This window comes from Sulfurovum sp. (assembly GCF_041562805.1).
Classification (GTDB): domain Bacteria; phylum Campylobacterota; class Campylobacteria; order Campylobacterales; family Sulfurovaceae; genus Sulfurovum.
The window spans coordinates 1-54049 of the sequence record NZ_JBFFOH010000005.1; the positions used below are offsets into that span (position 1 = coordinate 1).

The following is a 54049-nucleotide window of genomic DNA, read 5'->3' on the forward strand; positions in this document are numbered from 1 at the left end:
CACCTGCTGCTGCTACTGCTGCAGCTGCAGCATGTTCTGTGGCTTTTTGTGTAGGTACACCTGCTTCAGTTTTCATCAGTAATGACATTGCTTCGATCTCATCATCATTAAGATTTTTTACCTGTGCTACCATCACACCTTTCATAGTATCACCATAGGTTCCATTTTTATAACCCATCATTGCATCTTTGATCTCTTTATAAGACATATCTTTAACTATCTTCGATTTCCCCAAGGCTGCCTTCTCAAAGTATTGTCCATGACATCCGGTACATGCTGCAACACTTACTGCATATGCACCTGTAGTTGCCAATAAAGCACCAAGTGCTACTACTTTTACTATCTTCTTCATATTTTTCCTCCTACTTGTTTTTCGTAAAACTACGAATACTAAACTCTAGTGCATCATCGTTGCACACATCCACACATCTTCCACAGTTTGTACACTCCCCATCTGTCACAGAGATACTCTCTTTACTGATCATATGCAGTACCTGCTTTTCAGGACATACCACTTTACAATCCATACATGCCGTACAAGTATCAGCATTATGCTTAACACGTATCAAGCTGTACTTACCTATAAGTGAATAACTCGCACCCAAAGGACATAAGTGTCCACACCAACCGTTCTTGACACCAAATAGATCAAACAAAAATATCGCAATGATCACCGCAGCGCCCATACCAAATCCAAAGACAATTCCTCTTTGCATTATAGTAATCGGGCTAAATACTTCAAAAGCAGCGATACCGACCACAGCTGAGATAATAAGTCCCACTACCATGATCCAATATCGTGCGCTTCGCTTCATAAAACGATAATTGACCTCTTCTTTATCGAGATTCAACTTGCGTCTGATCCAGTTAGCCAGATCTGTCACCATATTGATAGGACAAACCCAAGAACAAAATGCTCTACCGCCGATCACAAAATAAAATAGCGTGATAATAGCCGCACCAAGTAAAACGTCAGCACCTAGAACAAACCCTGTTGCCAACACTTGAAGTGTTGTATATGGATCAGCTAAAGGGATCGTACCAAAGATCATAGAAGTCCCAAAGGTACCGGCTAAGATATTCCAACCATACGCATTAGCAGAAAAGTACAAAAACAAAAGACCTATCTGAGTCGTTCTTCTAAGAAGTAAGTATTTTATATTTTTCATTAGTACTCTACCTCCGTATTCAGATAATCTGTTGAATCTTTTTTGCTTCGCTTAGTTGTTGTTTCTAAACCTTGTGCATCTTTTACACGTTCCTGGTCTTTTGCATCCCAACCTTTAACATAATGGTCACCCGCCTTACCTTTGGCTATATCATTTGGAAGTACAAAAATAGCAGGTTCTTCAGTGATACAGGCTTGTTCGCAAAGTCCACAACCTGTACAGGCATGGTCTTGTACAATTGGAAGCAAGAATGCATGTTTACCTGTTCTTTCATTTTTAACGTACTCAAGTGTGATCGCCACATCCAAAAGAGGACAGGCACGATAACACGCATCACACTGTATACCCCAAAAAGCAATGCAGGACTCTTTATGTACTACTGCCAAGCCCATAGAAGCTTTGTTAATGTCAAGTTCTTCTTTTTCATTTAAAAGACTTGGCATATCTAAAGCACCCGACGGACAAACAGGCACACAAGGAATATCCTCACACATAAAACAAGGCACTTCCGTTGGTACAAAGTAAGGTGTTCCTATCAGTAAGGAGTCACCACCCTTTGCCATTTGTAAGGTACTTGGTCTCTGCTTTCCTGTATCTCTATCTATATTAGTTTCTCTGTTCACACACGCTTCTGCACACAAACCACACTTGATACATGCTGCCAAAAAATCTTTCTCAGGCAATGCACCAGGAGGTCTGAGTACCAAAGGTGAAGCTTTTACAGAATCTGTATACCCACTCCACAACATTCCACCAAGGGCAGCTAAACCAACACTTTGCATTGTCGTCGCCATAAAGTTTCTTCTGTCGTTAGAGTGTTCCATGCTTATGCCTTATAGAGTTTTACTGCACATTTTTTAAAGTCTGTTTCTTTAGACATTGGACACGTTGCATCTAGACATACTTTATTAATGAAAACTTTTTCATCAAACCAAGGTACAAATACAAGCCCTTGAGGGACTCTGTTACGACCTCTTGTCTCCACTCTTGCTTTAACTTTTCCACGACGTGAGTCGACCCAGATAAGTCCACCCTGTTTAAATCCTTTTTTCTTCGCATCTTCGGGGTGCATATAACAAAGTGCTTCCGGTACCGCTCTAAAGAGTTCAGGAACTCTCATTGTCATCGTACCAGAGTGCCAGTGTTCAAGTACCCTACCTGTACATAACCATGTATCATAGTTTGCATCTGGCATTTCTGGTGGATCCATGTATGGTCTAGCATAGATCTTCGCTTTGTTTTTAAGCGATTTTTTGTTTTTATCTTTAATACCTTTAAGATCACCCTGGGCCAATGCCTTAGCCAATGTTCCATAGAATGCAAAGTCTGTTGCACCCGTTTCTTTCGCTGCTTTTGCTGCATACGGATCATACTTGACATTAAATCTCCATTGTGTCTCTTTACCGTCAACAACAGGCCACTTAAGTCCTCTTACTTTGTGATACACTTCAAACGGCGCAAGGTCATGTCCATGTCCTCTACCAAATTCAGCATACTCTTCGAAAAGATACTCATGAATCATAAATCCATACCCTTGCCACGGTTTACCGTCTGAGCCTTTTACATTACGACTGTCACCTCTTGATTCTGTATCATCATAACCTGCCTGAGGGAACTTATCGTTCAATTTATAAGATTGCGCTTTTTTATTTGCAAATAAGATCTCATACATCGTTGTATCTTCGTTGTATCCCATCTTCTTAGCATCTTTGATGATATTTGGAAGTACTTTTTTATTTCTAAGTGTTGATTCACCCCAAACATCTTTGACTGTAAATCTTTTAGAAAGTTCGATCCATTGCCAAGTATCAGACATCGAATCACCTACAGGAAGAACTTGTTGTCTCCAGTGTTGTGTACGACGCTCTGCATTTCCATAAGCACCCCATTTTTCATAGATCATTGCTGTAGGGAGTACAAGGTCAGAGACTTTTGCCGAGATACCAGGATACCCATCAGAACAAACAATAAAATTATCCATTTCTCGTGCTGCTTTGATCCAGTGTGAAGCAGAAGCAGAGTTTTGGTATGGGTTGTTGACATTGATCCAACAGAACTTAATCACACCATCTTCTATATCTCTATGGATCTTCATAAAATGCTGATTACCTACAGGGTTAATGGTACCGTCTGGTACTTTCCATCCTGCCTCAGTAATTTTTCTGTGTTTAGGATTTTTAACCATCATATCTGCTGGAAGTCTGTGACAGAATGTACCTACTTCTCTTGCTGTACCACATGCTGAAGGTTGTCCAGTAAGCGAGAATGCTCCAGAACCTGGCTTCGCCTGTTTATTAAGTAAGAAGTGAACATTATACGCCAAGGTATTTACCCATGTACCACGTGTATGTTGATTCATCCCCATCGTCCAAAAAGAAACAACCTTTCTTCCTTTTTGAATGTATAGATCAGCAAGATATTGAAGCTTTTTCTTAAACGCTTCTATATCTTCATTTGGATCACCTTTAGTTATTTTAGCCGTATACTCAAGTGTATATGGTTCAAGTGACTTTTTATACTCTTCAAATGAAATCTCCCAGTGTTTAAGTGTACCTGGTGTATTTGTCATCACATCACCCTCTTTATAGCCATAAGGTTCGAGTGAAGGTCCTTCTTTTGCTGAGATAGTTTTCGTCATCTCTTTTGAGATCGTTTCCATCTCAAGGACAGTGTATTTCCCCTCTTTAATAGATTTTTCATTATCACGTCTCATTCCATAACCAAGATTGACAGGACCTACGGCAAAGACCATATGTTGTTTTACAAAATCCCAATCAATGATTTTTTCTGCATCATCTCTCATTACAATTTCACGTGCAATGTAGTTCCACAGTGCCAAGTCAGTATTTGGTGAAAAAATGATCTCAACATCCGCAAGGTCAGATGTTCTATGTCTGTACGTAGAGAGATTTACGATTTTTACTCTATCTGGATTAGAAAGCTTTCTATCTGTAACACGTGACCATAAGATAGGGTGCATCTCTGCCATATTTGAACCCCAGGAAACCACTGTATCTGTAAGCTCAATATCATCATAACAACCACTTGGTTCATCAATACCAAATGTCTGATAAAAACCAACCACCGCAGACGCCATACAGTGACGTGCATTTGGATCAATAGCATTTGAACGGAATCCTGCTTTCATCATTTTCTGAGCAGCATACCCTTCCATTACCGTATATTGACCTGAAGCAAAGTTCGCCACACCTTCTGGTCCACTAGCTTTAAGTGCCTTTTTAATGTGTACTTCCATTTCGTCAAAAGCACGTTCCCAGCTTACTGGTTTAAACTTACCTTTTTTATCGAACTCACCTTTATCATTCATACGAAGCAGAGGAGTTTTAAGTCTATCTGCACCATACATGATCTTCGCATTAAAGTATCCTTTAATACAGTTAAGACCTCTATTTACCGGAGCAGCAGGGTCACCCTTAACAGCAACAATACGCCCATCTCTAGTCGCAAGCATGATCCCGCAACCCGTACCACAGAAACGACAAGCCGCCTTGTCCCATCTCCATTTGGATTCTGCTTTAGCTGCTGCCGCCTGTGCTTCCTGAGGGACTGTAATCCCCACTGCACCTGCGGCTGCTACTGCTGCTGAATTCTTCAAAAAATCTCGTCTATTTAATGACATCTTTCCTCCTTTTGGTAATTAGATAAATATAAATATACACAATAAGGATATCGCTATTGGAAAGACTAATTCTTGATATATGTCAAGAATTGAAGAATTTTAGTATGATTTGTAAAAATTATATTAAAGAATTATTTAAGACTATTTTTCTCTTATATTAAATAAAGTTAATTTATTGATTTTATGTTCAATTAAATTGATACATTTTTTTTCATGCTGTTGGTTTCGATGATTTCCTGAAGCGCATCTTGCTTCAGAATTTTCACGATGTGATCATCAATCGTAATGATCTCTTCTTTTTTCAGTTTAGTGAGGACACGAGACAAAGTTTCAGGTGTGATGTTAAGCATAGAAGCTATTTCATGGTTTTTTAAATACGAAAAAACTTTAGCATTATTTGAAATTAGATCTGCAATTTTTGCTTCAGAGGAAAATACCGTCTCTTTATGTAATAAATTTTCGAGTAACTTCATCCGTTTTGACATAGCCTTGATCATGGCTAAAGAAAAATCCAAATTTTCTAAGCACTTATGCAATTTGTCAAGTGGCAACAAACCCACTGCACCTTCTGAAAGAAATGCACAGGTCGCAGGAAATGCCACTCTCTCCAAAGCTGGGAACAAAGCAATAGCATCTGGAGCATGCATACCATGCAAATATACTTCTCTTCCAGTCGGAGTGGTCTTATAAAGCCTTACATTTCCTTCCATCAAGATATGCAAGTATGGGCTCTCCTCCTCTTCATAAAATACAATGTTGTCTTTACTGTAATGTTTAACATGTATATGCGCTTGTAACTCTGCCAAGTGTACTTTACTAAGCCCTGAGAAGAGTGGTATATCTTTAAGTTCGTACATTCAGTAAATTCCTTGATATAAATCAAGAAAATTATACCATAGGAATCTAATATAATACAAACTTATGTAAAAACTCGTTATTAAAGGTCTTATCTTTTGGATAAAAAACTATAAACACCCAAGGATATGATAATGAGTGCAATACCTAGGATCAGATAAAGTGCATGTATCATCTGGGAATAATCATGTAACGCGATCTTAAATACAACCATCAACGCTTCAATGGAAAGTGCAATGATAATAGCTATAGAGAATTTCGTTAAAACATTTGCATCTTCGTTTTCTTTACTGTAATTTTTGAAAAAGACTTCCCTTTCCAAAATTGTTTTTGCAAGGTCAAAAATAGCCAGACCTAAAGTGAGTGCTACGATAGGTTTAAAAAGTGCATCAAGAGAAAAGTTCCCTTCTATAAAAATACTTGAAGCATATCCGAACAGTGCATAAACAATAGCAAAAAAAGCAAATGCCATCAATGAAAAACCCACTGCTTTATAAAAAAATGTTGTAAAGTTATTAAAAGTTTGGTTGAGCTCTATCAGGCCAAACCTACCCAGTAAACCCGAAAGTCTAAAATCGATAAAGATATATTTGTCTTCTTCTTTTTTCATCACAGTAATACAGGTGTGTCCCGTTGCAGAACTGATGTAAGGGGGACTTACAGAAAACTCATCATCTTTTTGCATAACTTTTGTACGCATATAGGCTCTACCCTTATCCTTTGCCGACAGATCTCTTTTATGTCTAAAAATATTTGCACCACATTGCTTAAAATCCTGATCTGTTACATAGAGCAGTTCCATAGAAGGAAAGCTCTGAAACACTTTTTTATAGTTGCTTGATGTTTCGGCTAAGATCGAACCATTATTTTTCAAAGTTGTAATGATAAACTTTTCAATATCTTCCTGATTTTCCTCATAAACTTTAACAAATTCTTTCATTGTTGTTTCCCTTACTTTACTTAACGTTAATCGATAAAGTATAACATCAAAATAGCACTCTGACACACAAGTAACTGTATAGTTATTCACCAATAATATATATATGATAAACGTATATATTAGATAACCGACTATTAACAACAATTTAGCTAAAATAATTCATTAATTTTGACTGCCTTATATGGTAGGTCTTGGAGCGAATCGTAATGAACAAAGCAAAATATATCTGGATGGATGGTGAATTTACACCTTGGGATGATGCCAAAGTACATGTACTCACACATACACTACACTACGGTAACGGTGCCATAGAAGGGACTAAAGCCTACAAAACAGTAGATGGAAGATGTGCGATCTTTAAACTGAAAGAGCACACACAAAGACTTCTTAATTCATCAAAGATGACACTGATGGATGTACCATACACAGCTGAAGAGCTCAATAAAGCACAGGTAGAACTCTTGCAGAAAAATGAACTCTTTAATGGTGCCTACATTAGACCACTAGTTTATTTGGGGTATGGGGTTATGGGTCTTTATCATAAGGACTGCCCTGTACATGTCTCTATCTCTGCATGGGAATGGGGAGCGTATCTTGGTGAAGAGGGTCTTAGAAAAGGTGTTCGTGCAAAGATCACTTCTGTTACCAGACCATCTAATACCTCCGGTATGGGTAAAGCCAAAGCCGTAGCAAACTACCTGAACTCTCAAATGGCAAAATATGAAGCTGTTGAGGCTGGTTATGACGAAGCATTGCTTAGAGATGATCATGGGTATATTGCAGAAGCATCAGGTGCAGCTTTCTTCATGATTAGAGATGGTGTACTCATCTCTCCTCCTAGTGACAATACACTGGAGTCTATCACACAACAAACAGTGATAGACCTGGCTAAAGACATGGGTATAGAAGTTGTAAGACGCCGTATCACTCGTGAAGAAGTTTATATCGCAGAAGAAGCCTTCTTTACAGGAACAGCCGCAGAAGTGACACCTATCCGTGAAGTGGATGCACGTATCCTCGGTGCAGGCTCAAGAGGACCAATTACAGAAAAATTACAGACAGCCTATTTTGATGTAGTAGCAGGTAAAAACCCTGCCTATATTCAACACTTAACCTATATAAACTAAGGATAATACATGCCAGCAGACATGAACGACTATTTTAAAAAGAAAAAATCAAGTAACAACTCAAATAACAATAACAGTGGCGGAGGCGGAGGGAACAATTTTGAAAACCCTCTGAACAATATGGGTAAAGGTGCACCATGGATATTTGTCATCGTAGCCATTGGTTTTGCCATTTTTGTACTCAAACCATTTACGATCATCAACTCTGGTGAAGTGGGGATTAAAATAAACACTGGTAAATTTGAACAAGAACCTCTTAATGCCGGACTACATTTTTTTGTGCCGGTACTTCAAAAGATCATTCCTGTCAATACACGTATCAGAATGATCACATACTCTGATGTAAGAACAGGAGAACTGGGTGACGCATACAGAAACCTTGAAGGTGGACTTAAAAGAAACCCGGCTATCACCGTCCTGGACAAAAGAGGACTGACTGTTAATATCGACATTGCAGTACAGTACAGAATGAAGGCAGAAACTGCACCGGCAACCATAGAAAAATGGGGTACAAGCTGGGAAGAGAAGATCATCAACTCTAAAGTACGTGAAGTGGTACGTGATGTTGTAGGTCAATATACAGCAGAGAAACTTCCTGAAATGAGAAATGAAATTGCTGCTGCCATTCAAACCAAAGTAAGACAAAGTGTAGATGCACTTCCACAGCAGCCTGTTATACTTGAATCTGTTGAACTGAGAACTATCAACTTACCTGTAAAGATCAAAGATCAGATAGAAAGAGTTCAGATAGCTAAACAAGATGTTACCATCGCAGAACAAGAGAAAGAAAAAGCAAAACAACAAGCACAAAGAGCAGCAGAAGTTGCACGTGGTGAAGCAGAGAGAAACCGTATCGAAGCACAAGGTGAAGCTGACAAGATCCGTATAGAAGCAGAAGAGCAAGCTAAAGCGAATACACTCATCTCAAATTCACTTACAACACAACTCCTCGAATTAGAGCAGATCAAAACACAAGGGAAATTTAACGATGCCCTTAGAGTCAACAAAGATGCACCGATCTTCCTAACACCTGGTGGTGCAGTACCAAACATCTGGGTAGATGCAAAAGGTAAACAACAGCAGCGTTTGATGGGTGAACAGTAGTCCATCTCTCTATCCTCGGGCTCGTCCCGTGGATCCAGACTCTTTCTATTTAATTCTTTTCACTCAATCTTTACAAATATATCTTATATAGCATCGTGCCATTGAACTAAAGTAAGTCGATACCCCTCTTCTACAGGCAAAACTTCATGCGAAAAATAAGGGTTACTCGGAAAAATGATCATATCTCCAGCTTCCGGTTTTATTTTGACAGGTTCACCTTTACTGTTATAGAGATAATTAAACATCAGCTCTCCTCCACTAAAACTCTGAGCTCCATTTTGTACATTGGTCTTATGACTTGTGGCAAAAAGTACCGTAGATAATTTTCGCTGTGGTGCAACCAGTTTAAAAGCTATGGTCTGTTTTGCTTTATTGATGATCTCACTTGAATCATCAGCATGCTTAATATAAAAGAATCCTTCTTTATACTCTAAAACCTGCACATCCGTTGACAAAGTCAATGCAACAGAAAAATACTCCTCTATCACAGATTTATATTTGATAAATTGATCATCATAATACTTTGCATAAAGTGAATCCAATTTATAGATATTGGTTTTACGATACTCTTCTACAACTTCAGCTTGAACTATACCTGCAATCACTTCTTTTTTTACCTGTGCTTTTCTTTTTGTTTCTTCATCCTTCTGAACCAATTGTACAAGTCTCTCACATGATGCCTGTGAAAAAAAGTTTTTAATAATAAGATAGGGGAAATCTTTATATTGATTTGGTAAAAGTTTATTGGCTATGTCCATACTTTCAAATAAAGAATCACAATAAATGTGTGTACTGATCTGTATCATTGGATAAAACCATAGAATTGAAATTGGAAAAAAAACTGGTGCATAAAAAGCTCCTTGGCTTTTTTAATATATTTGATATTATAGTTCAAAAATCGACTATTTATCCTAAAATATTTTTTGTTGTCTCATAGTGACATTGTGTCCAGTCAAATCCAAAAAAGCTCCTCTAATGTATACAATCGATATAATAACATCAAATATTTTCCTTATGGAGATTTCCCTATGCAAATAGACTGGAACAAGAACCCCCTCATACCTGCCATCGCCCAAGACCATGAAACATCTCAAGTACTCATGCTTGCCTATATGAATGAGGAAGCCTACAACCTCACCCTCTCTACAGGATATGCTCACTACTTTAGCAGAAGCAAACAGCGCATCTGGAAAAAAGGTGAAAGTTCAAACCATACACAAGAAGTAAAAGATGTACTCCTTGACTGTGATGCAGATACTGTCATACTTAAAATCAAACAAAATGGTGTAGCCTGCCATACAGGACGTAAAAGCTGTTTCTTCACTTCAGTCATCCAAGATAAAATAATCCTGGACAAAGAAGTGGATACAGATGCCATCTATGGTGTTGTAGATACCCTTTACCATACTATCTTAGAGCGGAAAAATACTCCTGCTGAAGGTAAGTCATGGACTAAAAAACTTTTGGATGATAAAGAACTCATGCTCTCTAAGATCCGTGAAGAAGCAGATGAAGTCTGTGTCGCTATCAACGAAGAGAGTGATGAACAGGTCATCTACGAATCTGCTGACCTACTCTACCATACACTGGTAGGTTTAGGACACAGAGAGATCTCTCCGGACAGAGTAAAACAAGAGTTAGCAAGAAGATTTGGGATGTCTGGAATTACAGAAAAAGAAAGCCGTTCCAAATAAAGCCTATAATCACACGTAGTGTGTCTTGTTGTAGCGAACACCCTCGTAAGCGAAGCGATTCGAGAGCTACAACAATTTTTTGTTTCGTTTTTTCTAAAAAAATGAAAAGGGAAACAACACCTCAATCAAAATATGAGGCAAGTAGATAAACTACACTTCCCTCTCACTAAAATATATTTAGCAACTTCCCGCACACCCTGGGCTATCTGCATTACCACCTGCAAAATACTTCCCATCAAAAGAAACCAATGAATAGTTTCTATCAGTTCCCAGTGACTCTTTTAAACCTTCAATAGAAAGAAAGCCAAGAGAATCAGCATTCATGTTATCAGCAATCTCTTCTGGTGTAAACTTTGTAGAGATCAACTCTGCTTTTGTTGGTGTGTCAATACCATAACGACATGGATATTTTATCTCTGGTGCAGCAATACGCATATGTACTTCTTTTGCACCTGCTTCTTTGAGCATACGTACGATCTGCTTAGAGGTAGTACCACGTACAAGTGAGTCATCAATGATGGCTACTCTTTTACCCTCTATAAGATGCTTCACCGGTGAGAGCTTCATTTTTACTTTAAGATCACGTATCGCCTGTGTAGGCTCAATAAAGGTACGTCCCACATAATGATTACGTACAATACCCATCTCAAAAGGTACACCCAATCCTTCAGCATACCCTCTGGCTGCTGCTACACCGGAATCTGGTACAGGAAGTACAAGGTCTACCTCTGCCGGTGTCTCTTTAGCCAGTCTTTTCCCCATCTCTAAGCGCATTTCATACACATTTTTACCATCGATAATAGAGTCCGGTCTGGCAAAATAGATGTATTCAAAAGCACATGGATGATAGTCTGGCTCAAATACTTTTTCTGACTGAGGCTCTTTGCCTTCTTCAAAAATAAGCATTTCACCCGGTTCAACATCACGTATAAATTCTGCACCTACCAGATCAAATGCACATGTCTCTGAAGCTACGATATACCCACCGTCTTTTAGTTTAGCAAGACTGAGAGGACGAATACCAAAACGGTCTCGGATCACAAACATTTTAGAACGACTTTGGATCGCCAAACAATATGCACCTTCTATCTTTGTGAGCATATCTTTAATGCGGTCTACCAAAGAATCTTGCTGAGATTTTGCTATGAGATGAATAATGTTTTCTGTATCCATATCTGTTTGAAAAATAGCACCCTTGTCTATCAATTCATTTCTTACTTCATTTTTATTGATAAGATTACCATTATGTACGACCGATATCTCTCCAAGTTTATATTTTGCAAATACAGGCTGCGCATCTCCTGCAGACTCACTTCCTGCTGTTGAATAACGGTTATGCCCTACAGCACACCCACCATCTAGACTGTCAAGTGTTGTCTGTGAAAAAACATCTGCTACCATACCACGCTTTTTATACGTAGCGATACGTTTACCATTAGCTACAGAAATACCTGTAGCTTCTTGTCCACGATGTTGCATAGAAAAGAGCGAATAATACGCTACCGTGGAAGCTTTTTTTGCACCGAATACACCGACAATTGCACACATATTAAATTCCTAAACAATCATTTATAGAGTAAAGACCACTCTTTTTATCTACGATCCATGTCGCTGCACGGATAGCACCTTTTGAAAATGTCTCTCTACTGGTAGCTGTATGGTTCAGTTCCAGGAACTCACCATCATTGTAAAACCCAACTGTATGTCGACCGACAATATCACCACCACGAAGTGCCATTACAGCGATCTCATCTTTGCTTCTTGCACCGATCTGACCATCTCTTCCACTTACGCGTACTGCATCCAAGTCCAGACCACGCCCCTTAGCTGCAAATTCACCCAATGTTAATGCTGTACCGCTTGGAGCATCCACTTTATGTCTATGATGCTGTTCTACGATCTCGATATCAAAATCTACCAGTGTTGCCGCAACTTGCTCTACTAATTGTTTTAGAAGTGCAATCCCTGCTGACATATTTGAAGCGTAGAGAACCGGCATCTCTTTTGACGCTTCCGTGAGAAGATTTTGCTGATGTTCAGTAAAACCTGTTGTTGCAATTACCAATGCTGTAGGATTTTTTAATGCTTCTTCACAAAGTTCTTGTGTTGCCACAGGTGCCGAAAAGTCTATCACAACGTCACACACTTCAAGAAGTGCTTTCATACTATTAGTCACCAGTACATCAGAAGGTACATCAACTTTGAGTTCATCAAATACATGTAATGCACTAAGTTCCAATGTCTCATTTTCTAAAACATTTTTAATAAGGTGCTCACCCATTCTACCTGTACTGCCTACGATACCAACTTTTGCCATTACTGTTGCTCCTGAATATATGAAATTACTTGAAGTGCGGCTATGGAACCGTCTCCTGCAGCTGAGACTACTTGCTTGGGTGCATTGATACGTAGATCACCTGCAACAAAAAGACCTGGTACGGATGTATTCATATTCAGATCAACTACGACTTGACCCAAATCACTCATTTTACAAATGAATTCTCCATTGTCATCTTTCAGCACATCATTTTTCACATCCTGCCCCACGAAGACAAAAAGTCCTGTGTTATCCATGTGTGTAATCTCATCTGTTTTAATGTTTTTGATGTCAATGCCGCTAAGACCCATTGCACCACCTACTGCCTCTTCTATCACAGAATCTGTAATGAGATGAATATTCTCTTTTCTCATGGCTCTATCTAGTGTTGGAGGTGCTGCTCTAAATTCATCGCGTCTATGTACCACATAAACGTCTGAACAAATATTAGAAAGGAAAAAAGCTTCTTCTAAGGCCGTATCTCCACCACCAAGTACAGTAACTGGTTTCTCTTTATAAAAAAATCCGTCACATGTAGCACAGGTGCTCACACCTCTACCATAGAATTCATCTTCACCTTTAAATCCAGCACGTCTTGGTACTGCACCAGTACAAACAATGGCTGTCATCGCTTCTACTGTCTCACCACCTTCAAGTGTAATAGTGAAGTGTCCTTCTGTTTTTTGTATGGACTCTACTTTCTTCATCTCATGTTTCAAACCGAAATTAAAACACTGTTTTTGCCATGTGTCCATAAAATCGAGACCTGTTTTACTACTGTCAAAAAAACCAGGATAATTTTCTATCTCAGAACTCTTTGTTATCTGTCCACCCGGTACACCCATCTCAAACAGTGTTACATTTTTTAATCCACCACGTGTTGCGTAGAGCCCTGCAGTTAAGCCCGCCGGTCCGCCACCAATAATTGCACAATCTAACATTTTGAATCCTTAAAAAAAGTAAAATACTTAATCAAATAATATCTATTATACAATGAAAATACTTGGTTAAAAATTTTAGAAGATTTTATCTAAATATAGATATGAAAGAAGTGTTAAAAAGAGGGGTTGCACCCCTCTTACATGCATAATAACTTACAGTTGTTCGTTAATTTTTGCAGCAAATGCATCTTTAGAAGCTGCACCTACCATTTGGTCTACCATTTCACCGTCTTTAAAGAAAAGGATCGCTGGGATAGATCTGATACCATATTTTACTGCGATATCTTGTTGCTCATCTGTGTTTACTTTACAGATAGTCGCTTTACCGTCAAAATCTTCTGCAAGTTCTTCGATAACTGGAGCGATCATTCTACAAGGTCCACACCATGGAGCCCAAAAGTCTACCATTGTTACACCTTCAGCGATAGTCGCATCAAAGTTTTCGTTTGTTAAATCAATATATTTTGCCATATTTATTCCTTTATATTTTATATAAACAGTATAACCTATATTTCTTATAAAAACTATTGTTTTAGCTTATATTCTTAAAAAATATTTGTAATTTCGTCTTAACTGTATCCAATTAGGATAAAATTACTCTCATTTATGTTTATTTTAAACTAATTTCAGGATGCGCAGAAGAACGTGTCCCCTCTATAGATCTGTTTTTCTTTCCTTTAACTGTATAGACAAAAGAGATCTTTGCCTGATCTGTGCTGTTTTTATTGGCACGGTGCAAAAGTCTTCCGTGAAACAAGACCACATCCCCTTTTTGCAATACCGTACTGGTTTTCTTTTCTATCAATCTTTGGTTTTCTTTTGGTGTAGCTGAGAAGTATTGTTTTCCTTCAAACTGTTCTGGAGAAAATTGTATTTTATGACTTCCAGGGATAAACTCTAACACACCATTTTCATCATACTCCTCATCAAGTGCAAGCCATACACTGACAAGATTGTCATTTTCAAAATTCCAGTATCTGATATCTTGATGCCACGAAGTCTCTGTAGAAGTATGAGGCATTTTCGTCATAATAGAATTATGATGGGCCAAAGTGAGTACCGGTGTGTCTTCGAGTACCTGTTCTAAAACGGGACGTATCTCTTCATTTTCCATCCAGGTCTTAAACACGATATCACGTTGATACACTTGTCTAAGTCTACGTACAGTGACCTTAAGAACTTCTTTATCATCGCCTACATATTCTGACTCGGTTTCAATAGGAGGGATTTTATATTTTAAATGTACTTTAGCCAACTCTAAAATAGTATTACATAGTTCATGATCAGCAAACTGACGCAGAACAAGAAAACCGTCTGTGTTAAACTGCTCTAGTTGCGAAGTGGAGAGTTTCATCGCTGTACCCTTTAGATAATATGAAGAATTATACCTAATAAAATACTAAAGCGTTACATTTTCAAGAAACTCTACTTCATTATGACGTATGATAAGCGCATCGATGCTAAATGTCACATCCAAGTTTTTTGTTTTCATGTAGTAGTGTGCGGAGTTAATGATTTTTCGAAGTTTGGAAGGTGTCACATTATAGACAGGATCAAAGTCCATTTTACCACTTTTCACTTCTATGAAGTGTAAGACATCATCACGACTGGCGATGATGTCTATCTCTCCTAGTTTACGTGCAAAGTAATTTCGCTCGATGATCAGAAATCCTTCTTGTTCTAAAAAATGTGTGGCAAGCGTTTCACTCTCGTCACCATAGGTTTTTGGAAGTTCCCTCATGGCTTGAAAAAGCCCACCACTTTTTCATCTGTCTTTTTAACTTCAAAGACCAGCATGATATGCTTACCCAGTACTGTATATATATTAGTATGTATGGATGTAATCATTTCATGCATTGTTACTCCTATTATTAGGAGTATAGAATAAAATCTAATGAGAAAGCAGAAGCATGTCAAATTGACATACTTTTTAATCAAATTCTTAAAATAGAAAACCTTATAAAGTTATATATTTTATAAGGTTTTGAAGAGATATAACAGATATCTGATCTCATTTATACTTTTAGCGGTTCTTGGTTTACTTTTTCTCGTAATTTATTTATAAATCTTAGAATATTAGAATTTTTTATAATCTTTCTCATTATTTTATATTTATATGGGAAATCCATAAGAATAATACCACCAATAATTGTGAGTATACCTTGGCCAGGAATAAATAGCATTATTACACCACTTAGAATTAAAACAACTCCAATTATGTTTTTTATTACAAGTACTACTAATCTTAAAATTGGAGGACAATTACCCCAAGGGCACTTTTTTCGTTGATTGGCCAAAAAATAATCCGATGGTATTTTAATTAGTATCCATGGGACCACTATCAAAGAACCAATTAATCCAACCAATCCAATAAGTGTTGAATATAAGAAGATTTCTTCATGGGTATTAAAAAACTCTAACAAGAATATTTCCTTATTTAAAATATTTAACTAGAATCAATGACAATAAACTAAGTGCTCATTTTTTTCATTGCATCTGATTTTCGTAAAGCGTAACGAGTCACCATAGGTCCAAATATTTCGAAGATGATGGTCGTTCCTAATACAATCGGTAATATAAGGTGAGTATACTCAGAATAATGCTGCGATGCTATTAATGCCATACCGATTGCTACACCAGCTTGGGGAATCAGTGCAAGTCCCATCCACTTTTCAATATTAATGTCCGAACCACTTAATTTTGCACCCAAACGCACACCTATATAAAATCCAGCTAGACGGGACATGATGTATATAAACCCTACAAATCCTACATCAAAAAGTGCATCAATTTCTAGTGCTGCACCTGCTAGAATAAAGAAAATAATCATAAAAACCCATTGAATATTTTCAATAGCATGAAAAGGACTTGTATGATGTTTTGCAAATGTAGTAACTGCACTACCCATCGCCATAGCAGCTAAGATAGGAGAGAGTCCTAACCATTGAGAGAGGCCGCTAATAAAAAAAACACTACCCAAAGCTTCAATCATACTTGGTTCACCTGGTTTAATCCTACCTGTTATTTTGGCGACTGGATAGCCAATCATATATCCAAGCAGGAGACTGCCAAATATTTCAATCATTCCAGTGGAAACAATCATATACCATCCTATTTGCTCACTTGCACTAAGAACTGAAAGTACTAAACTGAATAAAAACAGTGCCAAAATGTCGTCAAAAGCGACTACAGCGAGTAATGTTGTCACAAATTTATTTCTAATCTTCATCTCATGAACAACTTCATAAATTGCTGCAGGAGCAGTTGCTGAAGCAATACTTGCCAAAATCACTGCTGCAGGTAACGGCAATCTTATAAGAAGTAGCATTGCTGATATAAGCACAAATGACATTAATACTTTTCCCAAAGCAATTGAGAAGACAGAGATACCAGATTTATTCAATTTAGACCATGTAAACTGCTGACCAATTAAGAATCCAATCATTCCCAAAGCTATGGTTGTGATAGTATGAAACCATTCGTCAATAAAAACCTTAGGTAACAGGTTGAGACCACTTGGTCCAATAAAAATACCAAGAATAATAAGTAGCGATACCCGTGGTAGAGATATTTTATTTGCTAGGATTTCAGCCACTAAACCAAGGAAAAAGATAATACCAATGAATAGGATGAGTTCTGGATGTGCATTCATAATATTTAATTATAGCATTTCTATATAAACCCATGTCAATATCGGGATATTGGTAAAAATTAGAAACTGTCTTAGAAAACGAATATTTGTTTTAAAGAAATTCTTCGTAACAGAAAATGATGGAATTATCATACAAACGTCTAGCCCAAAGAATTTCAATGAATGATACAAACCTTATAAAATATAAAACGTTATAAGGTTTTGATAAGAAGAAAGTTTTTAATAAGAAGTCTCAAAGATACAAAGTTATTTTTTCTGTTTAGGTATAGTGATTTTCAATACTCCATCTTTATATTCGCTTTCAAATTTTTCAGCATTTGCATCTTGAGGCAATGTAATCGTTCTCATATAGGAACTTGTAAAGCGTTCACGCTTTACATAACCTTTACCTTCTTCTTCTTTATTTTTAGAAGTTTTTGCTTCTATTTTCAGTACTCTGCCTTCTACCGTGATGTCAATTTTGTTTTTTTCTGCACCTGGTATATCTGTCTCGAGTACGTAACTATCTCCTTCATCTACAAGATCCATAGCAGGCATGGAAGGAAAAGAAAATGTAAATTTACTGAACATATCCTCTTCCATCATCTTTTGATGAAAACGTTCAAACATTTTACCCATTTCCTGTTGCATCTTTTGTATCTCTTCAAAAGGGTTAAAACTTGTGTCTGGTGTTTTTTCTGTAGCCATTACACCGGAGGTTGCCAAAACTAAACTTGTAACCAGTACCGATACAATTTGCTTCATGATATCTCCTTTAAGAAAACTATTTTACTTCTATCGCTTTTGGCTTTAGACTTTTTTCTCTCTCAAGATCAATGACCAATCTGCCATCTTTATATTTAGCGTTGATCTTATCCTGATCGATTCCTTTTGGAAGAGAAAAACTTCTCTCTATTCTTCCAAATGAGCTCTCCATATGATAATAGTCTTTCTTCTTAACCTCTTTTTTCATCTTTCTCTCACCACTGACAGTCAAGATATTGTTATCAATTCTTACATCGATATCTTCTTTTTTGATACCAGGCATGTCGATCTCTACATGAAAATCTCCGCTTTTATTTTGAGCAAGATTAGCAAAAGGAAGATGGCTGGCGACATTTCTCAGTGCCTCCTTCCCTCTTTCATATCCTTTTTCCAGAGTCTCTTCAATTTCATTTCCGATCTCTTTTGTTTTTTCAACGATATCCATTTTCAAGCTCCTATTATTTAATCTCAATTTTTTTAGATTTGTTTTCAGCTTTTGCAAGCTTAGGAATAACCACTTCAAGTACGCCATCCTGTGACTCTGCATGAATGTTCTCCACATCTACATTTTCAGGCAAAGTAAAACTTCTTTCAAATTTACCATAAGAACTTTCTACTTTATAATAATCTTCTTCTTTCACTTCTTTTTTTGTTTTTCTTTCACCAGAAATCGTTACAATATTGTCTTTGACATCTACATCGATATCTTCTTTTTTGACACCTGGCAGATCAACTTCTACATGATAAGCATGCTCTCCCTCTCTTGTATTGACTGAAGGATTAAAATCTGTTTTGAGCAAACTTCCTCTATTCTCAATAAAATTATCTAAAAATGAATCAAAATGCTTAAATCCATTTCTAAACTCCTGAAGTTCTTTTGACGGGCTATATTTTGTTAAGTACATATTAAATCCTTTAATTTTAAGATAAATAAGTATAGTCCAATCCAGCACTATATATCTGCCACTTTAGTAGCACTTGAAGAAAATATATGATAAATGTAGCTACGCTAAAGGAAGTTGGTCTAGCAATTTTTGCGTATCTTTAAGTTTTATATTTTTATGATTCACATCGATGATACCATCATGTTTAAGAGTTTGAATATTACGGTTAAGTACTTTGCGCACAGTACCTATAAGACTTGCGATTTCTTCGTGCGGAAGATCATGTATAAGATTAAGTTTATTTTTGTTTTTACTGTTTATATTTTTAGAGATCAGTTTTAAGAGTCTAGTAGAAGTATCATAGAAGGAAAGGTCCAAAGCTAACTCTTCTATATCACGGAACTGTTTAGCTATATAAGGGAAAAGAAGCTTATTAAAGTCAGGATCTTCATGCATCCACTTTTTAACAACATCTATAGGGAAAACTATGATCGTTACTTCGTCTAATGCATACAATAGATTATCATGTATTTTATTATCTAAAAGGGTTACTACATCATACATGTCACCATGTGTAAGTATCTTCAATGTCTGTTCTTTACCATTAGAAAGATTAACTTGAGAAACTTTGATTCTGCCATCAAGTATAAAGAAAAAGATCTTGCACATCTCTTCTGAAGTAAAAATCAACTCTCCTTTTGAAAATAGATGAACCTTTCCATATTTTTCTATATCTTTATGTAATATGCTTTGTTCTATGTCAATAGGAAGTACTTGAGTCATCTTTATTCCTTTTCTGCACTTAAATTATTGATAGACTTTATTATATTATTATATTATTAATGTGTTTTTATTAGCAATATATAATACTAAAGTAAATAAAAGAGTGTTAGCTACCCATTTCTAAACCTTATAATCTAACATATTTTATAACGTTTATCGCTGTAGCGACGTTTGCAAGGCATAAATCTGTACCCTCCCATAGGAAACCTTATAAAACCTTCTATATAGAAGGTTTTATAAGGAAATGGTTAAAGAAAATTGAATGGAGTCAAAGAAGAATAAGAGAGTCTCTAAGGTCGCAAATTGCGACCTCAAAATTTACCCTAAAGCGATTTACTCACCTACAGGAATAACATCAACTTGAATTGATTTAAAGGCAGCGGTCATAATAAGCTCATCACTCTTATCACCAAAAATATAGTTTAAATTTGAATCCGCATGATGAAATGTAGTATAAAGTGTTTTTGGACGAACTTTATCTGTAAACTTTACTCTGAGTGGATTGGTCTCTCCGTATTCAGTTTTTAAGATAACTTTCTCAGTAGAAAACTCTGCTGCGTCATCTTCATGCACAAGTAAGATATCTTGCGTATGTTTTTTCATCAATTTTTCAGTGTACTTTGTCTGAGCGGAGTTATTATAGTGAGCCATAATTCTTCCCGTAGTTAGGTGATACCCTTTAAGCGCTTTGTTGATGATCTCTTCGACCATACCCGAAAGCGTATAGCCATGGTATCTAAATGCGCCAATTCCATCTTGTGTTCTAAAGTCTTCTCTGTGAAGTACTGGAGTGCCCTTTCCATCTTCAGTGATCGGCCACGAAATCCCCTGTTTTTCATTTGCTCTAAGCACCTCATACGAAGCACCTGTAAATCTATTTGTCGCAGTTTTTCTCACATCTTCCCAGATATCTTCTGATGATTCAAAACCAAAATCTCCACCCATTTTATCATCAAGAAGTTTAATCACTTCCCAATCATCAGGCAAGTCAGATTTTACTAAAGGTGTTGAGAGATGTACTTTTCTCATCGCATTGATATAGATACCTGTTTTCTCATATGCTGATTTTACCCCTACAACTATATCTGCACGGCGCGCTATATCTGTCATAAAAAGTTCTTGAACAAAGATAAGTTCTAAGTTTTCAAACGCTTTTGTAAGCTTATTGATATTTGGATGGATATGTGTAAGGTCTTCACCAATATTTAGCACACCTTTTATAGTTCCTTCAAGCATTCCATCAACTAATTGAGGTGTCATAAGACCAACCTCTTTTGGTGCTTGATAATCAGGGGCATAGTATGGAAGCATCCCCATATCACAAGCTCCTTGCACATTTGTTTGACCTCTTAGAGGCATTACCCCTGCTCCGTCTTTACCAATGTTACCTGTCATAAGTGCAAGGTGAACAATGGCCATCACAGCATATGAACCATCAACATGTTCTGTAATTCCAAGTCCCCAAAGAATGAGAGATTTTTTCGTCGCGTATTCACGAGCTATCTCAGGAAGCATATCAGCTAAATACTCATACCCTGCTACATCTCTAAAAAATTCCGGATTTGCATATGGATCCTTTAAGATGTTCTCTTTAAAGTGTTCAAAATTCTTCGTTCTATTTTTTATAAAATCTTTGTGGTATAACTCTTCGGTAATGATGGTATAAGCTATCATGTTTAAAACAAGTAAATTTGATTCATGTGGCGTAACCGCTTTATACTTTGAAAACTTATGAAGCTTGATCTCACGCACGTCAAAACATGCGATTGGCGTACCATTTTGTGCGGCTTTGATCATACGGTTACCAACAATTGGATGCGCTTCAGTCGTATTTGAGCCCATCACGATCATAAACTCTGTTTTATAGATATCATCAAATGGATTACTGGCAGCTCCCTCACCAATTGTAAGTCTCATACCTTTAAGCGATGGAGAGTGACAGACTCTTGCACAGTTGTCAACATGAGGGGAATTGAGTGTATAACGGGTAAACTTTTGAAAGTAGTAAGCGCTCTCACAAGAGCTTCTAGCTCCACCAAGTGAACATACTGATTTTTCACCATGCTTTGATTGAATATCTTTAAGCTTCATCGCTCCAGCAGTTGTAGCAGAGTCCAGATCAGTCTCATACCATGTATCATCTAAATCAGTTAGACTACCTGCTATCGCTACTTTAATTTTAGGATTTTTCTCTAAAAAACTTTTACGAATTCGGGGTACATTGATTCTCTCTTTTGAATCAACAAAATCGTAACCATGAGTTCCTTTAATACAGAGTTTTCCTTCTGATGTAGCACCATCAGGATGTGCAAAGATCTTTTTAATTTTATTTTCTTTTGTATCAACATGCGCAGCAATATCGCAACCAACCCCGCAATATGCACATACGCTGTCAATTACTTCATAGTCGTTATCAACTTTTTTTGTCATAATTTACCTTTTATTCACAATTAGGAGTAAAATTATCCTAGTTAGGTTTAAAATCAAGATGTTTTAAGTAACTCTTGTTAATATTCATCGAATTATATCAAAAGGATTTACAATTAATGTAAAAATGAATGTGCTTGTTTCAAAAAAGCTCTTATGATAACAATATACACTTTGATAACTTAGATATAACCCCTGCAATCAAGATCAAGGAATATTAAATGACTACAAAAGTTAAAAATCGCTGGTTCATGGCTCTGGCTGCCATGGCAATTCACATCTGTATAGGCTCTGTCTATGCATGGAGCGTATACGTAAACCCTATACAGTCCACAATGAACTGGACACTTACAGATGTAACCATCACATTTTCTGTTGCTATCTTCTTTTTGGGTTTATCTGCTGCTCTTATGGGTAAGTTTGTAGAGAGTAAAGGACCTCGGGTTGCTGCTACACTTGCAGCTGTTTTATTTGGACTAGGGACTGTAGGTTCTGGTCTGGCTATCTACATGGAGTCAAAAATACTTCTTTATCTTACCTATGGTGTTCTAGGTGGAGCTGGTCTTGGTATAGGGTATATTTCTCCTGTATCCATGCTTGTTAAATGGTTCCCAGACAGACGTGGTATGGCAACTGGACTTGCCATCATGGGCTTTGGTTTTGCCTCTGCCATCTCAGGACCTGCCATTAAAATACTTATAGATGCCGTAGGTATATCTTCAACATTTTACATCTTAGGTTCTATCTACTTCATCATTATGTTTACAGCAGCACAATATCTTGCCAATCCTCCAGAAGGTTATATGCCTGAACGTCTAAGTAATGCTATCAACGCAGGTAAAAAGAAGATCAAAGAAGACCTGGTAAACATTACACGTAATGAAGCTGTCAAGACTGCCAGATTTTATGGGCTATGGATCATGCTTTTCATCAACGTAACATGTGGTATTGCCATTATTTCTGTAGCTTCTCCACTCTTACAAGAGGTCATTGGTATTTCTGCTTTAGCCGCAGCCTCAGCTGTAGGTCTTATGGGTATTTTCAATGGTGCAGGTAGAATTATCTGGGCAAGTGTTTCTGACTACCTTACCAGACCTGTTGTATTTATCATTTTCTTTATCACACAGATCATTGCTTTTTATCTACTCACAACAGTGACAAGTGTACTATTATTTACTATTTTGGTTTACTATATCATGACCTGCTACGGTGGAGCATTTGCTTCTGTTCCAGCCTATATAGGTGATATTTTTGGTACAAAAGAGCTTGGTGCTATTCATGGGTATATTCTAACTGCATGGGCCTTAGCAGGACTTGCAGGACCTATTATTATTGCCTATGTTAAAGACACAACGGGTAGCTACTCTGGCACACTTTATGTTTTTGTAGGTCTCTTCTTCGTAGCGCTCATCACTTCAATCTTCATGCTTCTAAACATCAAAAAAATAAAAGCAAGTCAAATACAAGCCTAACTTATTTGCCACTTCCGTGGTACAATAACGCTAAATAAGAGTAAAATTATCTTATTTAGCTTATAATCAAGTTCTTATTAATCTTTCTCTGTTATTATCGGTCAAATTAAACAAAAAGGATTACAATGTCAACTGTAAATATAGCTCAAGAATGTGGATGCTTCAAAAGAAGTGAATTAGAAAACAATGTTACGTTTGATAACAAAGATGATGCGATGATCAAAGCACAAGGTATGGTAAGCCATATGAATGAAAAATTCTGTGGTAAACATGGTTTTGAACTTAGTGAAAATGGTAATGATTTTGCTATCGCTATGAAAGCACCACAAGCTGCTGCTTCAGGCGGATGCTGTGGTGGTGGACACTGTTCATAGAACAGTCCGCCCATTAATCACACCAAGTATGCCCTGTCGTGGCGAGCGCCCTCGTAAGCAAAGCGATTCGAGAGCCACGATGATTTTTTGCTTCGTTTTTTCTAAAAAAACGCCGTGAACGAAGAGAGAAACAACGCCTCAGTTCTAATATCTAAGGCAATTTAAAAAATAAATCTATTTAAAATTCCCAAACACCAACGGCGCTTTCAGATCCAAAGTTTTCACTTCAGCCATCACAGTCTGAAGATCATCTATCTTCTTCCCAGATACACGTACCTCATCACCTTGAATCGATGGTGTTACTTTTATCTTTAGATCTTTGATGGCTTTAACGATCTGTTTTGCTTCATCTTTATCAATAGTATCGACGATACGGTAGATCACTTTAGTGTTACCACCGGAAATACCTTCGGTTTTTACCTCTTCAAGAGACTTACCTGCGATGCCTCTTTTGATAAGTTTAGAGATAAGTATATCTTTAAGCGCATCAATCTTAGAATCTGTAGAAGCACTAAGGCTCAAAGTCTTAGCAGCCTCATTGAGATTAAATTCAGCTACCAATCCTTTAAAATCAAAACGTGTAGCCACTTCTTTTTCTGCCATGATAAGCGCATTTTTCAGCTCCATCATGTCCAGCTTAGCCGTTATATCAAAATAGTGATCTTTTGCCATCGGGGTTCCTTTTACTTCTCAATTCTCATCATAGCTATTTCACCATGAACCACATCAAGTTTACCTAGTGCACAGATAGCATCTTGCATTTTACTCTCTTTACAGACATGTGTCGTAAAAAGCAGTTTGGCTATCTCATCATTGGTAGTAGGTTTTTGAAGCATCGCTTCTATAGAGATATCAAACTCTCCAAGTGTTGATGTGATCGCGGCAAGTACACCGCTTTGATCGTCTACTTCCAGTCTAAGATAGTATTGGGTCATAATATCTTCTTTTGGTAGAAGTTTAAGTCCGCTCTCTAAACCTTTTTTATATCCAAGCATTGGTCCCTGATTTCCGCGAACGATATCTATAATGTCAGCTATCACTGCTGACGCTGTAGCATCACCACCCGCACCAGGTCCATAATACATCGTCTCACCTACACGGTCACCTACCACAGTAACAGCGTTCATCACACCATCCACTTTGGCTATCATAGACGATTGAGGTATCATCGTAGCATGTACTCTAAGCTCTACACCTTCACCCACTTTTTTAGCAATACCGAGAGACTTGATCTCATAACCAAACTCTTTGGCAAAGTCTACATCTGTTTGTGTGATATTTTCTATACCTTCTATAAGGATGTCTTCAGGTTTTGCATCTATCCCATAGGCGATACTTGCCAAGATAAGTAATTTATGTGAAGCATCAAATCCACCGACATCAAAAGTAGGATCCGCTTCTGCATATCCTAATTCCTGAGACTCTTTAAGAATTTCATCATACTGTGCACCTTCATTGATCATCTTGGTAAGCATATAGTTACATGTACCATTCATAATACCTTGAATCGAGTCTATATGGTTCGCAGAGAGTCCATTACGCAATGCACCGATAATAGGTATACCACCAGCCGTACTTGCTTCATACATCAAAGGGATATCACCTGCAATGGTCTGAAGCTCATAACGATGGTATGCAAGAAGTGCTTTATTTGCCGTCACCACTGCTTTACCATTTTCAAGTGCCTTTTTAACAAGGGCATACGGTTCTTCAACCCCGCCCATCAGCTCCACAACAATATCTATCTCAGGATCATTGACCACATCTAGTGGATCATCGCTGAGCTTGATATTTACCCCTCTGTCTTTAGAGAGATTTTTTACCACACCTGATTTTACGAGGATCTTTTTCCCGGCTCTTGCTTCGATAATATCGGCATTTTCTTCAAGTATCTTCGCAACACTTGCACCAACAGTACCGACACCTAAGATTCCTATTTTAACCATTATTTTTTTGCCTCTTCCAGTTCTTTTAAGTACTTTTTGATGTTACGTGCTGCCTGTCTGATACGATTTTCATTTTCTATCAGTGCAATACGTACGTATTCATCACCATATTTTCCAAACCCTATCCCAGGACTTACAGCAACATCCGCATGAATCAGAAGCTGTTTTGCAAATTCTAAAGAACCCATTTCTCTTGCTATCTCAGGAATTTTTGCCCAGATAAACATAGAAGCATTTGGCTTTGCCAATGGCCAACCTGCATTTGTAAAGGCTTCTATCATTACATCACGTCTTTTTTGATAACGAGGGATGATCTGTTCATCAGGAATATACCCGTGCTCATCAAGTGCCACTGTTGCAGCTACCTGAATAGGTGTGAACATACCATAATCCAACCAAGACTTGATACTCTGCAGTGCACCGATAAGTTTTTTATTCCCTACAATGAAACCTACTCTCCAACCAGCCATATTATATGATTTTGAAAGTGTATAAGACTCAACTGCTACATCTTTAGCACCTTCAACACTCATGATAGACGGTGTTGTATATCCATCAAATGTGATGTCAGCATAAGCGATATCAGAAATAATATAAAAACGTTTCTCTTTAGCAAGTGCTACAAGTCTCTCATAAAATTGAGGTGTTACTGTTGCCGTACTTGGATTATGCGGGAAGTTAACGACTAAAAATTTTGCTTTTGGAATAGAATTGTCCAAATGTTCTTCTACATCAGCCAAAAACTTATCTTCATCCACTTCAAATGTATCTTCATTAAAAATAAGTTGCATCTTCTCTACATTGGCTCCTGCCAAAATAAATGCCTGAGAGTGGATCGGATAGGTTGGATCTGGAACGATAGCCACATCACCAGGATTTGAAATGGCTTGTACAAGGTGCACATACCCCTCTTTACTTCCCATGGTTGCAACAACCTCTGTATCAGGATCCAGATCTGCATTGTATTTACGTTTATACCACTTACTCATAGCCAGTCTAAGTTTGTAAATTCCCTTACTTGCACTGTACCCATGTGTTTTTGGCTTTTGTGCTGTTTCACATAATTTATCAATAATAGGTTGTGGTGTAGAAGCATCAGGGTTTCCCATAGAAAAATCTATGATATCCTCTCCTTTTCTTCTTAATTCCATTTTAAGATCATTGATCTCTGCAAAAAGATACTTTGGTAATCGGTTTATCTTATCAAATTGAATTTCATCAAACATGCTTTTCTCGCTTTAAAATTTTTTTCATTTTCCCTATCCACACTGTACTAAAATTGAGTTACAGGTTCAACGGAAACATTCACTTCTTTCTCAAGAGATTCACTCATTTGTGTACTTGTTTCCACAACAAGATCTTCTACTTTCTCTTCTACCACTGTATTCGTATCATTGATCATTACATTAGCAATACTTAGATCTTCTACAGTGACCTCTTTTTTCGTCTCGTCAGTCTCTACCTCAGTCGTTTCTATCATTTGCTCATTCATAAAAGGAATCAGTTCACTCAAATGTTTTTTATCAAACTGCGTAAAAAAATACCAAGAGGCATATCCAAGAAGCGCCAACACCACTAGCAAAAATAGCTTTGAATTTCCCTTTTTTTCCTCTTCCATAGGGCCGCCCACACTAAAGGCATGGTCTTCACTATGCAAAGAATAATATGTAAGTGCCTCTTCCTTTAGTGCATTGAGATCTGCTTTATATTCTCGCTCCAAAATAGAGATAAACCCTAAAGCTTTGATCTTCATTAGAACTTCAAAGTTTCTGGCTAAAAGATTTTCAAGATTATCTTCAGATATCTTGGTCTTTTGACTGATACTTTTTACCGTGTTTTCTTCAAGAATCTCATTTAATTGCATAACCCATCCTATGTATTAAAATCGCTGCAGCAGCACTCACATTCAAAGAATCAAATGAATGTTTCATCTCTATTGAAACCTTATGATCTAATTTCGCCATCACTTTTTTGGAAAGTCCTTTGCCTTCACTTCCCAAAATAAGTACACGTCTTGTGTCAAATGTTATATCTTGCACATTTTCCCCATCCATAGAGGCACCATAAAAGGTAAATCCTAATTGCTGCAGTTCATTAAATGTATCTAAAATATTAGATGCTATCATAAAAGGCATATCTAACATGGCACCAGAGCTCGTACGTGCAATGGCAGCGAAGTTAAGTTGCTTCACTCCTGTAGCAATGATAGCATCTGCACCAAGCGCATATGCTGATCGTACAATGGCACCGATATTTCCTACATCCGTTAAACCATCAAGTACCACAATAAAATCATTCTTTTTGATCTCAGGCAGAGAACTTTGTTCGAATTCAACCATCTCTACAAGTAAGCCTTGGTGATTTCCACCTTTACTCATAGACTGTGCCCACTTCTCTTCTAAGAATTTGATATTATCGTGATATTTATGAAATAGATCATTAGGGAGTATCCCTTTCTTAGCAACATAAACGGTTTTTATTTTCTCTGAATGCTGCTCTAGAGCATGTAAACAGACTTGTTTTCCATATATAATCATAGAGATGATTTTACCTTTTTTTTGCTTTTAAGGTGTTAAGTAGTTTGCGTGAGTTCACTATACCATTCTTTAACGCTTTTATCGCTAAGATGGGCAAGAAGCTTTGCTTTAGGTTTAGGGGGTAGATCCAAGCTTAAAACCTCAGTAAAACTAAGACTTTTCTCTGCACTTTTTTGTGCTTTTATGATGACTACCCACTCACCTCGTATGGTCAATTCTTTGAACTGTTCATTGAGTGATCTAGCCGTACCCCTATAATATCTTTGATACTTTTTACTGATCTCTTTAGCTAAAAAAAGCTCTCTATCTTCATCTAAGATCAAAATCTCACTTAAAAGCTTTTCCAAACGATGAGGCGCTTCATACAGTACAGTATTGTAGCCATTGCTCATCGCTTCACTCAGCGCAGAGCTTCTCTCTTTACCCTTATGAGGTAAAAACGCGTAAAAAAGAAACTTTCCTTCTTCAAAACCGCTTGCAGCGTAAGCAGTGGTAACTGCAGATGCTCCGGGGAGTACATCATAAGGCAGGTTATGTTCTTGTGCATACGCTACAAGTATCTGTCCGGGATCAGAGATAACCGGCATTCCAGCATCACTGACATACACCACCTCTTTTTCCTCTAAACTAGAGCCAAACTCTTCAAGTCTCTCTTCACCATTGTGTTCATTAAAAGAATAAAATTCTGCATCAGGATACGTCATATCAAACCGCTCTTCAAGTAAACGTAAAAGCCGTTTGGTTTGACGTGTATCTTCACATAAAAAGAGTTCTGCTTTTTCAAAAAGTTTCATAGCTCTGATCGTAATATCTTGTGGGTTTCCAATAGGTGTAGGGATAAATGTTAACATAATAAATACTTTTAATGTTTGAGAAGAGAATAAGTGATTGCTAAATGTTCAAGCAAACTTAGCATAAGTGCAAGCATAGAGAGCGATGCCCTCTATGTCATTAGGATTAACCTAATTTATATTTGCTTTTAAACTTCTCTACTCTACCAGCAGCATCAAGAATTTTTTCAGAACCTGTAAAGAATGGATGACATGCATTACAAATATCAATACTCATCTCTGCTTTATCTGTTCTAATTTCAAATTTATTACCACATGCACATGAAACTGCACACTCAACGTAATCTGGGTGAATTTCTTTTCTCATTTTCTAACCTTTTAGTTTATTTGGTGACAGGTAACAAGCCTGTTCTAGTCGATGACTCTTCCTTTCTCTGAGAAAAAGGGTTATTGCAACGCTCTCTGGCGAGACAATATAGGGCGAAATTATAGCAAAATATTTTTAAATTATTATAAAAGCAATTTGGAAGCCACAGCACACACTGCACTCTCACTCTTTAAAACCAAAGGCGTATCAAACCCAATAATATTTTCAGACGTGAACAGTGCGACTTCATTCTCATGAAAACCACCCTCACAACCTATGACAATCGTCTCTATATTTTCTTGTGGATCTACACTATTTTCAGAAAAGTTCAACATCTTGCTTTTCGGATTTATCTTCAAAAAACTCTCTAGATCCTCTACCATCTCTAACTGCATCATTTCACTTCGTCCAGACTGTTGAGATGAATTAAGAAGTATCTTTTCCAAACGTTTGAAATCCACTTTAAAACTTTTTTGAGACCGATTACAGTAGATAAAAGTAATTTTATCCACACCCATTTCATTCAATGAGGGCAAGACTTTTTCAATGTTTTTAGGGTCAATGACACACCAACCTATATGTAACGGTACTTTTGCTTTAATTTCCAGTGTCTGACTCTCTTGCAGGTCAAGGTTGACCGCGCGTTTGTCGAGATAGGTAATGAGATATCGATGAAGGAGTCCGTCTTCAAGGTTACGAAGATACAGAGTATCATCTACCTTATGTCTTCGTACTTTGAAAATGTAACGATGTTCATCTCCAACAAGAGTAAGCTGAGGCTGACCAGCCTCTTTATGATAAAGATATAACATTCATAATCCTTATGTAGGGTCTCACTTAAACTGCACCAGTGCAGTGAGTCCACTGCTGAAGTGCCCAACGGAAATGCCCTTGGGGTATATCATAGTGTATAGCGGAGCAGGACGCAGTGTCAACGTAGTCATCTGAGCTTTGCTTAGATGGCGTCTTATAATGTAACTACACCTTTAACCTTGAGTACCATAAGTACCACCATGACAGCAACAAGTAAGATCTGCACTGAAGATATTTTCAAGAATGCACCTTTAAGTAACTTATGTGTGTCAGGGTTTTGAAGATTAGCTAATTTAATAAGCTTATACTTCTTGATCTCTGTATACATCAATACAGCCCAAACCACAACCATAATTATAGTGCTCATTGACCATCCTAAGTCACCTGCAAAAACAGCTACAATACCTGCAAATGCTATCATCGTAGTGATCGCTTGAAAGATCATCGTATAGATAAAACTTGCTTTTCTGAATCCCAATGGATTTTTTGCTGTCATCAGAGGGATCAATAATCCTCCAACCAAAAAGCCTAAAAAAACTTTCACTAAAATACTATGCGCTGCCAACATCTCTGCTATCATATAAATTTCCTGTAATTTTGATTTGTTTAAAAGTGGATTATACCCTATTTAGTTATAATCATCCTAACTTAATTTTAAAGGGTAAAGATGCCTGTTTCTATCACTCAAGCGCTTGATATTATATATAAAAACAGCTCCGTAGTAAGCTCTGAGATACTACCTATAGAGATGGCATTAGGACGTGTAATGAGTGAAGACTCCTTCGCTACATTTGATCTACCGCGTTTTGACAACTCTGCTATGGATGGATATGCTGTGAAATGTTCAGATGCAGACAGTACCGTGGAATGTACAGATGTTATCTATGCCGGAGATGATCCAAAGATGACACTTCAGGCGACAAAAGCCATTAAGATCATGACAGGTGCACCTATCCCAAAGGGTTGTGAAGCAATCATCCCCATAGAGAACGTGACTGTGGATGACATGCAGGTCACCTTACCCGAAGAGATCAAAAAAGATGGACATATAAGACATGCGGGTGAAGACATTAAGAGTGGTTCTGTCTACCTGCATAAAGGAGAGAAAGTTACGGCATACACCATTGCATTGCTTGCCAGCCAAGGGGTGACACATCTACGAGTGACACGTAAAATCAAAGTTGCTGTATTTGGTACAGGAGATGAATTACGTCCACACTTTGAAAAAATAGCCCCACATCAACTCTACAATTCAAATACACCTATGTTCTTAGCACGTGCCAAAGAACTGGGCTGCGAAGTACAATACATAGGAAGCTCTGGTGACACTATGGAGTCTTTGACCTCTGCTATCAAATCTGCTCTGAATGCAGATATTATCATCACATCTGGCGGTATCAGTATGGGAGACAGAGACTTCACCAAAGAGGCTTTTACAAACTTAGGTATGACACTACACTTTGATAAAGTAGATATCAAACCAGGAAAGCCTACAGCTTTTGGGACTATAGGAGAAACCGCTGTCATCAACCTGCCTGGTAATCCTCTTGCATCTATGGTAAATTATGAAATGTTTGTACGCGCTGCCGTACGTAAAATGTCTGGTATGAATGCCTATTATCATCATACGATATCCACACAGATGAAAGAAGACTTCACACTAAGAGCAGGTAAACATACTGTAAGACTAGGTACATTCGATGGAAATACATTTATGCCGTTCACCAAACAACTTCCCGGTATGATCTCACCGTTAGAGCAAGCCAATGCTATGCTCATCACAATACCGGACATTTCGATCCTTGAAAAAGGAAAAACTGTGAAAATACTACCGATAAGTTGGGAATTAACTGCTTCTGAAAAAGAAGATTTTTTTACGCGTTGATTTACTTAAGAGGGACTTTTTCATCCCTCTAAATTTTATTTTATCTGTGAAAGATATTCAGCTACTGCTTCAATATCTGCATCAGACATTGATGCCACTTGACCCTTCATAAGCATACCCATACCCGCTACATTTTTTGTACCCGCTTTGTACTCATTCATAGAAGTGATAATAGCTGCTTTGTCCTGACCGGCAATAACTGCTGATTTACCAAGTGCTTTTGTCTTACCATCTGCACCATGACATCCTTTACATGTAGCATAGGCTGCTGGTGATACAGGAGGTACTGCTGAGACAGCAGCTGGTGCTGAAGGCACTTCTGGAACAGCGGCAGGTGCTGCAGGCGTTTCTGATGTTACTGATGCAATAGCAGCTGTTGCAGATTCCGTTAATTCCGATGCTTTTTCTTTGACTGCTTCGGTTACCTCTGCTGCTTTTTCTGTCGCTGCCACTTTTGCTTCTGTGGCTTTTGCTGCCGCTTGATCTGCCATTTTTGCCGCTTCAACTTTTGCTTCTGCCGCCATCTCCGCTGCCGCTACTTTTGCTGATTCTGCTGCCTCAGCTATCTTTATCTTAGCTGCGTCTACAGCATCTACAGTATCTTTTTTAACTGCCTCTGCTACTTTAGTTGTATTAACTTCCGCTGCTGCTTTTTTTGTCTCTTCTCCACATGCTGTAAACAACACAGTTGCTGTTACAAGAGAAAGTAATGTTATATTTTTCATGATCTATCCTTTATATTTAGTTGACTGCCGGTTTTGTTGCTTCTGGTGGACAAGATCCCGGTACAGGCTTTGCTGGAACTGCTGTCTTTGCTGCTTCAGCAGGTTTTACCGGTTTTGCCAATTCCGCTGGCGTTGCCGCTGATGCAGGAGATGCTGCTTTTGCTGCTTCAGCTGGTTTTGCTGGTTCTACACACTCTGCTGCTTTTGGTTTTTTTGGTGATACTAACGGTGCTGCAGTTTTTTCAACTTCTGTTTTTACTGCTGTGGTTTTTTCTACTATTTTTGCTTCTTCTGCATAGGCTGTAAACAATACACTTGCTGCTACAAAAGAAAAAAATATTACTTTTTTCATAATCTATCCTTATTGTGTTAATAAAAATATTATAGCTAAAAATAAGGAATCTAAACTTTTGTAGGATTTTTAATCAAAGTATGATTGAGCAGCTTATCCCAAAGTGTACTGTCACTCCATTCACTTTGTACCTGAGGTGAAAATACGATATCTTCAAGCTTAATCCTACCCATCTGTTTACTATGGGCATCTTCTTTAAATCCTTGTGCATAGCCCGTGTCGGTCTCATGCACGATGATACTGTGAAGCTTTACTTCTCTCTCACCGTTTTGCATATCTGTACATGCCAAAACACGTTCCACAAGAAGATAGATCACACGGGAAAACTGTTCTGCCGAAGGAGAAACTGGAAGTTCCACCCATCTGTTACTATACGTTTTCATCGCTTCTACATAACTTGTATCATCTTTTGACCAAAGAGTGATCGCATGGTCAAAAGAGTCTATGAGTTCTTTGATATACCGTTTTGTCAGGCCAAAATCGTATACCATTTGCCCGTCGTCAAGATAGTTTGACTCCAAAAGTACTTCAATTTTATAAGAGTGTCCATGGATGTTTTCACTACAGCGTTGCGTTGTACAGTCACGCACAATATGTGCATTTTCAAATTTAAAAAGTTTTCTAATTAACATGTCTCTTCCTCAACTAGGAGTATATTTACCTGATTTTAACCAAGCTAACTAAAATTTAGGTTATACACCCTGCGTAGTATCAAAAACACGTATATGCAGTCTGTCACTGTACTTAAAATTATGTTTCATACAAAATTCAAAAACAGCTTTGTCATTTTTCCAAATGGTATCTCTGCTTTCACCCACAGGCATACAATACACAGAAAGTTTCGGTAAGATTTCTCTTATAGATTTTATCTCATCCTCTGCTGTAGTTTTTACCAGATACGCATCAATGGTAAATTTTAAAAAAGCTTCTTTGGCATGATCTCGTATAGATCGAAGTGCCTGAGGAATGATACGTTTCTCTTCAGGTTCACCTGAATTCGCCAACTTTAATGAGAGTGCAAAGATGCATGATTTATAGGCCGGATACTTTTCAAAATCTATCTCGATCGTACCATTGGTTTCAAAAGTGATCTCAATCCCTTCAGAAACCAACCATTGGATCACTGCATAAAATACTTTATCACTATGATACATTAAGGGCTCGCCCCCCGTAATGACCATATGTGGGTTATACCCTATCGCACTAAATTCATTTTTAAGTTTGTCGATCAGTGTTTTACTGTCATCGACTTTTGTCCAAGACTTAGCATAAGCACTGTCTACAGCAAAATAAGTGTCACATCCATAACGTACTTCACCATCGACTTCATAACTTGCACCAAAGCCGGGACAGTTTAGATTACAGCCACCTGTACGTAAGAAATACGAAGGTACACCCGCATATTTCCCTTCACCCTGGATCGAAAAAAACTCTTCAGTAAGATAAAACATCAGCCACCGGTCTCATAAAAAGCACGTGTTGAAATTTCTTTTTCTTCATTGGGATTATCTTCAGTCCAACGGTTCTCTTTGGGTTTGTCTTTAAGTACCTGGGCCAAGACATTTGCTGCACCTTGAATATCACCCTTTTTCACTGATTCAGCAATACTCATTGCTTCATCAAAATAGAGACATGGAATAAGATTACCTTCTGCAGTCAAACGGATACGGTTACAATTTTCACAAAAATCATGTTTATGCGGATCTATAAGTCCAAACTCTGTACCGTCTTCAAGTGCATAGTTGAATGATGGGCTGGCACCTTCACGTCCCAAAGCACGAATCGTATGACCCTCTTTTACTTTTTCAAGTATCTCTTTGCCATGCATACCTCTGAGTGATTGATCAGCATGTCTGTTTTCCATGTATTCGATGAAACGAATCTTAATATTACGTACTTTACAATAGTCTAAAAGATCCAATATTTCACCATCATTAATACCTTTAAGCGGTACCATGTTAATCTTGACCTTCAATCCTACTTCTAACGCTTTCTCTATCCCTTTAAGTACCTGTGAAAGCACATCTTTACCTGCTATCTTTGCGGCCACATTTGCATGCAGTGAGTCCAATGAGATATTCAGTCTTTTCAATCCTGCATCTTTAAGCCGTTGTGCTGCTCCAGGTAAGAGGTATGCATTAGTGGTCAAAGCCAAGTCTATATCCGGTTTATAATCAGATATCATTTTGATAAAAGTATCCAGGTTTTCTCTTAACAGAGGTTCTCCACCAGTCAGACGGATCTTCGTCACACCTTCATCTATGGCTACTTTTACAAATAAAAAAAGTTCTTCAAATGTAAGTAAGTTTTCTTTAGGGACCCATGAAAAAGGTTTTTCCGGCATACAGTACTGACATCTGAAGTTACAACGTTCTGTTACTGAAATACGAAGATAATCAACCTTTCGGCCATGTCCATCTATAAGCATATAAAATCCAATATATAATTTTTTTAATAATTTTTCTTAGGGTATCTAAATGTAGATAAAAAAGGGGTGATGTATATCAAGAAAGTAAGGACAAGGTATTACCCTGTCCTAAATGGTTAGATGATTAAACGTAACTAGTTACATGAGCCTGCTGATGAAGTAGACTCAGTGTCAATAACCTCATGTAAAGAAAATTACCTAAATGGAAAGTTTTTCACACGAGACAAAATGGAGCTAAGCTCCATCACGGCCTGTTAATGTAAATCTCTCCATTGTGATTTCTTCCATAAAAATGCAAGAAGTGTAAAGAGGATAAAGAAACCGATTACGATCGGTCCAAGCGCTTCTCTTTTTGCTTTGCTTGGATCACCTGCTTCAGTAAGATATGCTTCTACTTTTTCATATCCTTCTTTATTTAATCCAACTCTAGGCATAGATGTACCAGCCAATTGACTTTGTGGATTTTCTATAAATGTCTCCATAAAGTGATGACTTCTTGCTCTAATGATCATAGAGAGATCAGGAGGTAATTTACCCATATATGCTTTCACAGCATCCTGCTCGTCAATCACTTTGATCTTATGTGCAAGTGCATCTTTTTCATGTTTAAATGATGGTGTATCACCTAACTGTGTGACTTGTCCGTAACGTACAGCATGACATCTTACACACGCTTCCATATACGCTTCTTTAGGTGTTACTTCTCCTGCTTTATGCTCAAGCATATATGCCACCACATCAGCGATCTGCTGATTGTCACTCATCATCGATTTGATAGAACCCATTGGGTGCATCATTGTATCTGCATATTTATGGTCAACATTTGATGCCATCGCAGGATCTTTGATCAATGCTATCAAATAGTTTTTATCATAAATCGCACCTGCATGATCAAGATTTGGAGGTATAACACCACCCATGTTCATATTTGCACCATTGTGACAACCCATACACATACCATAACCAGCTTCACCGGCTGCTGCATTACCTTCAAGTTTAGCCACTTCTGCTACATCAGCCCAGAATGCTTTTTTAACAGCTACTCTTGCTGTATCTCCTGCACGTTCTGCCTCAGCGATATCATCTGTGCCATCATAGGTAAAACCATGACTCTCAATGACAATTTCATTTCCTTGTGCATCTACTTTTTTATGCATTTCATGGTGTGCATAAGGCTCCACCAAATAATATGTTAACAACGAAAAGAAGACAACAACTGCTAATATTTTTAATTCTCTCATGTTATGCTCCTTTCTTTATTTTTTTCTCAAACATTGTAATAATGAACAAGATCGGCCCCATTGCCAAGAATAACCATGCACAAACCACACCCAAGAAGGCAAATGTTGGATCTGTCGGAGGTAGTTTACCTAACGCAGTAAGTGCGATCATATCGACAACCAATACCCAGAACCAAATTTGGAAAAGTCCTCTTTTATGTGCTGGAGCTACATTTGGACTTCTGTCTATAAATGGTAAGAAGAAGAAAGCTGCCTGCGCAATACCAAATGCGATCAGACCGGCATCTTTTCCAAATGGACGTAAGATCTCATATGACCATAAGAAATACCACTCAGGGTAGATATGTGCAGGTGTCTTAAGACCATCTGCAGGGTCAAAGTTTACCGGGTCCATCGCAAAGTTAAAGTTATAGAATACCAGGTAAAAGAAGAGTATAAAATATACACCCATTACAAAGACATCCTTACTTAGGAATACTGGAGAGAATGGAATAACTTTAGACTCTTTTTTCTTTCCTGCTTTCCAAAGATCTGCAGATTCTGCAAAATCTATATCTGCACCCTCTTGGTTGTTTACATGTGGGATTCTAAGTGTACCAAAGTGAAGTACGATAAGCCCAATGATCACCAATGGTAAAAGAAATACATGCAACATAAAGAATCGTGTTAAGAATGCATCTCCAGGAACGTAATCCCCACGTATCCACTCAACCAAGCCATATGCTTCAAGAGATCCACCTGAGAATAGGTTTGTGATAACCATACCAGCCCAGTAACTCATTTGTCCCCAAGGTAACATATATCCAGAGAATGCTTCTGCTGAGAATGCAACAAAAAGTCCCATACCAGAAAGCCAGATAAGCTCTCTACCTCTTTTATATGAACCATAATAGATACCTGTTAACATATGGATATAAATGATAAGGAATACAATAGATGCACCGATACCATGAACATGTCTCCAGAACCATCCATACCCTACTTCAGACATGATCGTATAGTTTACAGAATCAAATGCCAGGTTTGTATCTGGTTTGTAGTACATAAGTAAGAAGATACCAGAAACGACAAGGATACCAAATGTCGCTGCCAATACCATTCCCATAGCCCATAGAAAGTTAATGTCTTTTGGGATCCAATACTCAGTGTTCATCACTTTTTTAATGGTATTGACAGCTAAACGCTGATCCAACCACTCATTCAGATTTTTTGCTTTTTCAAAATGTGCCATAAACTCCCCCTTATACCGAGATGCCAGCAGCTAGCATTTGTTTATATTCAGGACCTTCTTCACCCAATATTAGCTTTGTCCCTGCAATTTTAAATGGAGGAATTTCCAATGGACTTGGTGGTGGAAGACCAGGTTCATTCACACCAGAAACATCAAATACACCACCATGACAAGCACAGAAAAATGTTTTCGTGTCATTTTTATACGCAGGAATACATCCTAAGTGCGTACAAAGTCCTATAGATACATGAAATCTATCTGTACCGATAACAACATCTCTATCATTTGCTTCCATATCTGCTGTTTTTTTCAAAACAAATATAGGTTTCCCTCTCCACTTTTCAACAATAAGTTCATTTGGTTTTGCACCACTTAGATCAATTGTAGTGAAACCTGCTGCCTTGACACTCGGCAATGGATCCCATGTACGTTTAGCAGCATAAAGAGCACCTACACCACCTACTGCAGCACATGCACCTAAAGCCATACCCATAAAGTCTCTTCGACCTTTTTGTTCATTCCCCATATTATTCCTCTCTTTTAAATCATTTTATGCATAGAATACTACACTTTCATAATCGTACAATAATCGCAATTGCGCAAATGAATAGTAATATAATGTCTTATTATATAAAAGTTATAGTAAGTTATGGTTAAAAAGTGATTAAAATAGCGAATTTTAGGGGAAATTTAGCGTAATTAAATTAAGACAAATATAGTCTTAATTTATAATTTTTATAATTTATTGTTTTAATATTATAGTTTTATCGTCAAACTTTTTATCTTATTTTTACTCTTTTCTCTCAAATCTCTAAATGAATTTTGAGTTTATCACTATAAAATTTATCTACAGTATCTATCTTTTTCCTTTTTGAGCCATTTTTATATGTACATGGATGATCTCTAATGCCGCAGGTGTCACACCTGATATTTGAGACGCAGCAAACAGTGTAGGCGGTGTAGCTATTTCAAGTTTTTCAACTATTTCATTGCTCAATCCGGAAATATGGCTATAGGCAAAACCTTCTGGTATTTTAATCTTAAGCATATCACCCATCTGTAAGATCTGTTGTTGCTGTTTCTCAATATAACGGCTGTATTTCGCTTCTACAAGAATTTGTTCTATCACCTCATCATCATACTTGTCAAAATCTGGCAAAAGTGTCACAAGTTTTTCTCTGTTAAAATCTCCACGACCTATCACATCAAGCCAACAGGTTCTGTCGTTTATTTTTACTGCACCTATAGATTCCAGTTTCGCTAAGAACTCTTTCGTCGGTGTTACATGATTGACCCTTAAGTAATCTAAGGCTTGATCCAGATCCGCTTTCTTGGTTTCAAACTGTTTCATATAAACATCATCCAAAAGTCCAAATTCTTTTCCATAATGAGAGAGTCTCATATCTGCATTGTCCTCACGCAAAAGCAGTCTGTACTCAGCACGGCTTGTGAACATACGGTATGGCTCTTTGGTTCCTTTGGTTACCAAGTCATCTATCAGTACCCCTATATATGCTTCATTACGTCCAAGGATAAAAGGCTCTTTACCTTGTATGCTCAGTGCAGCATTTATCCCTGCCATAAGTCCTTGTGCTGCTGCTTCTTCATATCCAGTCGTACCATTGATCTGTCCAGCAGTATAAAGCCCTTTTATCTTCTTCGTTTCAAGTGTATGTTTCAGGTCAGTTGGCTGTATGAAATCATACTCTATGGCATACCCGTAACGTACGATTTTTGCATTTTCCATACCTGCAACAGAACGCACCATCTCAAGTTGTACATCAATAGGCAATGATGTACTCATACCGTTGATATAATACTCAGTCTCATCGATGGTTTGAGGCTCTACAAATATTTGATGTCTGGGTCTGTCTCTAAAGCGGCTTATCTTATCTTCTATACTAGGACAGTAACGTGGTCCCACACCTTCTATCTGTCCTGAAAACATCGGTGCTCTGTAGAAATTACTCTCGATGATCTCATGTGTCCCTTCATTTGTATAAGTAACATAACAAGGCAACTGTGTAGGATTAAATGTCTTTTTGTCTGTTCTAAAAGAAAAAGGCGGTGGTGGTGTATCCCCCGGCTGTACTTCCATCACTGAAGTATCTACAGATTTTGCATCTATCCGTGCACAGGTTCCTGTCTTCAGACGACCGATATTCAGTCCTAAACCACGTAAGTACTCAGCCAATTCTACAGAAGCAAATTCACCTTGTCTTCCTGCAGTTTGTTTTTTATCCCCTATATGAATGAGGCCATTGAGAAATGTTCCTGCTGTAATAATGACTTTAGATGCAGTGTACGTGTTACCAAGTTGTGTCGTAACCCCCTTGACTTCACCCTCTTCTATCACAAGACCATCAGCTATCTCCTGTTTTACATCAAGATTATCCGTGTTAAGTACTACATTACGCATATAGATACGATACTGATCCATATCTATTTGTGCACGGCTTCCTCTTACTGCCGGTCCTTTAGAAGCATTGAGTGTGCGAAACTGTATACCTGTTTTATCTGTACATAGACCCATTTCACCACCAAGTGCATCTACCTCTCTTACCAAGTGACCTTTTGCCAGTCCGCCTATGGCAGGGTTACATGAAGAAGCCCCTATCTGTTCTGCTAATATTGTGATCATCAATGTTTGACTGCCCATACGTGCAGATGCTAAGGAAGCCTCTATACCCGAATGTCCCCCACCGATGACAATGACATCATAATTCATAAAAAACCTTACCTCTTATTCGTATGCTGAAGCAAGGAACAAGAAAAAATATATATTTTGCTATAATAATCGAATTATATCCAAAAAAAGAGAGTCTATGTTTACAGGTTTAATTCGTGAAATTGCTACTGTTAAAAGCTATCAAAATAACATCTTGACCATCCAATCAAAACATCCGGCTAAACTTGGTGATTCCATTGCCATAAACGGTGTCTGTCTCACTGTGATAAAACTTCATAGTGACGGCTTCGACCTTGAACTGGCAGACGAAACACGTTCGATCATAGATGAAAGTAAGATCTCAGGTGCGGTACACATGGAACCTGCCATGATGATGAATGATCGTTTTGAAGGCCATATCGTACAGGGGCATGTTGATTGTGTCGGTACTGTTTCGCAGATCACTCCCCGTGAAAATGCCACTGACTTTATCATCACTGTTGACAAGAAATATATCGTACACATCGTCCCTAAAGGGTCTATCACTATCGATGGTATCTCACTCACGGTCAACGATGTAGGAAAAGACAACTTCAGGCTCACCATCATCCCTCACACACTTAAAGAAACTTTGATGAAAAACTACAAAATAGGGACAAAACTGAATATTGAAACCGATGTGTTTGCTAGATACATAGACCATATACTGGCACACAGAAGCTCTGAAAAAAGTATGAGCTGGCATGATGTTGATAGTTTACAGATGACATACTAGTGAATATTTACGACTATTTAACCCCTCAAAGTGGTGAAACCCTCACCACTCTTCTCGAACATAAAAATATCAAGATCAACCGGATCGTAAGTTCAGATGACTTAAAAGTAACAGAGTATGCGCAGGAAGAAGATGAATGGCTTGTTGTACTTGAGGGTCAGGCTACACTGCTTCTAGATAATGAGGAGAAGGAACTTTCAAAAGGAGATACACTTTTTATTCCTTCAAAAACACCCCATCGTATTTTAAGTACACAGCCAGGTACTGTTTGGCTAACGGTACATATCTTTTAGATATTAGATAACCAAAAGAAAGAAAAGGCAATAGCCAAAAAAACTATTGCTCTTTAATTTTAAAGAGTAGAAGGAAAGTCAATAGGCTTAGAAAGGTACCATGTAATTATCCCTGTCATATCAATAACTCCATCCTTTCCCCAATCCTCTTCTTCGAAAAGAGTCCATGCTGTTGCATCTTCTGCAGTAAGTGTAAAGATATAAAAAGCATCACCTGCATCAGCTATAACCTTTCCATCTAACAATTGAACAGGAAAAGGAAATTCATCATCTGTTATTACAGTACCATCGGGTGCTGTACAAATTTCATGTCTTGTGCCACTTATAGCAGAAAGTGTCATATTAGCATAACAAATTCCTCCATCAGACTGAGTAAAGGTATCGTAGAAAGTTTTCCCAGTCAACATAGCTTCAGTGATAAAAATATTACTTCCTAGACTTGCCAGATAAGCATCTCTTTCAGATTCAGTTGCAAATGAAATCACTTGGAATACAGGTCCACCATCTACAGTAATGTCAAACCCTAATCCTCCTGCTTGTTCACCTAAGTATGTCAATACCAAAGTTGATGGTGATGGGCTTGCACGATTAATTGTGAGAATATTATCTACAATGTCATATGTTCCACTCGTTGCAAACGTCGTACCATCAGCAAGTGTTACACTTCCAGTATAGTTTCCATCTGTTGCATATGTTCTAAACCCTGTTCCACCTAATGAATTTGCAAAGTATTTTGTCTGTCCTTCTAAAAGTGTCAAAAGATCAACTACATTAGAAGAAGGAAAATTTACTGGCGCTGTAAATAACCACGTATTGTATGGACTATCTATCACGTTATTCTTAACCATATTCCATTGAGTATCAGTCATGCTTATTAATTTATACGTATTTGTATCCCCAGAATCGAAAGTAATAACTACTTCTCCTAAAGAATTAATAATATAAGAGGATGGACTAGAACCACTATCAAAAATAATACTACCATCTTGTGCTATTAATATCTCTCTAAAGATTACTTCTGATGAAGAAATAAATGAAATTTGTTCAAAATCGCTACCTCCATCTGTATAAAATACTTTTCCAGTAAGCATTGCTTCTGTCATCGGGATAGTACTTTCAAGTTCAATGATTTTGTCACTCATCGCATCAAATGCTACTTGGTTATAAAGTGTCATATTTTCTATCATTCCAACAGCATTATGCCATCCTCTCCATATTTGAGCATCTCCGTTCTCGGCAAATAATGGTGTGTCATTATATGCTTGATATGCCGCATCTATAGTTGTTACAATAGCTTGCATAGATGAACCTGGTAAAGTAATAATCTCCCATGTTCCAACATCAGGTACGAGCGTGTTATCACTTTGAACACCCACTAAAGTACCAGATGTTTGAGTTTCTTGACCACAAGTAAACGATATACCTACAATACCGCTTCCTTCTTTCGCATCTGTAAACCAACGAGTACCACACTGGTATTGTACTACTTCAACTAAAGACAAATAAAACTCATTTCCTGTAAGTCCATTAGTACGGGCTTGTTCATGTATTCCATATTCATCTGTGATTATTTCATGTACCATCGATACACGTTCAGCACCAGATGGCATAGTAACATTTGCCTCTGTCCCCTCAATGTTAACAATTTCATCCGTAATATCTTGGCTAGAAGATATCGTAAGTTTATGTATACCATCAAGAGTAGCTACCGTATCATTTACGGAGAGTACTATCGTCATAGTATCAGTTTCAGGTACCCACACTCCATTCTCCAATACATAACCTGTATTATTTACAGTTGGATCTAAGATAAATTCACCGTTTACAAAAACCAACTCTGCAGTAGAAAACTCAACAGCAGAAAAATTAAATTGCTCTGCTTCAAATTGACTGTACGCTTGTCCATTATCATAATGAGTATCGAATCTTACATCCATATAGTATGTGCTTGGCAAGGTAAATACTGGTGCAGTATTTTCGACAACGTTTATTGTTCTGCTTACTTCTGTGGTAGCATTTCCACTGCTATCTGTAGCACTATACGTGATCGTATAGCTTCCTATAGCTGTATCCACTGTTCCACTTGCAGTAACAGAACATTCTGCATCATAGTTATCAGTACAAGTTGCACCCTGATCGTCAAATACTTCACCTTCAATAAGAGTAATACTTGCTGATCCTGTCAGTGTAATGACAGGGGCTGTAGTATCTACTACGTTTACTGTTCTAGTTGCATCTCCTACATTACCCTGCACATCAGTTGCCGTATAAGTAACTATGTAACTTCCCAATGTACTCATATCTACCAATGTAGTATTTATAGTAATATCACGTGTTCCATCTACTGTATCTGTCGCCGTAGCGCCAAGCTCCACATAATCAGTCTTTACCTCTAATGTTTGTGGATTAGCTCCACTAAGTGTTACCACAGGTGCTACTACATCTACAACATTGACAGTTCTTGTCACTTGTGTTGCCACATTACCTGCAGCATCTTTCGCATTGTAATACACAGTATATGTACCTGGAGTAGCTGTATCTACCACACCAGTTATTTGAGCAACAATAATTTCACCTGAATTATCCATTACAGTTGCACCCGCTTCAACATAACTGTCTCCCACAGAAAGATTAACAACTGCATCTCCAACTAATGTAATAACCGGAGCAACAGTGTCAATAACATTAACTGTTCTTGTCACTTGTGTTGCCGCATTACCTGCAGCATCTTGTACATTATAAGTTACTACGTAAGAACCAAGCGTATTTGTATCTACAGCTGATGCATCTATGCTTATATTAACTGAGATATCACCATCAGTGTTATCCAATGCTGTTGCACCTGACTCAACATAATTTCCACCTAAAAGTGTATCTTCAAAGTTATCTCCAATTAATGTAATAACAGGAATTGTTATATCCTGTACTATAACCGTTAACTCTTTACTACTTGAATTTCCTGCACCATCAACAGCCGTATAGGTAAGTATATACGTATCTGGTACTGCTGCATCCACCAGACCAAGACCAGTCACTGTTGCATTGATATCATCATAGAAATCGTCTGTAACATTAGATTCTGGAGCACTAAAGTTTGCATATTGAGTAACAAAAAGTGGATTTGATCCATCTATAGTAATAACAGGAGCCGTTACATCAAGTGTAGCTTTTGTCTCTTCCAAGTGTGCTACTGCTTCTGCTTCAGGGACCACTGTACCTGTATATTCAAGCGTACTATTATCTTCTGCAGCTGCCGCTTCTAAAAGTGCCACTGCTTCTTCCAATTCTACGATAGTATCAGGAAGTGTAGTGATATTTCCTTCACTCAAGACGTCTATAATCTCTGGTGTAATAGTAATACCATTACTCGCATCACCATCTAAATCTATAGATTGTAAGAATTGTGCCACGGCTATATCTTCTACAAGAATCGTAGCATTCTCATCCTCAAATGAGGAAGAATCTATAATACTTAATATAATATCTTCTATACTAAAAGTACAAGATTGACCTATATCAAATGTGAAGGTACCATTTTCATCTGTTACTCCTATTTCTGTACCACAAGTATACGAAACCCCACTTACTGCAGAATCATTATATGTTCCTACACCTTTTGCAACAACATCCGAAGAAGTAGTAGTAGAACTACCTCCACAGCCAACAAGCGACAGCATCGCACCAATAACCAATCCAAAAGATACTATTTTATTCATCAAATTTACTCCCTATAGCAATTTTTGCTACAGTATACATAGTTGATGTCATATTGATGTCATATTTCTAAACAATATCAATAATAATCATAAATTTTATTGATACAGTTATTATTCTATCCTCATTTTTTGAGCATAGTTTAGATAAAGGTACTGTCTTTTAGACTTTCTGCTACAGGGTTTCTTTGTTTTTTGAGTTCCATATCTATATATTCTAATCCGTCAAGTAGTTTCAAGCTTGCTACAGTAGAATAACGCATCATTTCGGCTCTATGCACAAAGATAAAAAATTCATTCTCATAAAGTCCTAAACGTATGGCTGCTGCTGTTGAGTAGGTAGTAAGAAGTGCATCTTCTTTGGAAATGGCCCTTATATCTGCAAAGTGTTCCTTGGTCCAAAGCAATGGATTATGTGCAGGACTGAAGGCGTCTTGGTAAATGATGTCTACCTTCTCTTGAATCTTCGGTATGCTTTTTCTTGCATCCCCTAGAAGTATCTCTATCTTGAACTGTGCATCTTCATAGTAAAGGTCTTGGCTTATGGCTTTGATAATGTGTTTGATGCTCTCAAACTCCGGTGGAAACGCAAAGGTATCCAGTGAACGTACAAGTCCTTCATCAAACTCCGGAGAGAGTATGTGTACTTTTGTTTTCAAGTCATATTTTTTAATGTAATATAGTGTAGAAAAAGTATTGTAGCCCAAACCAAAACAAATATCTAAAATAGTCAGTTGTTTTTTTTCTTTGGTTAGAGACAAAGCGGGCTTTACATGTTTTTCTAAAGACTCATGTAAAGCACCATCCTTCGTGGAGTGATAGGGTTCATCAAATTCAACAGAAAAGAGTGTATTGGTACCATCTTCACATAGTACTAACTCTTTTTGTTCTCTTAACGATTCATTATATTTCATCAAGGTCTTTAAATCTAAATACAGTAAAAGGCAAAGACATTATTTATTTGCATCTTTGAGTTGTTTTTTTGTCATTTTTAACTTCTTATTACTCATTTTTCCGATGCCTCTCTTGATAACCTTTTCAGCAATATGTTGTGCTTCATCCAACGAGTGCATTGTATACGTACCGCATTGGTGTAAATTAAGTTCTGGGATATCTTTTTCACTTTTCACTCCAAGTACATCTTCCATAGATTCTTTCCATGCTTTGGCTACAGCTTTTTCTTTTGGTGACCCCAATACTGACATATAAAATCCTGTACGGCACCCCATAGGTGAAAGGTCTATGATCTCAACATTCTTGCTGTTTAAATGGTCTCTCATAAAACCTGCAAAAAGGTGTTCCAAGGTATGGATGCCTTTTTCAGAAAGCAACTCCTCATTTGGTATACAAAAACGCAGATCAAACACCGTAATGTCATCTCCGCTAGGTGTACTCATCTTTTTAGCAACACGTACTGCTGGTGCGATCATTTTTGTATGGTCCACTGTAAAACTGTCTAATAATGGCATAGGATTTCCTTAATAATATTTTTTTGATTATAGCGAGATTTATTAATTTTTTAATCTTGTTGAAATTGAGTGATGAATTTCACAGCCTCAAGAGCTGTTTTAGATACATTATCTGTATGTTTTAATAGCAATACTTCATCTGCATATCCACATGTCACAGCAACACTGTTTATATTTGCTGCATTGGCCGCCAATATATCCATCGGTGTATCTCCTATCATCCAATATTTACTTGTATCACTTTGTAATTTTGATAAAGCTTTTAATATAGGTTCAGGATGTGGTTTTGGATACTCAACATCTTCTCTACCCACCAATACATCAAAATATGACATAAGCCCCATATGTTCTAAAAGTTCAATGGAATATTTAGCTGTCTTAGTTGTCACCACTCCAAGAACAGCATGTTGACTTGCTAGTTCCACTGCTTCTCTTGCCTCAGGGAGCAATACTGTCTTGGCACATGAGATCTTTCTATAATGCATCTTATATGCATCTACATGCGCATCCACATGTGCATCTTCTACACCAAGTGATGAGAACATCACATCTAAGGGATGTCCTATCTCCGCTTTGATCAGTTCATCATCCGGGACAAGTGCATCAAATGTTTTAAAAGCGATACCGAAACTTTCCAGTATCGCTTCTGTAGAGTCTATCAGTGTTCCGTCTAAATCAAATAATATAATCATTTTTTCTTCTTTTATATATACAACTAACTAGGTTATGGATCTTATCCAATATTTTTATGCTTTTTTAAATTCTTTTTTTTAATACTCGGGTCTGGATTGAACTTTATAATAGTCACAATAGGCACAATAAAACCAACAATGATCGCCACCCAAAGCAACATACCCAGATCATCATAATTTGCAGGTACTACTATCTTTCCATCTTCTTTAATTTCTCGGGTCATGATAAAGATTTTATTGAGATATTTACTTAAAAGTCCTCCTGCACTAAGCGCAATGTTCATGAGACTGGCCATTAGTGCAAACCACGTTCCTTTATGGCCCTCTGGAGCATAGATAGCGACCAGGGTCAACATCAATACCCCTGCAATATAATCAAAAGGCGAAGCCACTGCTGTATCGACAAGAGCCACCGTTCTTGCATCTATACCAAGCATCGTGTGCACATCATAATACATGGCTAATATCGGCAAGGATAAAACACTCCCTATGATCGTCATCCAAATAAGTACTTTTCCTATGGCCTGATTAACGATGTACTTCGAACTGATCCACATCCCTACTAGTGCCAAAGCCGCACCTATTTGGCCCAATGTACCAAAAAATGCTTTGTCAAATCCCAGGACATCTATCTCCCACCATGTAAGTGCAGGTCCTACACTTGGCATAGCCCTATATACAAAAATAACGATCATTGCCATCTGTATATGTTTAATAGTTTCTGGATCCAGATCCATGATAAGCGTACGAAGAAAATAGAGGACAACGCCTAAAGAGACAAAAAAGACTATTTCCTGAGAGTATGGTACTTCGTTATATCCTATAAGTACCACAAAAACAGCAAAGAGAAACCCACCAAAAAAGATCTGCTTATTGAGCGGCGAAGACTCTACCGGATTCAATTTCACCAATGTTACCCCGATTATAGAAAGTACTGGAATAAACAAAGAGATCTTGAACATGGTTTCATAGCTATATATTTCGGCAAGCCACCCTTTTAATCCTGCCACAGAAAAAATAGCCAATCCCAAAGAAAGTCGGGCAAGGACTTGGATCATTGCCAACTCTTTCCTTATCTCAACATCTGTTTGGCTTTTATCTACTACTTCCGTACTCATGGTATCTGCCACGACATCTTGCATTACAAAACCCACCACCGAGAGCACTGATGCAAATATATAGACCTTTTCTTTTGTGTAGGCCGCCAACAAAACAGCATCTGAAACCAATCCTATCATAAGTAACGTTCCGGAAACCATAAGCAGTGCGCCTATATAAACATAAACCTTACGGTTAGATCCAAAAGGAGAAAAAGAGTCTACCATCTGACCAAATATCATTTTGATCGTCCATGGTACAGTAAGCCAAACACCGAGAGATATAAGGTTTTCTGCAGAGAGGTTCAACTGCTCTTTCACCCAAAATGTCTCCGCTACAGCTGAAAATCCACTGGCACCATAGGCAAAGTAAATAAGAAGTAGTGGAACATAACGCATTTTGATCGCGCGGATGGGTGTCATGATCATGTCAAAAAAGTTTGTCATTTAATGTCTTTAGGCGTAAATTTAGAGTTATTCTATCATATTTTGAATTCGTACATTATTACTCCTAATTTCATAAATATAATTTATAAGTTTTAGGAAAAACAAGGGTCATACATAATAGTAAAAAACTGCTCATTCTTTAAAATTATAAGTATTTTTAATCAATTTTATAAAATATACAAATTTTAATTTTGATTTAATCATCTCTGTCTTACACTTAATAAGAACAATTAATTTAACTATAGATTATGTTATAGAGTACATGATTTTGGTTCAAAAAGGAAGAATATGGCACGAATAATAGTAATGGGTGGTGGAGTCTCAGGACACACTGCTGCAACATTTGCAAAAAAATGGCTTGGGGGAGATCATGAAGTGGTGGTAGTCACTCCAAACTCTCAATGGAACTGGATTCCATCTAACATTTGGGTGGGTGTAGGACAGATGAAAAAAGAGGATGTTGTATTTCCTCTCGCACCGATCTATAAAAAAGCGGGGATCGACTACAGGCAAGCAAAAGCTGTTTCTATCCATCCTAATGGAAAAGCCGATAGTGATACTCCATACATTGTGATCGAATCTACAGAAGAGGCTACAAAAGGCCAAACAGAAGATTTAACGTACGATTACCTTATCAATGCCACTGGACCTAAGCTCAATTTTGATGCAACACCAGGTTTGGGTAATGGGAATGGGGAATTGGGAGAGCATACTGTTTCTGTGTGTACTGCAGACCATGCTGTCCATGCAAATGATGAGCTCAACAAAGTGTTTGAAAAAGCAAAAGCTGGCGAAAGACAAAAACTTCTTGTAGGTACAGGTCATGGTATGTGTACATGTCAGGGTGCAGCATTTGAATACATCTTCAACATTGAGCATGAAGCAAGAAAAGCCGGTGTGAGGGATATGCTAGATATCAAATGGATCTCTAATGAATCATTCCTTGGTGACTTTGGTATGGGTGGACTTCACATGAAAGTGGGAGGTTACGCAGTAAGTTCTAAACTTTTTGCTGAGTCTCTTTACGCTGAAAGAAATGTACCATGGATCATTGGTGCGCATGTGAACAAAGTAGAAGAAGGGAAAGTACATTATGAACTTCTTGATGGAAGTATGGGTGAAGAAGAGTTTGACTTTTCTATGCTTATCCCACCATTTGGAGGGGTAGGACTTAAAGCCTATGACAAAGATGGTTCAGACATGACTGATACACTTTTTGCTCCTAACGGATTTATGAAAGTAGATGCAAAATACGATGCAGGTGCGTATGAGAACTGGAAAGCATCTGACTGGCCAAGAACATACCAAAACCCATCGTTTGGTAACATCTTTGCATGTGGTATCGCCTTTGCACCGCCGCATCTTATCTCTAAACCTATGAGTTCACCAAACGGAACACCGATCAACCCTACACCGCCAAGAACGGGTATGCCTGCAGGTATCATCGGGAAAGCAGTTGCGCACTCTGTATGCGATATGATCAAAAGTGGTGAAAATGCACATCTTCATGAAGCTTCTATGGCAGAAATGGGTGCAGCATGTGTTGCAAGTGCCGGTAAAGGTGTCTTTGATGGCCAGGCAGCAGCAATGACGGTCTACCCTGTTGTACCAGACTTTGAAAAGTACCCTGGAACAGGTCGTGATACAGATTATACATTTGGAGAGATCGGTCTAGCTGGTCACTGGATCAAACATATCCTACACCATCTGTTCATCTATAAAGCTAAACTCAAGCCAGGTTGGACGCTGATTCCAGAGTAAGCCCAATCTGGGTCTACATATGAAAAAACTATTATAGAAAAAAGGAGATACAATGAAAAAAGAAGAAGAAGTAAATTTTCAAAATGAACAATTTAACTTAACCATGATCCCAGGGAAATTTGCAAGATCGATGAGAACTTGTAAGATTTGGCAATTTATTAGATTTATGGTGATCAACATTAAAATGCTGATCGTAGTAAGTAAAAGCCACTGATCTATCTATGTACCTTAGTTCATCTAAGGTACATAGACTACAAACCTTTATTCTATTTTTACCCCATTAAATATCTAAATATAGCATAAGCGTTTCAAAGAGAGAATATGATACAAAAAATGACACAATACCCTACAGTCATGAGTTTAGAATTTGGTGGACCTGTACGCCATTTTGATAATACATTGCTAGAGATCATACAAGATCTCAAAGACACGATAGAAGCAAATGAACTCAACGCATTAGCAGCATTTCAAATAGCTTCACCTCTTGCTGTCATTGTTATCAAACAAGATGAAGATCGGTTTTTAGAGATCATCAATCCTGTGATCATCAAAAGAGAGGGATCTGTTACGCCTATTGAGTCTACAGCCTATTTTCCAGGTCTCAGTGCCAAAACAAAACGCTATGAAAAAATAAAGCTCATGTATGAAGACAGGGAAGGGAAACAGCAGTTTCTCTCTGCTGAAGGGGATCTGGCCATCACTATTCAAAGGAAAACAGATTATTTACTTGGTGCAAACTTTAGAATAAGAATGACTGAAGAAGAACAAAAACTCTTTGATAGCAAACTAGAATTTGGAACAGATGATATCGATCATAATGATTGTCCTACTGTATTTAAAAGAGATAAAATACTGCACCTTATCAAATATGGATTCATTTTAGGTGTCATAGGTCTGATTCTAAGTTTATTCGTCGATACAAATATGGCAGATATGATTAAAATAGCAGAGAACTATCTTATGCTAATACTCTTAGTACTGACCATTATTTATTTTTTATATGCACAGCATGAGGGAAAACAATATAAACAGTGTACTTCCTGTCAAATAGGTAATATTATTGGCACCATAGTTATTATAACTTTCAAACTACTCTTACTCTTTTTAGCGAATTATTTTTTACTCTATTAAATTATGGTTTCTTTGTCATGTCATGCCTTTTTATGTGCGTGATCATATATACTTAGATTTAAAAGTTCTTAGATTGGTAAATAATAAATGAAGGTTTATAAAATGTAGACTTTGCAAGAGAAAAACTCTTGCAAAAGATACCAAGGGTAAACCTTGGTAAAGAAGTCGAAACGTACCTCCGAAGAGATTTTCCAAAGACAAGCTTTGGTAAAAGATCGACTATCTTTTTGAGAATTGTGGAGATCTTCTCGCTTTTTTCTTTCCTGGCTTCTTTCTTTCAACTACTCTTGAATCTCTAGTAAGAAGTCCCATTGGTTTAAGAATTGCTCTGAAAGATGGTTCAAACTCAACAAGAGCTTTAGTGATTCCATGCTTAAGTGCATCTGCTTGTGCTGAATATCCACCACCAAGTGTAGTAGCTTTGATATTCATAGCGTCAAGTTGCTTAGTAAGCTCAAGTGGAAGTCTTACTTTCATCTTAAGTGTTTCATGTCCACCTAACCATTGGTCAAGTGTTTTACCGTTGATAAGCATTTCACCGTTACCTGGAGTCATCCAAACTTTAGCGATAGCCGCTTTTCTTTTACCTGTTGCATAAATAGTTGCCATGCTTACGCCTCCTTATTGATTTGAGCAGTGTGTGGGTGTTCAGCACCTGCATATACTTTAAGCTTTTTAAGCATCGCTCTACCAAGAGTAGTCTTAGGCAGCATACCTCTAACAGCTTGCTTGAAAAGTTTTTCAGTATGATTTTCTAGCATATCACCAAGTTTTTTACTTTTAGTAGAACCGAAGTAACCACTGTGTGTAAAGTACTCTTTATCTTCAAGTTTAGCACCTGAGAATTTTGCTTTTTCAGCGTTGATGATTACTACGAAGTCACCACAATCTACGTTTGGTGTAAATGATGGCTTGTGTTTACCTCTAAGAAGTGTCGCTACTTCAGTTAAGATACGACCAAAAGTTTTACCTTCTGCATCGATCAGAACCCAGTCACGAGTCACGTCAGCAGGTTTAAGAACTGATGTCAATTTCATGAATTTTCCTTGTTTAAATAGAACCATTTACTCTGCAAATGTTCTTTTGTGGACGGATTGTACCCACATAACCTTAAAATTTATTTAAATTAAGTTTATTTTAAGATTGATATATCAATTTCGTCTCCAGTAAGATAAACGATCATGCCTTCTGTTCTTTTCCCTGTAATTGTATGTATCGCTTTTTGGTAATACCTCACCTGATTTTGATGTTTTACAGCATATTTCTTAGAACTTTTATAATCTATAACCAAATTATGATCTTCATACTCTAAAAGCAAATCTATCTGTTTAAGTTCTCCCTCAAAACTCAGAGACTGCTCTTTGGTTATTTTTGCCCCATCCAATATCTCTTGAAATGCTTTATTTTCTATTAAATTTTTAATACGAACTTCGATCTCTTCTAAACTTGCATCCGATAACTGTTGTCCATAACGATTTTTTAATGCGATCATTGCTGTACCTAAACTCACTTCATCAAAGGTACCCAACATCTCCAGGCCATAATGCAACGCAGTACCAAATAA

56 protein-coding genes and 1 pseudogene are annotated in these 54049 nt (G+C 37.6%); 11 read left to right on the forward strand and 46 right to left on the reverse strand.

Annotated elements, in window-relative coordinates:
* From ABYK33_RS01315 to ABYK33_RS01340, 6 genes are all read right to left on the reverse strand, one after another.
* On the reverse strand, window positions 1-352 hold a 352-nt coding region (locus ABYK33_RS01315), incomplete at its 3' end, for a cytochrome c (RefSeq protein WP_373031098.1).
* 10 nt (window positions 353-362) lie between these two features.
* Window positions 363-1169 (reverse strand): quinol dehydrogenase ferredoxin subunit NapH, encoded by an 807-nt coding sequence (gene napH, locus ABYK33_RS01320; RefSeq protein ID WP_373031099.1) that lies wholly within the window; start codon window positions 1167-1169, stop codon window positions 363-365.
* Window positions 1169-1993 (reverse strand): ferredoxin-type protein NapG, encoded by an 825-nt coding sequence (napG, locus tag ABYK33_RS01325; RefSeq protein ID WP_373031100.1) that lies wholly within the window; start codon window positions 1991-1993, stop codon window positions 1169-1171. Before napG ends, napH begins: the two co-directional genes overlap by 1 nt.
* A gap of 2 nt (window positions 1994-1995) precedes the next feature.
* A complete protein-coding gene (napA, locus tag ABYK33_RS01330; protein WP_373031101.1) occupies window positions 1996-4809 on the reverse strand; it encodes a nitrate reductase catalytic subunit NapA in 2814 nt (937 codons plus the stop codon).
* A gap of 191 nt (window positions 4810-5000) precedes the next feature.
* On the reverse strand, window positions 5001-5666 hold the full coding sequence (locus ABYK33_RS01335) for a Crp/Fnr family transcriptional regulator (protein ID WP_373031102.1): 666 nt from the start codon (window positions 5664-5666) through the stop codon (window positions 5001-5003).
* 89 nt (window positions 5667-5755) lie between these two features.
* Window positions 5756-6604 (reverse strand): hypothetical protein, encoded by an 849-nt coding sequence (locus tag ABYK33_RS01340; protein WP_373031103.1) that lies wholly within the window; start codon window positions 6602-6604, stop codon window positions 5756-5758.
* A gap of 206 nt (window positions 6605-6810) precedes the next feature.
* Here ABYK33_RS01340 and ABYK33_RS01345 point away from each other — a divergent pair, with 206 nt between their 5' ends.
* Together ABYK33_RS01345 and ABYK33_RS01350 are read left to right on the forward strand one after the other, a co-directional pair.
* Window positions 6811-7731 (forward strand): branched-chain amino acid transaminase, encoded by a 921-nt coding sequence (locus ABYK33_RS01345; protein ID WP_373031104.1) that lies wholly within the window; start codon window positions 6811-6813, stop codon window positions 7729-7731.
* 9 nt (window positions 7732-7740) lie between these two features.
* Window positions 7741-8835, forward strand: coding sequence for an SPFH domain-containing protein (locus ABYK33_RS01350; RefSeq protein WP_373031105.1), 1095 nt, complete (start codon window positions 7741-7743; stop codon window positions 8833-8835).
* An 83-nt stretch (window positions 8836-8918) separates the two neighbouring features.
* Here the strand turns inward: ABYK33_RS01350 and ABYK33_RS01355 are convergent, their stop codons facing one another.
* Complete coding sequence (locus tag ABYK33_RS01355) at window positions 8919-9641, reverse strand: 2OG-Fe(II) oxygenase (RefSeq protein ID WP_373031106.1); 723 nt, start codon at window positions 9639-9641, stop codon at window positions 8919-8921.
* A 222-nt stretch (window positions 9642-9863) separates the two neighbouring features.
* On the opposite strand from ABYK33_RS01355, the gene hisIE reads away from it, so the two are divergent.
* Entirely contained in the window at window positions 9864-10529 is a 666-nt protein-coding gene (hisIE, locus tag ABYK33_RS01360; protein WP_373031107.1) for a bifunctional phosphoribosyl-AMP cyclohydrolase/phosphoribosyl-ATP diphosphatase HisIE, read from the forward strand.
* A gap of 177 nt (window positions 10530-10706) precedes the next feature.
* Here the strand turns inward: hisIE and purF are convergent, their stop codons facing one another.
* The 13 genes from purF to ABYK33_RS01425 form a co-directional block, all read right to left on the reverse strand.
* On the reverse strand, window positions 10707-12077 hold the full coding sequence (gene purF / locus ABYK33_RS01365) for an amidophosphoribosyltransferase (protein WP_373031108.1): 1371 nt from the start codon (window positions 12075-12077) through the stop codon (window positions 10707-10709).
* Between the two features lies 1 nt (window position 12078).
* Complete coding sequence (gene dapB, locus ABYK33_RS01370) at window positions 12079-12846, reverse strand: 4-hydroxy-tetrahydrodipicolinate reductase (protein WP_373031109.1); 768 nt, start codon at window positions 12844-12846, stop codon at window positions 12079-12081.
* Window positions 12846-13787, reverse strand: a complete 942-nt coding sequence (locus ABYK33_RS01375; RefSeq protein WP_373031110.1) for an NAD(P)/FAD-dependent oxidoreductase — start codon at window positions 13785-13787, stop codon at window positions 12846-12848. The genes dapB and ABYK33_RS01375 overlap by 1 nt, the downstream gene beginning before the upstream one ends.
* Window positions 13788-13940: 153 nt before the next feature.
* Window positions 13941-14258 carry a thioredoxin gene (gene trxA, locus ABYK33_RS01380; RefSeq protein WP_373031111.1) on the reverse strand — a complete coding sequence of 106 codons (318 nt, stop codon included), beginning with the start codon at window positions 14256-14258 and terminating at the stop codon, window positions 13941-13943.
* A gap of 139 nt (window positions 14259-14397) precedes the next feature.
* Window positions 14398-15141 (reverse strand): phytanoyl-CoA dioxygenase family protein, encoded by a 744-nt coding sequence (locus ABYK33_RS01385; RefSeq protein ID WP_373031112.1) that lies wholly within the window; start codon window positions 15139-15141, stop codon window positions 14398-14400.
* 45 nt (window positions 15142-15186) lie between these two features.
* Window positions 15187-15528 (reverse strand): YraN family protein, encoded by a 342-nt coding sequence (locus ABYK33_RS01390; protein WP_373031113.1) that lies wholly within the window; start codon window positions 15526-15528, stop codon window positions 15187-15189.
* Between the two features lie 274 nt (window positions 15529-15802).
* A complete protein-coding gene (locus ABYK33_RS01395; RefSeq protein WP_373031114.1) occupies window positions 15803-16210 on the reverse strand; it encodes a PGPGW domain-containing protein in 408 nt (135 codons plus the stop codon).
* A gap of 47 nt (window positions 16211-16257) precedes the next feature.
* Window positions 16258-17439, reverse strand: a complete 1182-nt coding sequence (locus tag ABYK33_RS01400) for a cation:proton antiporter (protein ID WP_373031115.1) — start codon at window positions 17437-17439, stop codon at window positions 16258-16260.
* Window positions 17440-17685: 246 nt separating this feature from the next.
* The gene (locus ABYK33_RS01405) at window positions 17686-18183 is read right to left on the reverse strand and encodes an Hsp20/alpha crystallin family protein (RefSeq protein ID WP_373031116.1); all 498 of its coding nucleotides are present in this window, start codon (window positions 18181-18183) and stop codon (window positions 17686-17688) included.
* A gap of 19 nt (window positions 18184-18202) precedes the next feature.
* Complete coding sequence (locus ABYK33_RS01410) at window positions 18203-18628, reverse strand: Hsp20/alpha crystallin family protein (RefSeq protein WP_373031117.1); 426 nt, start codon at window positions 18626-18628, stop codon at window positions 18203-18205.
* Between the two features lie 13 nt (window positions 18629-18641).
* On the reverse strand, window positions 18642-19088 hold the full coding sequence (locus ABYK33_RS01415; protein WP_373031118.1) for an Hsp20/alpha crystallin family protein: 447 nt from the start codon (window positions 19086-19088) through the stop codon (window positions 18642-18644).
* 99 nt (window positions 19089-19187) lie between these two features.
* On the reverse strand, window positions 19188-19850 hold the full coding sequence (locus tag ABYK33_RS01420; protein ID WP_373031119.1) for a Crp/Fnr family transcriptional regulator: 663 nt from the start codon (window positions 19848-19850) through the stop codon (window positions 19188-19190).
* Window positions 19851-20183: 333 nt separating this feature from the next.
* Window positions 20184-22280 carry a molybdopterin oxidoreductase family protein gene (locus tag ABYK33_RS01425; RefSeq protein WP_373031120.1) on the reverse strand — a complete coding sequence of 699 codons (2097 nt, stop codon included), beginning with the start codon at window positions 22278-22280 and terminating at the stop codon, window positions 20184-20186.
* A 218-nt stretch (window positions 22281-22498) separates the two neighbouring features.
* Between ABYK33_RS01425 and ABYK33_RS01430 the strand changes: the two genes are divergently transcribed.
* Both ABYK33_RS01430 and ABYK33_RS01435 read left to right on the forward strand, forming a co-directional pair.
* Entirely contained in the window at window positions 22499-23749 is a 1251-nt protein-coding gene (locus ABYK33_RS01430; RefSeq protein ID WP_373031121.1) for an OFA family MFS transporter, read from the forward strand.
* Between the two features lie 125 nt (window positions 23750-23874).
* Window positions 23875-24123 carry a hypothetical protein gene (locus tag ABYK33_RS01435; protein ID WP_373031122.1) on the forward strand — a complete coding sequence of 83 codons (249 nt, stop codon included), beginning with the start codon at window positions 23875-23877 and terminating at the stop codon, window positions 24121-24123.
* Window positions 24124-24297: 174 nt separating this feature from the next.
* Here the strand turns inward: ABYK33_RS01435 and ABYK33_RS01440 are convergent, their stop codons facing one another.
* From ABYK33_RS01440 to ABYK33_RS01480, 9 genes are all read right to left on the reverse strand, one after another.
* Window positions 24298-24795, reverse strand: a complete 498-nt coding sequence (locus tag ABYK33_RS01440; RefSeq protein ID WP_373031123.1) for a YajQ family cyclic di-GMP-binding protein — start codon at window positions 24793-24795, stop codon at window positions 24298-24300.
* 11 nt (window positions 24796-24806) lie between these two features.
* Window positions 24807-26069, reverse strand: coding sequence for a homoserine dehydrogenase (locus ABYK33_RS01445; protein ID WP_373031124.1), 1263 nt, complete (start codon window positions 26067-26069; stop codon window positions 24807-24809).
* The gene (locus ABYK33_RS01450) at window positions 26069-27295 is read right to left on the reverse strand and encodes an LL-diaminopimelate aminotransferase (protein WP_373031125.1); all 1227 of its coding nucleotides are present in this window, start codon (window positions 27293-27295) and stop codon (window positions 26069-26071) included. The genes ABYK33_RS01445 and ABYK33_RS01450 overlap by 1 nt, the downstream gene beginning before the upstream one ends.
* A gap of 47 nt (window positions 27296-27342) precedes the next feature.
* A complete protein-coding gene (locus tag ABYK33_RS01455) occupies window positions 27343-27933 on the reverse strand; it encodes a hypothetical protein (protein ID WP_373031126.1) in 591 nt (196 codons plus the stop codon).
* The gene (gene rlmB, locus ABYK33_RS01460; RefSeq protein ID WP_373031127.1) at window positions 27920-28606 is read right to left on the reverse strand and encodes a 23S rRNA (guanosine(2251)-2'-O)-methyltransferase RlmB; all 687 of its coding nucleotides are present in this window, start codon (window positions 28604-28606) and stop codon (window positions 27920-27922) included. Before rlmB ends, ABYK33_RS01455 begins: the two co-directional genes overlap by 14 nt.
* A gap of 35 nt (window positions 28607-28641) precedes the next feature.
* Window positions 28642-29457 (reverse strand): 16S rRNA (cytidine(1402)-2'-O)-methyltransferase, encoded by an 816-nt coding sequence (rsmI, locus tag ABYK33_RS01465; RefSeq protein WP_373031128.1) that lies wholly within the window; start codon window positions 29455-29457, stop codon window positions 28642-28644.
* Window positions 29458-29563: 106 nt separating this feature from the next.
* A complete protein-coding gene (gene rpmE / locus ABYK33_RS01470) occupies window positions 29564-29764 on the reverse strand; it encodes a 50S ribosomal protein L31 (RefSeq protein ID WP_373031129.1) in 201 nt (66 codons plus the stop codon).
* Window positions 29765-29907: 143 nt separating this feature from the next.
* Window positions 29908-30576 (reverse strand): 16S rRNA (uracil(1498)-N(3))-methyltransferase, encoded by a 669-nt coding sequence (locus ABYK33_RS01475; RefSeq protein WP_373031130.1) that lies wholly within the window; start codon window positions 30574-30576, stop codon window positions 29908-29910.
* A gap of 155 nt (window positions 30577-30731) precedes the next feature.
* Window positions 30732-31157 (reverse strand): hypothetical protein, encoded by a 426-nt coding sequence (locus ABYK33_RS01480; protein ID WP_373031131.1) that lies wholly within the window; start codon window positions 31155-31157, stop codon window positions 30732-30734.
* A gap of 87 nt (window positions 31158-31244) precedes the next feature.
* Here ABYK33_RS01480 and glp point away from each other — a divergent pair, with 87 nt between their 5' ends.
* A complete protein-coding gene (gene glp / locus ABYK33_RS01485; RefSeq protein WP_373031132.1) occupies window positions 31245-32462 on the forward strand; it encodes a gephyrin-like molybdotransferase Glp in 1218 nt (405 codons plus the stop codon).
* 35 nt (window positions 32463-32497) lie between these two features.
* Here the strand turns inward: glp and ABYK33_RS01490 are convergent, their stop codons facing one another.
* The 9 genes from ABYK33_RS01490 to mnmG all read right to left on the reverse strand — a co-directional run bounded on the left by ABYK33_RS01490 (window position 32498) and on the right by mnmG (window position 41167).
* Complete coding sequence (locus tag ABYK33_RS01490; RefSeq protein ID WP_373031133.1) at window positions 32498-33187, reverse strand: c-type cytochrome; 690 nt, start codon at window positions 33185-33187, stop codon at window positions 32498-32500.
* A gap of 16 nt (window positions 33188-33203) precedes the next feature.
* Window positions 33204-33539, reverse strand: a complete 336-nt coding sequence (locus ABYK33_RS01495; protein WP_373031134.1) for a hypothetical protein — start codon at window positions 33537-33539, stop codon at window positions 33204-33206.
* 50 nt (window positions 33540-33589) lie between these two features.
* On the reverse strand, window positions 33590-34171 hold the full coding sequence (locus ABYK33_RS01500) for a 6-pyruvoyl tetrahydropterin synthase family protein (RefSeq protein WP_373031135.1): 582 nt from the start codon (window positions 34169-34171) through the stop codon (window positions 33590-33592).
* A 60-nt stretch (window positions 34172-34231) separates the two neighbouring features.
* Window positions 34232-34990 (reverse strand): 7-carboxy-7-deazaguanine synthase QueE, encoded by a 759-nt coding sequence (locus ABYK33_RS01505; protein ID WP_373031136.1) that lies wholly within the window; start codon window positions 34988-34990, stop codon window positions 34232-34234.
* Window positions 34990-35967: a GTP 3',8-cyclase MoaA gene (gene moaA, locus ABYK33_RS01510; protein ID WP_373031137.1), complete on the reverse strand. Its 978-nt coding sequence runs from the start codon at window positions 35965-35967 to the stop codon at window positions 34990-34992. The genes ABYK33_RS01505 and moaA overlap by 1 nt, the downstream gene beginning before the upstream one ends.
* A 254-nt stretch (window positions 35968-36221) precedes the next feature.
* On the reverse strand, window positions 36222-37208 hold the full coding sequence (locus ABYK33_RS01515; RefSeq protein WP_373031138.1) for a c-type cytochrome: 987 nt from the start codon (window positions 37206-37208) through the stop codon (window positions 36222-36224).
* A 1-nt stretch (window position 37209) separates the two neighbouring features.
* Entirely contained in the window at window positions 37210-38439 is a 1230-nt protein-coding gene (locus tag ABYK33_RS01520; protein ID WP_373031139.1) for a cytochrome bc complex cytochrome b subunit, read from the reverse strand.
* A gap of 10 nt (window positions 38440-38449) precedes the next feature.
* Window positions 38450-38965 carry a Rieske 2Fe-2S domain-containing protein gene (locus tag ABYK33_RS01525; protein WP_373031140.1) on the reverse strand — a complete coding sequence of 172 codons (516 nt, stop codon included), beginning with the start codon at window positions 38963-38965 and terminating at the stop codon, window positions 38450-38452.
* 330 nt (window positions 38966-39295) lie between these two features.
* Window positions 39296-41167, reverse strand: coding sequence for a tRNA uridine-5-carboxymethylaminomethyl(34) synthesis enzyme MnmG (gene mnmG, locus ABYK33_RS01530; RefSeq protein ID WP_373031141.1), 1872 nt, complete (start codon window positions 41165-41167; stop codon window positions 39296-39298).
* Window positions 41168-41264: 97 nt separating this feature from the next.
* On the opposite strand from mnmG, the gene ABYK33_RS01535 reads away from it, so the two are divergent.
* Together ABYK33_RS01535 and ABYK33_RS01540 are read left to right on the forward strand one after the other, a co-directional pair.
* The gene (locus tag ABYK33_RS01535; RefSeq protein ID WP_373031142.1) at window positions 41265-41882 is read left to right on the forward strand and encodes a riboflavin synthase; all 618 of its coding nucleotides are present in this window, start codon (window positions 41265-41267) and stop codon (window positions 41880-41882) included.
* Window positions 41882-42175, forward strand: a complete 294-nt coding sequence (locus ABYK33_RS01540) for a cupin domain-containing protein (protein ID WP_373031143.1) — start codon at window positions 41882-41884, stop codon at window positions 42173-42175. The genes ABYK33_RS01535 and ABYK33_RS01540 overlap by 1 nt, the downstream gene beginning before the upstream one ends.
* A gap of 59 nt (window positions 42176-42234) precedes the next feature.
* On the opposite strand, the gene ABYK33_RS01545 is transcribed toward ABYK33_RS01540, so the two are convergent.
* From ABYK33_RS01545 to ABYK33_RS01565, 5 genes are all read right to left on the reverse strand, one after another.
* Window positions 42235-45891: an immunoglobulin-like domain-containing protein gene (locus ABYK33_RS01545; protein ID WP_373031144.1), complete on the reverse strand. Its 3657-nt coding sequence runs from the start codon at window positions 45889-45891 to the stop codon at window positions 42235-42237.
* Window positions 45892-46031: 140 nt separating this feature from the next.
* On the reverse strand, window positions 46032-46802 hold the full coding sequence (locus tag ABYK33_RS01550; protein ID WP_373031145.1) for a tRNA (5-methylaminomethyl-2-thiouridine)(34)-methyltransferase MnmD: 771 nt from the start codon (window positions 46800-46802) through the stop codon (window positions 46032-46034).
* A 39-nt stretch (window positions 46803-46841) separates the two neighbouring features.
* Window positions 46842-47357, reverse strand: coding sequence for an S-ribosylhomocysteine lyase (gene luxS / locus ABYK33_RS01555; RefSeq protein ID WP_373031146.1), 516 nt, complete (start codon window positions 47355-47357; stop codon window positions 46842-46844).
* Window positions 47358-47407: 50 nt separating this feature from the next.
* Window positions 47408-48049, reverse strand: coding sequence for an HAD family hydrolase (locus ABYK33_RS01560; RefSeq protein ID WP_373031147.1), 642 nt, complete (start codon window positions 48047-48049; stop codon window positions 47408-47410).
* Between the two features lie 41 nt (window positions 48050-48090).
* Window positions 48091-49593, reverse strand: a complete 1503-nt coding sequence (locus tag ABYK33_RS01565) for a hypothetical protein (protein ID WP_373031148.1) — start codon at window positions 49591-49593, stop codon at window positions 48091-48093.
* A gap of 288 nt (window positions 49594-49881) precedes the next feature.
* On the opposite strand from ABYK33_RS01565, the gene ABYK33_RS01570 reads away from it, so the two are divergent.
* From ABYK33_RS01570 to ABYK33_RS01580, 3 genes are all read left to right on the forward strand, one after another.
* Entirely contained in the window at window positions 49882-51354 is a 1473-nt protein-coding gene (locus ABYK33_RS01570; RefSeq protein ID WP_373031149.1) for an NAD(P)/FAD-dependent oxidoreductase, read from the forward strand.
* Window positions 51355-51406: 52 nt separating this feature from the next.
* On the forward strand, window positions 51407-51568 hold the full coding sequence (locus tag ABYK33_RS01575; protein ID WP_373031150.1) for a hypothetical protein: 162 nt from the start codon (window positions 51407-51409) through the stop codon (window positions 51566-51568).
* Window positions 51569-51675: 107 nt separating this feature from the next.
* Window positions 51676-52485 (forward strand): peptide deformylase, encoded by an 810-nt coding sequence (locus tag ABYK33_RS01580; RefSeq protein ID WP_373031151.1) that lies wholly within the window; start codon window positions 51676-51678, stop codon window positions 52483-52485.
* A gap of 219 nt (window positions 52486-52704) precedes the next feature.
* On the opposite strand, the gene rpsI is transcribed toward ABYK33_RS01580, so the two are convergent.
* The 3 genes and pseudogenes from rpsI to ABYK33_RS01595 all read right to left on the reverse strand — a co-directional run.
* The gene (gene rpsI, locus ABYK33_RS01585; RefSeq protein ID WP_373031152.1) at window positions 52705-53094 is read right to left on the reverse strand and encodes a 30S ribosomal protein S9; all 390 of its coding nucleotides are present in this window, start codon (window positions 53092-53094) and stop codon (window positions 52705-52707) included.
* Window positions 53095-53096: 2 nt separating this feature from the next.
* Window positions 53097-53522 carry a 50S ribosomal protein L13 gene (rplM, locus tag ABYK33_RS01590; RefSeq protein ID WP_373031153.1) on the reverse strand — a complete coding sequence of 142 codons (426 nt, stop codon included), beginning with the start codon at window positions 53520-53522 and terminating at the stop codon, window positions 53097-53099.
* Between the two features lie 95 nt (window positions 53523-53617).
* Window positions 53618-54049, reverse strand: a pseudogene (locus ABYK33_RS01595) (RecB-like helicase); the annotation flags it as partial.

Coding starts and splice junctions, on each gene's coding strand:
- napA (WP_373031101.1), bottom strand. CDS start 4,809: ATGTCATTAAATAGACGAGATTTTTTGAAGAATTCAGCAGCAGTAGCA.
- ABYK33_RS01580 (WP_373031151.1), top strand. CDS start 51,676: ATGATACAAAAAATGACACAATACCCTACAGTCATGAGTTTAGAATTT.
- trxA (WP_373031111.1), bottom strand. CDS start 14,258: ATGGCAAAATATATTGATTTAACAAACGAAAACTTTGATGCGACTATC.
- rsmI (WP_373031128.1), bottom strand. CDS start 29,457: ATGTTAACATTTATCCCTACACCTATTGGAAACCCACAAGATATTACG.
- ABYK33_RS01355 (WP_373031106.1), bottom strand. CDS start 9,641: ATGATACAGATCAGTACACACATTTATTGTGATTCTTTATTTGAAAGT.
- napG (WP_373031100.1), bottom strand. CDS start 1,993: ATGGAACACTCTAACGACAGAAGAAACTTTATGGCGACGACAATGCAA.
- ABYK33_RS01420 (WP_373031119.1), bottom strand. CDS start 19,850: ATGACTCAAGTACTTCCTATTGACATAGAACAAAGCATATTACATAAA.
- ABYK33_RS01455 (WP_373031126.1), bottom strand. CDS start 27,933: ATGCAATTAAATGAGATTCTTGAAGAAAACACGGTAAAAAGTATCAGT.
- ABYK33_RS01405 (WP_373031116.1), bottom strand. CDS start 18,183: ATGAAGCAAATTGTATCGGTACTGGTTACAAGTTTAGTTTTGGCAACC.
- purF (WP_373031108.1), bottom strand. CDS start 12,077: ATGTGTGCAATTGTCGGTGTATTCGGTGCAAAAAAAGCTTCCACGGTA.
- ABYK33_RS01335 (WP_373031102.1), bottom strand. CDS start 5,666: ATGTACGAACTTAAAGATATACCACTCTTCTCAGGGCTTAGTAAAGTA.
- ABYK33_RS01575 (WP_373031150.1), top strand. CDS start 51,407: ATGAAAAAAGAAGAAGAAGTAAATTTTCAAAATGAACAATTTAACTTA.
- ABYK33_RS01390 (WP_373031113.1), bottom strand. CDS start 15,528: ATGAGGGAACTTCCAAAAACCTATGGTGACGAGAGTGAAACGCTTGCC.
- ABYK33_RS01565 (WP_373031148.1), bottom strand. CDS start 49,593: ATGACAAACTTTTTTGACATGATCATGACACCCATCCGCGCGATCAAA.
- mnmG (WP_373031141.1), bottom strand. CDS start 41,167: ATGAATTATGATGTCATTGTCATCGGTGGGGGACATTCGGGTATAGAG.
- rpmE (WP_373031129.1), bottom strand. CDS start 29,764: ATGAGAAAAGAAATTCACCCAGATTACGTTGAGTGTGCAGTTTCATGT.
- ABYK33_RS01415 (WP_373031118.1), bottom strand. CDS start 19,088: ATGTACTTAACAAAATATAGCCCGTCAAAAGAACTTCAGGAGTTTAGA.
- ABYK33_RS01550 (WP_373031145.1), bottom strand. CDS start 46,802: ATGAAATATAATGAATCGTTAAGAGAACAAAAAGAGTTAGTACTATGT.
- ABYK33_RS01450 (WP_373031125.1), bottom strand. CDS start 27,295: ATGTTTGATGAAATTCAATTTGATAAGATAAACCGATTACCAAAGTAT.
- ABYK33_RS01430 (WP_373031121.1), top strand. CDS start 22,499: ATGACTACAAAAGTTAAAAATCGCTGGTTCATGGCTCTGGCTGCCATG.
- moaA (WP_373031137.1), bottom strand. CDS start 35,967: ATGCTTATAGATGGACATGGCCGAAAGGTTGATTATCTTCGTATTTCA.
- rplM (WP_373031153.1), bottom strand. CDS start 53,522: ATGAAATTGACATCAGTTCTTAAACCTGCTGACGTGACTCGTGACTGG.
- hisIE (WP_373031107.1), top strand. CDS start 9,864: ATGCAAATAGACTGGAACAAGAACCCCCTCATACCTGCCATCGCCCAA.
- ABYK33_RS01495 (WP_373031134.1), bottom strand. CDS start 33,539: ATGAAAAAAGTAATATTTTTTTCTTTTGTAGCAGCAAGTGTATTGTTT.
- luxS (WP_373031146.1), bottom strand. CDS start 47,357: ATGCCATTATTAGACAGTTTTACAGTGGACCATACAAAAATGATCGCA.
- ABYK33_RS01375 (WP_373031110.1), bottom strand. CDS start 13,787: ATGTTAGATTGTGCAATTATTGGTGGCGGACCGGCGGGCTTAACTGCA.
- ABYK33_RS01385 (WP_373031112.1), bottom strand. CDS start 15,141: ATGAAACTCTCCACTTCGCAACTAGAGCAGTTTAACACAGACGGTTTT.
- glp (WP_373031132.1), top strand. CDS start 31,245: ATGCCTGTTTCTATCACTCAAGCGCTTGATATTATATATAAAAACAGC.
- ABYK33_RS01345 (WP_373031104.1), top strand. CDS start 6,811: ATGAACAAAGCAAAATATATCTGGATGGATGGTGAATTTACACCTTGG.
- ABYK33_RS01400 (WP_373031115.1), bottom strand. CDS start 17,439: ATGAATGCACATCCAGAACTCATCCTATTCATTGGTATTATCTTTTTC.
- ABYK33_RS01425 (WP_373031120.1), bottom strand. CDS start 22,280: ATGACAAAAAAAGTTGATAACGACTATGAAGTAATTGACAGCGTATGT.
- ABYK33_RS01515 (WP_373031138.1), bottom strand. CDS start 37,208: ATGAGAGAATTAAAAATATTAGCAGTTGTTGTCTTCTTTTCGTTGTTA.
- ABYK33_RS01490 (WP_373031133.1), bottom strand. CDS start 33,187: ATGAAAAATATAACATTACTTTCTCTTGTAACAGCAACTGTGTTGTTT.
- ABYK33_RS01525 (WP_373031140.1), bottom strand. CDS start 38,965: ATGGGGAATGAACAAAAAGGTCGAAGAGACTTTATGGGTATGGCTTTA.
- ABYK33_RS01505 (WP_373031136.1), bottom strand. CDS start 34,990: ATGTTTTATCTTACTGAAGAGTTTTTTTCGATCCAGGGTGAAGGGAAA.
- ABYK33_RS01475 (WP_373031130.1), bottom strand. CDS start 30,576: ATGTTATATCTTTATCATAAAGAGGCTGGTCAGCCTCAGCTTACTCTT.
- ABYK33_RS01440 (WP_373031123.1), bottom strand. CDS start 24,795: ATGGCAAAAGATCACTATTTTGATATAACGGCTAAGCTGGACATGATG.
- ABYK33_RS01350 (WP_373031105.1), top strand. CDS start 7,741: ATGCCAGCAGACATGAACGACTATTTTAAAAAGAAAAAATCAAGTAAC.
- ABYK33_RS01535 (WP_373031142.1), top strand. CDS start 41,265: ATGTTTACAGGTTTAATTCGTGAAATTGCTACTGTTAAAAGCTATCAA.
- ABYK33_RS01545 (WP_373031144.1), bottom strand. CDS start 45,891: ATGAATAAAATAGTATCTTTTGGATTGGTTATTGGTGCGATGCTGTCG.
- ABYK33_RS01560 (WP_373031147.1), bottom strand. CDS start 48,049: ATGATTATATTATTTGATTTAGACGGAACACTGATAGACTCTACAGAA.
- napH (WP_373031099.1), bottom strand. CDS start 1,169: ATGAAAAATATAAAATACTTACTTCTTAGAAGAACGACTCAGATAGGT.
- rlmB (WP_373031127.1), bottom strand. CDS start 28,606: ATGATTATATATGGAAAACAAGTCTGTTTACATGCTCTAGAGCAGCAT.
- ABYK33_RS01520 (WP_373031139.1), bottom strand. CDS start 38,439: ATGGCACATTTTGAAAAAGCAAAAAATCTGAATGAGTGGTTGGATCAG.
- ABYK33_RS01340 (WP_373031103.1), bottom strand. CDS start 6,604: ATGAAAGAATTTGTTAAAGTTTATGAGGAAAATCAGGAAGATATTGAA.
- ABYK33_RS01435 (WP_373031122.1), top strand. CDS start 23,875: ATGTCAACTGTAAATATAGCTCAAGAATGTGGATGCTTCAAAAGAAGT.
- dapB (WP_373031109.1), bottom strand. CDS start 12,846: ATGGCAAAAGTTGGTATCGTAGGCAGTACAGGTAGAATGGGTGAGCAC.
- ABYK33_RS01480 (WP_373031131.1), bottom strand. CDS start 31,157: ATGATAGCAGAGATGTTGGCAGCGCATAGTATTTTAGTGAAAGTTTTT.
- ABYK33_RS01410 (WP_373031117.1), bottom strand. CDS start 18,628: ATGGATATCGTTGAAAAAACAAAAGAGATCGGAAATGAAATTGAAGAG.
- rpsI (WP_373031152.1), bottom strand. CDS start 53,094: ATGGCAACTATTTATGCAACAGGTAAAAGAAAAGCGGCTATCGCTAAA.
- ABYK33_RS01500 (WP_373031135.1), bottom strand. CDS start 34,171: ATGTTAATTAGAAAACTTTTTAAATTTGAAAATGCACATATTGTGCGT.
- ABYK33_RS01570 (WP_373031149.1), top strand. CDS start 49,882: ATGGCACGAATAATAGTAATGGGTGGTGGAGTCTCAGGACACACTGCT.
- ABYK33_RS01445 (WP_373031124.1), bottom strand. CDS start 26,069: ATGGTTAAAATAGGAATCTTAGGTGTCGGTACTGTTGGTGCAAGTGTT.